This window comes from Nocardia sp. NPDC050408 (genome assembly GCF_044458905.1).
Taxonomy (GTDB): Bacteria; Actinomycetota; Actinomycetes; order Mycobacteriales; family Mycobacteriaceae; genus Nocardia.
Genome location: NZ_JBITIL010000024.1, coordinates 57,672 through 103,710, shown reverse-complemented (window position 1 = coordinate 103,710; position 46,039 = coordinate 57,672). Strand labels below are relative to the sequence as shown.

The following is a 46,039-nucleotide window of genomic DNA, read 5'->3' as shown; positions in this document are numbered from 1 at the left end:
GTTGGTTGCGTCGGCGAGGGGAGCTCGCGTCTGCGGCGTATGCGCTTTGACGGTTCGGACGCGAGACGGGCCGCGAACGGTCGCTCGTAAGACTCGCTTCGTCGTGGTTGCGTCGGCGAGGGGAGCTCGCGTCTGCGGCGCATGCGCTTTGACGGTTCGGACGCGAGACGGGCCGCGAACGGTCGCTCGTAAGACTCGCTCCGTCGTTGTTGCGTCAGTGACGGGAGCTCGCGTCTGCGGCGCATGCGCTTTGACGGCTTGGCTGTGTTCAATGGCCGCGCCTTCGGCGCGGACGCGAGACGGGCTGCGAACGGTCGCTCGTAAGACTCGCCCCGTCGTGGTTACGTGACGAGTCAGCCTGCGGTGTCACATGATTCAGCTCAGGAGTGCGGGAGTTTCGCGTGGTGCGTAGCTCGGCTCGTGCTTTTTCAGGAAGGCGATCACCCGGTAGGTGATCGGCAGCACGATGACCTCGGCGAGCGTCTTCCAGAGGAATCCGACGATCACGTAGTTCACGAACTGTCCCCAGCTATCGATGCCGATGGCGGTGGCCGCGATCGAGCAGAAGATCAGCGTGTCACCGAATTCGCCGACGATCGTGGAACCGATCAACCGCGCCCACAGGTGCTTTTCCTTGGTCTTCTCCTTGATCAGCACCAGCGATGCCGAATTGAGCATCTCGCCGACGAAGTAGCCGGAAAGGCCTGCGGCGACCAGCTGCGGCGTGGTGCCGATGACGGACCGGAAGGCTTCCTGATTGTCGTAGAAGGTGGCGGCGGGCAGCTCGATGGCGATCTTGAAGCAGACGACCGCGAGCAGCAGGATGGCGAAGCCGTAGTAGATGGCCCGGCGGGCGGCCTTGAAGCCGTAGACCTCGCTTAGCACGTCGCCGATGATGTAGGCCAGGGGGAACAGGAACCACGCACCGTCGGTGGAGATCGGCAGGACCTCGATGGGGCCAAGCTTCACTGAATGATCGGTGAAGAATTGGACGCCTTTGGTTGCGCAGATATTCGAGATGATCAGTGTCGCGGTGAACAGGGCGACGACGGGGGTGTAGTAGCCCCGCGCGGCCACGGCGAATGCCGCGTGGGCCGCTGCGGGGCCCCCAGATTCTGGGTGTTCTTCGACTGTTTTGGACTCACTCACGCGCTTCATCCAACCAGGTTGTGGAATAGGCTGTAGCAATGACGAATCCCGGCGATTCCGACGAATGGTGGAAACAGTACGGCGGCGAAGGCGTGTCGCCGGAGGCTGGCTCCCAGGGGTCGGTACCGCAGTACCCCTCGACACCGCAGTACCCTTCCGCGCCCCAGTACCCGCAGCAGCCGGCTCAGACCCCGCCACCACAGCCGCAGTACCCGAGCTACCCGCAGCAGCCGGTCGCCGGTCCGCAGCAGCCGTACCCGCAGAACCCGGGCTATCCGAATGCGTACCAGCCGTACGGCTATCCGCAGCAGGCGCAGGGGAACAACGGGCTCGCGATCGGTTCGCTGATCGCGTCGATAATCGGGCTGTGCAGTTGCGGTATCGGCGCGATCGTCGGAATCATCCTCGGTGTCATCGCACTGAATCAGATCAAGGAGAGCGGCCAGGGGGGCCGCGGTATGGCTCTGGCCGGAATCTGGATCGGCGCTGGTGCCATCGTGCTCTGGATTGTCTACATCGTGCTCGACGTAGCGCTGACGGCGACGCATTAGCCTTCGAAAACACCAGGGGCGCTCCCATTTTCGGGAGCGCCCCTGTGCTGTATCCGGGGTTCGCGGCCTGATCAGGCCTTGACGACCTGGGTGCCGCCGGCGAACTTGTCGTGCCAACCCTGCTTGTTCGGGTCCTGCTCGATGGTCACCGCGATGTAGATCATCAAGCCGATCGCGACCAACTGACCGATGCACGGGACGATGTTGGCCACCAGGTAGAGGTTGCGCTTGAGCGAAACATCCGGGGTGATCTTGGCGGCGCCACCGGGGGCAACGACCCGCAGGCCGAGGATCTTCTTGCCCAGCGTGGTCCCCATATTGGTCTCCATCAGCACGAAGTACGCGATGGGGGCCGCGATGACGACGATGAAACCGAGGATCGAGCCGACGATTCCGATCTTCGACAGGAGCAGGTCGATGACGTAGGCCGGGATGCCGACGATCAGGCCATCGATGAACCTCGCACCGAACCGGGGCAGCAGCTCACCCGGCTGGCCGGCACCGGGGCCCTGCTGACCGACCTCGCCGTACTGCTGCGGGTAGGGCTGCTGGCCATAGGGATCCTGCGGCTGCCCGTATTGGGGCTGCTGCCCGTATTGGGGCTGCTGCCCGTATTGCGGCTGCTGGCCGTACTGCGGTGGCTGCTGCCCGTACTGCGGTGGCTGCTGCCCGTACTGGGGCGGCTGCCCCTGCGGGTACTGCTGTCCACCCTGCGGGTATTGCTGTCCGCCCGGATACGGTTGCCCGCCTTGCGGATATTGGTTGGGGTCGTACCCACCGCTTGTCATATGTGTGTCCTCGTCAGTGATCAGTAGATCGGTCGATTGCGTACGTTACGGACATCGCGCGGGTTGCAACAACCCATTCTCGTCGAGTATCCACGGTTCCTCGGTCAGATCGGCCGGGTCGAATCGGTCGAGCAGTTCGGCAGGCGAAACCGGGGGATAGCCAAGCGAACAGGCCAGTACGGCCGCGACCTGGTCGGGTGTGTTGCCGAGGGCGAGCTGATCGGCGAGTGTCACCGCGCCATCGCGTTTGGCCAGTCGCTTCCCTTCGGCGTTGAGCACCAGCGGTACATGTGCGTACTGCGGAACCGGAAGTTTCAGCAGCGTCGCGAGATAGGCCTGGCGCGGTGTCGACGGCAGCAGATCGTCGCCGCGGACCACCTGATCGATGCCCTGCTCCGCGTCGTCGACGACCACGGCCAGGTTGTACGCCGGAATTCCGTCGCCGCGGCGCAGTACGACATCGTCGACGGGGCCGCGGTAGCGCCCGTGCAATTCATCGGTGATTTCGAATTCGCGCGCGTGCGCACGCAACCGCAGTGCGGCCGGACGTCCTTCGGCGCGGTGCGCGATTCGCTGCGCCTCGGTCAGATCGCGGCAGGTGCCCGGATAGTGGCCGAGCGGTCCGTGCGGTGCGGTCGCGGCCTGCTGGATTTCCTTTCGGGTGCAATAGCACTCGTAGGTGAGCCCGGCCGCGGTGAGCCGATCGATGGCCGCTTGATAGTGCGGCAACCGGTCGCTCTGCCGGACGACCGGACCGTCCCAGTCCAGGCCGATCGCGGCGAGGTCCGCCAGTTGGCGCTGTTCGGCGCCCGGCCGGACGCGATCCAGATCGTCGATACGGAGCACGAAGCGGCGTCCGGTCGAGCGCGCGAACAACCAGGCCAGCACGGCGGTGCGCAGATTTCCGATGTGCAGATCGCCGGACGGACTCGGGGCGTACCTGCCTGCTGGAGTTCTGGGTACTGGCACGTTTGCCATGCTAGGGCCGCGGCAGGTCACCGGAGTAGCAGCCGCGGCTTGAGCCGGTCTTCCGGGATCGCGGTTCCGCTGTCGAGTGCGGCCAGCAGCGCCTCGGCGTGCGCGATCAGGCCCGCACGGTCGATTCCGTATGGCGTATCGCTGTTTCGGTTCGATCGGTCGGTGTCCGACTCGGCCTCGTAGGTGCGCAGCCGGCCCACCGCACGGGTGAGCAGGGTGCGCGCGCCCTTGGGATTCGCGCGCTGGATGTGCGTCAGCCCGACCGCATATTGCGCCAAACCCTGCCACAGCATCCTTTCGGCGAACGGCCCGTTCTTCCACGCGGCCTCCAATACCTCGTGTGCGTTGAATGCCAGGCCGTCATCCAGCAGTTGCTGGGCGAAGGAGAGGGTTTGCTGGGGCGGCAGATTCAGATCGTCCGGAATTCGCGGCACACCGACGCTGCCGACCGGCAGCGGCCGCCCGAACCGGTCGCGTGGACGGGGATTACGTGCGCGACCTGCCTCGTCGCGCGGGCGTTCGACCATGCTGACCATCATCCACGGACGGTGTCGCAGGCGTCCACCCGAGTTCGGCCGATCTTGATTAATTGACGGATCACGGAGCAATCACATCGCCGAAAAGTTTGCTGCCCAGCAAACATAGAAATGAATGTCATCTTCCGGCAATGCCCCCGCAACTCTCCATCTTCGCAAGATTGGCAAATGCGATGATTGAATGGGCAAGAGATCGGCAAATTCTCGATGAACCTGCTAGTGTTTACCGCGCGGGGGCGACCCCGCGAGGTGAATTCACCTCGAAGTGCAGTGCGATCACGACGCACCGTGAAAGTCGCGCGCTTTGGCAAGGCGCACCACGGGATTCGGCGTTCCGCGCCGGATGCCGGTGCTAGTTAGAACGATGTCAGAAGAAAATCTCGTTCTCGACGCAGCAAAGGAGCTAGTGCCGTGGAAGTTGACTTGACGGGCGCTGTGTGGCGTAAGAGCACATACAGCGGCCCCGATGGGAACTGCGTGGAAGTCGCATTTCTCGTCGACGGCAACGTGGCGGTCCGCGACACCAAAGACAACGGCTATGGACCGTTGTTGGCGTTCACGCCAGGCGAGTGGAATGCATTCCTAAACAGAATGTCACAGGGGGAGTTCGGACACGCCTGAACAACAGGTAGGTCCGAACCAACAGCACGGGCCCCGGGTCGGCACGGACTCGGGGCCTTCGCAGGTGCTGAGCGACTTTTCTCAGTGGTGCTGGCCGTCGGTCTGCTCTTGCGCGGCGCGCAGTACGGCGAGCTGTTTGCGCTCTTCCGCGTGCTCGGCCGCCCGATTGGCGCGCGACTCCTGCCACGGATCGGGGCGGAAGAAGCCGCCGGTACCCGGCCTGCCCGCCGAACCCAGCTTGTTCATCTTCTTCGGCACCGTCGCGCCCTGGTAGGTCAGCGGGATCGGATGACCGTGCTCGTCGACCGGACCGAGCGGCTGGTGGATCTCGATGTACTCACCGTGCGGCAACCGTCGGACAATGCCGGTTTCGATGCCGTGCTCGAGCACCGCGCGATCGGAGCGCTGCAGGCCCAGGCAGATGCGGTAAGCGGCGAAGTAGGCCACCGCAGGCAGGGTGAGAATGCCGATCCGGCCGACCCAGGTGGTCGCATTCAATGAGACGTCGAATTTGTAGGCGATGATGTCGTTCACGCAGGACAGCGTCAGTACCACGTAGAAGGTGATCGCCATCGCGCCGATCGCCGTGCGGACCGGTACGTCGCGTGGTCGCTGCAGCAGGTTGTGGTACGCGGTGTCCTTGGTCAGGCGCCGTTCGATCCACGGATAGGCGATCAGCACGGCGAACACCAGGCCCATGATCATCGCGCCCCAGAACGGTGCGGGCACGGTATAGCGGCCCGGATACAGCTCCCAGGGCGGGATCAGGCGCATCATGCCGTCGGTCCACATCATGTAGAAGTCCGGCTGGGTGCCCGCCGATACCTTGGCCGGGCTGTATGGGCCGAAGGCCCAGATCGGATTGATCTGCAGCAGGCCGCCCATGAGTGCCACGACACCGAGCGTGAATGCGAAGAACGCACCCTGGTCCGCGGCGAAGACCGGCACGATGCGCGCACCGATGACATTGTTCTCGCTGCGACCCGGTCCCGGGAATTGTGTGTGCTTCTGGTACCAGACCAGCGCGATATGCGCGGCGATCAGCGCGAGCATGATGCCGGGGAACAGCAGCACGTGCGCGATGAACAGTCGCGGAAGGATGATCTCGCCCGGATAGTCGCCGCCGAACATCAGCCAGTGCATCCAGGTGCCGATGAGCGGAATGCCGAGTGTGATCGACGAGAACGCCGCCCGCAGGCCGGTGCCCGAGAGCAGGTCGTCTGGCAGCGAGTAGCCGAAGTACCCCTCGAACATTGCCAGGATCAGCAGCAGCGAGCCGAGCACCCAGTTCGCCTCGCGCGGCTTGCGGAATGCGCCGGTGAAGAAGATCCGGAACAGGTGCACGATGATGGAGGCCGCGAACAGTAGTGCGGCCCAATGGTGGACTTGGCGCACGAAAAGGCCGCCGCGGACCTCGAAGGAGAGGTTCAGCGCTGTCTCGTAGGCGCGGGTCATGGACACCCCGCGTAGCGGCTGATACGCGCCGTTGTAGGTGACTTCGGCCATCGATGGGTCGAAGTACAGCGTCAGATAGGTACCGGACAGCACCAGAATGATGAAGCTGTAGAGCGCGATCTCGCCGAGTAGGAACGACCAGTGTGTCGGGAAGACCTTGTTGATCGACCGCTTCATGAACGCGGCGGCCTTATATCGCTCGTCGAACGAGTTGGCTTGTTCGCTTGCCTTACGACCTACGTCAATAGCCATGGCCGACACCCCGCTCTGGGTGAGTGGTGGTACGTGTTCTACTACAGACGGTAGCAGGGGATCGATCAGGAATCGATAGGTTTCCCTGAACCGCAATGTGGAACAAGATCATTCAGATTTCCGGTGCCGCTCACGACCACTGGTCGCCGGTGCCATATCGTCGAGTCGTGAGTACGGTGGCCGCCCAGGACGCGACGATGTACTGGCTGTCGGGCCGTACCCGAAATGACCTCTTCATGCTCTATTGCTTCAACGATTCCGGACGTTCCGGTGCCCAACTGCGCGAGTTCGTCGAGCGGCGCAGTGCCGACATTGCCGATCTGTCGGTCCGGCTGCGCGCGCTGCCCGCAGATCTGGACTATCCGACATGGATTCGATGCGAATTCCGTGCCGAGCAATTTGTGGAACATTTCCTTCCGGAACCAGATTGGCCGAGTGTGTGTGCAGTGCTCGGCAAACTGCTCGGCACCGGGGTGGACGCCGCGGTGCGGCCGTGGCGGTTACATGTGTTCCGTGGGGTTATCGGCGCCCCCGGGGCTGCTGGACCCGCGATGGTGGTTGTGTTGCAGATGTCGCATGCGTTGGCGGATGGGCGGCGGGGGGCGGAGATCGCCAGGGCGCTGTTTTCCGAGGATGGTGGGGTTGGTGCACCGTCCAGCCGCGGTCGACGGCTCGATGCGGCCGTGTATCCCATAAATGTGCATTCGGTGCTGGGGCTGCTTCGGATGCCGATTCAGTTCGCGCGCACGGCGATCCGCGGTTATCAAGCATTCCGGGCGCAGCAGGAGTTGGCCGAATTGACAACTGCGGGAAGGCTTCCGGGGCCTGGGCCCGAGTTCACGCCGAGTCTGGTGAACCGGGGCGGTTCGCCGGATCGGCATGCTCATCAGGTGCGGATGATCGTCTGCGATGCCGAACGGCTGCGCATCTCGGGCCAAACCGTGACCGTAGTCGCGCTGACCGCCGTGTCGATCGCACTCGATCGCTACCTCACGGCGCGAGGCGAACGAGTGGACCGTCTGGGCGCCCAGGTGCCGATGGCGTTGTCCGACAACCGGATAACGGCCCGCAATAACTACCGCAGCCTAGGCGTCGACCTGTTCATCGATGAACCGGATCTACTGGCCCGCGCCGACAAAATCGCGACGGCCCTCACCGATCGCCGAACCCGCGCCCAGCATCCACTGCTGACCGCCCAGGACCGCGTCACCGCAGTTACCCCCGCCGCACTACTACGCCGCGATATCGAGCGCTACCCACTCGACACCGTCCCCGACTCGATCGCCGGACACACCGTGGTCTCCAGCGTCCATCGCGGCCCGGCCGACCTGACCTTCGGCGGCGCCCCCGTCCGCTTCACCGGCGGCTTCCCGGCAATCGGCTCGGTAATGCACCTCACCCACGGTGTACACGGCCTCGGCGATACCGTCACCGTCTCGATCCACGCCGACACCGCCGCGCTACCGGACATCGATATCTACGCCGACCTGCTGCGCGCTGCGCTGAACGAGGTATCCGACTGCGCCACCGAAGAATTGGGATAGTTCCTGAAGCTCAACCGAGTGATTCGGCACAGCCCGGCAAAGTTTTTGCTCTTCTCGGGGACCGACTCCAGCACTACGTCCTCTGGTGCATGGTCCGCACCCCCTCGCCGCCTTCGCCGTCGACTACGTCCCGCGCCCCTGCGCACGGTGGCCACCCAGACCATGACCACAGTTTTCGGCGACTGACCCCGCAAGGGCGGACCGGTGCGTACAAAAACAGCAGGTCAGGTTCGCGTAAACGAACCTGACCTGCTGTTTGTGGCGGAGGATAGGGGATTTGAACCCCTGAGGGCGTTAACCCAACCCGCGTTCCAGGCGAGCGCCATAGGCCACTAGGCGAATCCTCCGTGCAGCAGCATACCGGGTGCACCCGGTAGGTCACCAAATTGGGGCTGGTCGGGCGGGGAAGTCCCAGTTCGGACCATTTTCGGGGCCCCGGTGGTGATCATTGTCGGATCCGCCAGCTACACTTACGAACGGATCCCGCGCGGCGCGCATCCTGTGAACTCCCCCAGGGCCGGAAGGCAGCAAGGGTCAACGGGCTCTGCCGGGTGCGCGGGGTCCCCTATATTCACTCCAATTCGGAGCAACCGCCGGGGTAACGTGAACACGGTCCGCCGGACGTCGAACGCGCTCGGCCGGATCAACGGTCCGACCGCGGCACATCGGCTCGGACGTCAATCGCCCCTTCGCTGCTTCGAAAGGCTGCCCAGGATGCCCCGGCAAACGCAGATCGGTTTGATGAGCCCCCCTGAGCTTGTGTCCGAACACGAGACCCAGACCGCGAATTACGCGACGCTCAAGACCGAGAAGCTCACGCTGGATCTGACCAGGGGTAAACCTTCGCCAGAACAACTCGACCTCTCCGCGGAACTGCTCACCCTGCCCGGTCCCGGCGATTTCAAGGACGGCACCGGCACCGACTGCCGCAACTACGGTGGGCTGCACGGTCTCCCGGAATTGCGCGCGATCTTCGGCGAGCTGCTCGGCATTCCGGTCGAGAACCTGATCGCGGGCAATAACGCCAGCCTCGAGCTGATGCACGATGTGATCAGCTACGCATTGCTGTACGGCACACCGGATTCCGAGCGCCGCTGGGTGGCCGAGCCCACGCTGAAGTTCTTGTGTCCGAGCCCCGGCTACGACCGGCATTTCGCGATCACCGAGGCGCTCGGCTTCGAGATGATTCCGGTTCCGATCGGTCACGACGGACCGGATGTGCACGCCATTGCCGAACTGGTGGCAAATGATCCGCAGATCAAAGGTCTGTGGGCGGTGCCGAACTACTCCAACCCGACCGGCGTCATCTTCTCCGAAGAGGTTGTCCAGGAGTTGATTTCGATGCCCACCGCGGCGCCGGACTTCCGCCTGTTCTGGGACAACGCCTACGCGGTACATCCGCTGACCGATACCGCCGCCCCCGTTCTCGATGTGCTCGGTATGGCCGCCGCGGCCGGAAATCCGAACCGCCCCATCGTTTTCGCGTCCACCTCGAAGATCACCTTCGCCGGTGCGGGGGTGAGCTTCCTCGGGGCCTCCACGCCGAACCTGAGCTGGTATCTCGAGCACGCCTCGAAGAAGAGCATCGGTCCGGACAAGATCAACCAGCTGCGCCACCTGCGGTTCTTCAAGGATGCCGATGGCGTGCGTGCGCATATGCAGAAGCATCGCGCCATCCTCGAACCGAAATTCGCACTGGTACTGAAGATTCTGGAGGATCGGCTCGGCGCGTCCAAGGTGGCGTCCTGGACCGAGCCGAAGGGCGGTTACTTCATCAGCCTCGATGTCCTGGAGGGCACCGCGGCCCGGGTGATCGCACTGGCCAAGGATGCGGGTATCGCGCTCACCGCGGCCGGTTCGGCCTTCCCGTACAAGAATGACCCGGAAGACAAGAACATCCGCATCGCCCCCAGCTTCCCGCAGCTGCCGGAACTGGAGAAGGCAATGGACGGTCTGGCCACCTGCGTACTGCTCGCGGCCACCGAGAAGCTGCTCCAGAAGTAGTCGAAGAATATGGTGGGCGCGTATCGAATCGATACGCGCCCACCATATTTCAAGCCTCCAGTAGTGCCCGCAACCGTGCCAGATCGGCGCGATTGGCCCGCCGCATTGCCGCCTCCATGATCGGTGCGGCCATTTTGCCGAATCCGCTGGGAGTTCCGGTGTTGCGCAGGGTCATTCGGGTGCGGTCCGCTCCGGCGTCGGCCCAGGTGTAGGTCGTCTCCATCGGGAACGGTCCCTCGGCGGTGCGCATCACCAGTCGTTCGCCGGGCAGGTACTCGACTACTTCATAGGTATAGACGAGCTGTCTGCCGAGGAACCGCGCGACGAATTCCATGCGCGATCCGACCCGCAGTGGCGGCTCGGTCTGCCATTCGATGCGGTCGATATCGGCGTACCACCGCGGGGCGTTCGACGGATCGCCCGCGAACGCGGCGACCTGGGCACGTGGACGCTCGATCACCGCCTCGATCGATACGTCGACCGCCACGATCAGCGGGGTTTATGCGCCAGCACGGCGAACATGGTCACCGATAGGTGCACGTCACCGGTTTCGGCGCCCCGTTCCAGATCCGCGATGAGCTGATCGCGCTGCGCCTCGGTGATGGAACCGCGCGCGACCGCCATCGCCGAGATGCGATTGACCAGCGCGCCTGCCCCGACCGTCCGGTCCTGGACCAGGGCGTGCGAGCCGACCTCGTCGATCACCAGGCCTGCCTTGGTCAGCAGTCCGGGCAGCCTGCGGCCGGAGAAGGGGTTGGTGGTTGCGGCGATCAGGGTGTCGACGACCTCCCGAACGACCTGCCGGTCGCCGGGATGCACGATCGCCGTGCCCCAGTCGCTGTCCATCACCACGATGCGGCCACCTGGCCTGAGCACCCGGGCGATCTCGTTGGCGGCGCGATTCGGTGCGGTCAGGTGCTGGAACACCCGCTCGCAGAGGGCGGCGTCGAAGCTGTTCGCGCCGAACGGCAGTCCATAGGCGTCTCCGGAATGGAATTTCGCCGTCGAACCGGCCTGCAGAGCGCGGCGTTCGGCGGAGGCGAGCAGTTGCGGATCGGGTTCGACGCCGATCGCGGTGCCGGTCGGGCCGACCGCATCCGCGATAGCGATGACCTCCGAACCGGTGCCCGACCCGACATCGACCGCACTTTCGCCGGGCTGCAGCGCCAATGCGTCATGTGCCCACGTGCGCAGTCGGCGGATGCCCGGCAGTGCCGCCTGCAGATCCCGTACATCGACCAACTGATCCTGGCCCGCGCTGTCGAAGCGATCCGGGCGTAACCCCTGCATATTCATGGGCCCGATTCCGTCTCTTGGTATTGCCGTCGTCTGAGGCATGGCGCTGAGCCTACTTCGGCACCGACCGCATCGCACGGCAGGTCTGTGAGATCAGTCACGATTCGGGCATACCACCGATCCCGGGTGGGCCGGATCACGCGGGCGACATTTTCGAGCGACCTGCGAGCGGTCGCCAGCGGCGCCGAGTGAGATGATCGACTGAGTCCGGTACCAGCGAAAGGAAGTCCCGTGGCCAAAGCGAAGTCCGCGACTGTCAAGCTGTGTCTCGCCCAGGAGCCGGAGGCGGACAAGCTCCTTTCCGAGGATTCCTTCGCGCTACTGACCGGCATGCTGCTCGATCAGCAGTTTCCGCTCGAACACGCCTTCCGCGGGCCGAAGAAAATTGCCGACCGCATGGACGGCTTCGATATTCAGCGGATCGCCGACGCCGATACCGAGGCGTTCGAAGAATTGTGCGCGACCCCGCCCGCCATTCATCGCTACGGCCGGTCCATGGCACGTCGCACCCAGGAACTCGCGCGCTATGTGGTCGAGCATTACGACGGCAAGACCGAACGCATCTGGACCCAGGAGGATCCGGACGGCAAAGAGGTGTTGCGTCGTTTGAAGGACCTGCCGGGCTACGGCGATCAGAAGGCCAGGATCTTCCTCGCGCTGCTCGGCAAGCAGCTCGGAGTGCAGCCGAAGGGGTGGGAAGCGGCGGCCGGCGCCTACTCCGAAGCGGGCTCGCGGCGCTCGGCCGCCGATATTGTCGACGGCGAATCCCTTTTGGAAGTAAGGGCTTTCAAGAAGCAGATGAAGGCCGCGGCCAAGAAGTCCTGAGGTCGCTCCGGGTTTGCCTATTCGAATCTGTCTGTATTTTTCCCTCGTGCCCGACTGATTTCTCGTCGATGCTTTCCCCTCGATAGCAACACCTAGATGAGGGAATGCAGTACATGAAGATGAGGAAGCTCGCCGTCGTCGCGGCGCTGGTGACCATGGCGACCGGAGTGGCCGCGGGCACCTCTGGCGCCGCCCCGGCTGCGACCGAAAGTGACAATAGCGCAATCAATTTCACCGCCGAGGCGGTGAACGATTCATCGATCATCAAGACCGACGCGGGTTCGCTGGTGGTCGAGGACGATGTCTTCAAGATCAAGGCCGCCGATGGCACCGTGCTCGGGGGCACTCCGCTGCGGTTCCGGATCGATGACTTCGAATTCCCGATCGCCGCACAGATTTCTGATCGCACCGCGACATTGACCCCGCAGATCGATCGCGAACATGCGGCATATAAGCCGGTCGCGCTGCCCTATGAGGACAAGGCGCCGTGGAAGACCGAATACGACCGTGAGGTCGCGGCCTGGACCCGACTGACGAGCACCATCTCGGCGGGGGCCACCATCGGCACGCTGGTCGGTGGTCTCGTCGGCGGTGCGGCAGGGTGCGTCCTGGGGGGTATCGCCGGTGCGACGGTCGCCTCGGCCACCATCGTCGGCCTCTTCGGCCCGTTCATCCCGGCCGCGGCCATCGGCTGCCTCGGCGGCATCATCGCCATCGGTGCGCTGGGCACCCTGGCCGGGCAGATCCTGATCACGGCTCCGGTCGCGATCGGTGCGGCAATCCAGTACTTCACCACCATCAACCAGCCGCTGGTCCCGGCCAAGTAGGTCCTACGACATCCGTGGCCTCACCGTCGCCACGGAAACAGGCCCCGCCCAGTACCTCTCGACTGGGCGGGGCTTCTTGTCGCCGGGAAGATTGGGCGGCGAACCCGGGGTGGGATGCTCAGGCTGTTCAGAGACTCCTGAAGCAGAAGAGGATCGAGATGAACTTCGAGACAAAGCGTGTTCTGCGAATCGCCCTACCCTTCGCAACGGCCGGCGCCACACTGCTGATCGGTGCGGGTGCTGCCGTAGCCGACGACTGGCCCTCGGACGGTGGCGGCGCGTTCCAGGTCTATGAGACAAAGGACTTCGCGGTCCAATCCGATCCTGACTACTGGAATCCGCTTTCCGACCGGAACCGGTTGACCTCACCGTTCGGTACGAGCACCCGGATCGTTTGCACCAGCTTCCATGGTGTACAGCAGGATTGCTGGCAAGCAGACCTCGAGGGCAACCCGCACAAGCTCAACATCGCCCCGCTCGACCTGCCGTACGCGGGCTCCAGCGGGACCGGCCACTTCGGGCCGAAGCACTACGTCTACCCGGGCTGACCGCACCACGGACACAGGGCCCGCTCAGTACTGAGCGGGCCCTTCTTGTCTTGACCAGCAAGATCGTGACCTGGGCTTTCATGTGCGCGCATTACTTGCGTTGACATTTAATGCGTGTGCATCTAAATTACCGAACGTGACTATGACAGCTACCGCATCCGATACCCGGACCGTCGCACCGACCGAGCACACTCCGGGCCGTTGGGGCCCGAAGTTGTGGGCCGTGCTTTTCGTCGCCGGACTGGCGATGTTCCTCGACGCGCTCGACGTCTCGATGGTCGGCGTCGCCCTCCCATCCATCGGATCCGAACTGGGCCTCGATACCGAGAGCCTGCAATGGATCGTCAACGGCTACATCCTCGGCTACGGCGGCCTGCTGCTGCTCGGTGGCCGAGCCGCCGATCTGCTCGGCCGTCGGCAGGTATTCCTCACGGCCCTGGTGGTTTTCGGACTCGCCTCACTCGCGGGCGGTCTGGTCGATGACGGTGCGTTGCTGATCGCCAGCCGCATCATCAAGGGCGTCGCCGCCGCATTCACCGCCCCCGCCGCACTCTCGATCATCACCACCACCTTCAAGGAAGGCCACGACCGCAACCGCGCGCTGTCGATCTTCACGGTCTTCGGCGCCACCGGTTACGCCTCCGGTCTGATCGTCTCGGGCCTGCTCACCGGCATCGACTGGCGACTGACCTTCTACGTCCCGGTGCTGGTCGTCGCGGCCGTGGTACTCACCGCCTACTTCGTGGTGCCGCGCAATATCGAGAAGGAGCAGGGCCGCATCGACTTCGCCGGCGCCGCACTGTTGACCGGTGGCATGCTGGCTGCCGTCTACACCATCGTCACCGCACCCGAAAAGGGCCTCACCGCAACGGTTGTCGCGACCACCGTAATCGCCATCGCCCTGCTGAGTGCCTTCTTCGTGGTGGAGAACAGGGTCGCCCACCCGCTGGTGCGGCTGAGCATCTTCAAGGTGAAGTCGATCGTCCGGGCGAATCTGGCCGCACTCGCCATCTTCGGCTCCTACATCAGCTTCCAGACGATCGTGTCGCTGTACCTGCAGAACACCCTGGGGTGGACGCCACTGAAGATGGCGCTGGCCCTGGCACCGACGGGCATTATCGTGGCGATCCTGTCGCCGGTCGCGGGCAAGCTGATCGACCGCTACGGCACCACGCCGATGATCATCGCCTCGATGACCTCGTTCGTGATCGGGTACGTCTGGTTCATCTCCTTCGGTGGTAGCGCCGACCCGACCTACGTCGTGGCCTACCTGCCCGCGTTCCTGCTGCTCGGACTGGGCTTCGCACTCGGTTTCTCCTCGGTCATGGTGCAGGCCACCGAGGGCATCGCCGACCACGAGCAGGGCTTGGCCTCGGGGCTGGTGCAGACCTCCGGTCAGATCGGTGGCGCGGTCGTGCTCGCCGTGGTCACCGGGCTGATCAGCGGCGGCGCCGCCACCAGCATCGCGCAGTACCGGCCGGGCCTGTACCTGGTCACCGCGGTCGCGCTGGTGGGGCTGATCGCCTCGGCCACCGCACTGCTGGCCCGTCGTCAGCTGGTCGCGGAAGCGGCGTAACCGAATAGCCCGGGATCGGGCGAGCCAGTCACCCCATGGGGGTCGCCGAAGTGGCGGCCCCCATTCGGCTTTTTCGGACAAATCGTGCTCTGGACCACATTTTGCTCGGAACCCGGTGCACGCCAAGGATTTCGGAACGAACCACCCATCCGAGGAGTTCCGGGCTCGCCGATAGGGCTTGGTGCGCGGCGATTTCGGTGTTAACTTTGATCCCATGTCTTCGAGCCGTCCGACCGCACCGCGGGTCACCTACGTGACCGCCGCGCTGGGTCTGCGACTGCCGTTGACTCGCGAACTGTGTTGTTCTTGCTGCAGCTGAGCCGCTCTTTCGGCTCGTGCGCTGCCCCGTCGCCGCACATGTAGGCACGTCCCGTGGTACGGGACTTCAGCAAGGAATCTTCATATGTCCCTCCCCACCCTTGATCGATCCGCCTCCAGGGTTGTCACCGGTCGTGTCCGTGTCCAGCGTCCCGTCGTCGCGCCGGAGCTGCGCATCGTCGACAACCCGGCCGCAGCCGTGCTGCGCGCCGCGATCAGCGGTCCGGTTTCCCGTGACAATGCCGCGCGCACAACGGGTTTGAGCATCGCGACGGTCAACCGTCAGGTGTCCGCACTATTGGCCACCGGGCTGCTGCGCGAGCGCCCCGACCTGACCGCATCGGGCGCGGTCGGACGTCCGCGGGTGCCGTTCGAAATCGACCACGAGGCCTATCTGACCCTCGGCATCCACATCGGCGCCGCGGTCACCAAGATTGTCGCGGCCGATCTGCGCGGTCGCATCCTCGGTGGACTGGCGATCGCTACGCCACAGACCGGTCAGGACTTCGCGACCATGACCGTCGCGCGCAGTGCCAAGGCCTTCCTGCAGCGCTGGCATAGGCGCAAACCGCTCTGGGCCGGGGTGGCGATCGGTGGGCGGGTCGATCCCGCGACCGGTATCGTCGATCACCCCAAGTTGGCTTGGCAAGGCGCACAGATCGGTTCGGTGCTCGGCGAGGTGCTCGAGCTGCCGGTTTCGGTGGCGCCGCACGTCGAGGCCATGGCCGCGTCGGAGCTGCTGTTGCCGACCGGCGAGCCGCGCGATGGTGCACGCACCGGTGGTCCGGGCAGCAGCCTGTACTTCTATGTTCGCGAAACCGCCGGTATCGCAGTGACTTTGGACGGCCGGGTGCATACGCCCAGCAGCGGTCCCGGGTCGATCGCGCACTTCCCGACCGGCTCCGATGTCGAATGCACCTGCGGACGGCGCGGCTGCCTCGAGGTGACCGTCGGTGATCGGTCGCTGCACGCCAGAGCCGTTGGGCGCGGGATCATTCCGGCGCACAAGGGCACCGGCGGCACCACCATCGCCGACCTGTACCGCGCCGCCGAGGCGGGCGCGGCGGATGCGCAGGAGCTGCTCGCCGAACGAGCCACCATCCTCGGACACACCGTCGCGATGGTCCGCGACATGCTCAATCCGGACCGGGTGATCCTCGGCGGCCAGGCTTTCACCGGCTACCGCCCCGCGGTCGCCCACGTCGCCCGCGCCTTCACCCAGTCCTCCCAACTCCCACCGACCGATATCCGGATCAGCGGATTCGGCGGCAAGGTGCAGGAATTCGCCGCGGTGGTCACCTCACTCAGTGTTCTCTACGCGGATCCGCTTTCAGCGATCCGTCGCACGGTGCTTTCGGACTAGCCCCGCACATCGACAACGTAAGCGGCACTGCGCGACGGCTTGGTGGTCGCAGCGGGGTCCGCTTGTCCCGCACAGACTCCCCGCCTCGACAGTCCCGTCAATTGCTGTCGAGTGGTTGCCCGACCGCGCTGGGCACGTCGTGTGCCGTGCCAACGCTCGGACCGGCTGTGGTTGCGTTGCAGGGACTTTCATTTTCGAGGTAGTCATATGGTGGTTGGGGCTGGGCGTCGAGCCACCGTATGACTACCGTCGATGGGCTGCCTACCATTCAGTGGGCGCGCCGGTGGGTTCGGCGGCTGGGTGGGCAGCGGTCCCGCTGTCGTGCGGGGCGGGGGATCTCAGCGGTCGCGGCCTTAGGCGAAGAGTGCTTCGAGGGCGGTGATGAAGTAGGGGAAGTGGCCGGCGAAGCGTTGCAGGTTGCGGTCGCGTTCGAAGGTGCCGAACCAGTAGAGGCCGGGTTGGGAGTCGGCGGCGAGGTTCAGCTCGCGGAAGGCGCGGATCCAGTTGTCGGCGCGGCCGCCGATCACCATGAACGGCAGTGCACGCGAGAAGACCAATTCCTGGTCGGCGGGCGGAATCTGGTCGCGGGTAGTCGCGTCCAAGCCGCGCTGGAGCGCGCGGATCCGGCCGACGAGTTCGCGGCCCTGCGCCGTGCGGACCGGTAGGAATCGCGGCAGCAGCACGGTCGCGACGCCGGCAAGCAGAATGGCGACACCGACCAATGCGCTGCCCGAGGTGAGCGCCAAGGCGACGGTCGCGGCGATACCGCCGACGATCAGTGCCCCACCCGACAGGATCGGCAATCCGATCCGGGCCCGGTCGATGAAGGCACCGCGCTCGACGGCGTCGGCGAGCATTGCGCTGCGTACCGTTTGGGACTGCACACGGCCTGGCGTGCGCAATTCGCCGACGGTCACCGAATCGGTGCCGTCCGGCAGTAGTGCGCGGTAGACCGCCTTTTCGTAATCGCGCAGTTGGTCATCGGCGGCGTTCACCCGGTCGATGCGCCAGTCGCTATCGCTGACGGGCGTAATCCAGATGTACCGGCGCACGGCAAGGTCGATCACCGTCGCGGCGATATCGCTCGGATCGGCATGTTCGTCGAGTAAAACGCCCGCCTCGCCGGGCAGAATACCGTCCGGAGAGGTGAACTGGACCTGCTTACCGTCGCGCAGCAGCGGGTCGATCGTCTCCGAACCGGCTGTGGCGGCGGCGTTTTCCCGCCTGGTCTTGAGCACGCAGGCCGCCATTGCGGCCAGTGCGAGCAGCAGCACACCGAATGCGACGAGCACCGGAGTCGTGACGGAGAAGGCACCCGCCTCGCTGTTGTCGCGAATATCGGCGTTGGCGGGCACCGTGCCGGGCGGCAGCTGCAGGGTCAGGTCGATATTGTCGCCCTTGCGCAGGTCGGTCTGGCGCCAATAGAGCACACCGTCCGCTTCGATCTGCAGATCCGAGCACTGCCGTAGATTGCCGGGCGGACCCAATTTGCAGTCCACCACGCCCATTTCGTAGCTCGGGCTGATCAGGGATGCGTCGATCGATGCGACATCGGCATTGATGGTGCCGAGCCAGCGGAAGACCTGGGTTCCCGGTGCGTCGCTGACCGTGTTGTGGATCGCGTAGGTGAAGGTCGATTCGCCCGGCTTGGCGTCGATGGTGAACAGATCATTCGCGACCGTCGCGGTGCCGGCGCCCTTGGTGTCGACATCGGTGACCTTGAAGACGCGTTCGACGTCGTCGCCGACCTTGAGGCGAAGCGGCAGTGTCATTTTGAAGCCGCTGTCGGCGGGGACGGTCACCTTCTCGGTGACCTCGAGTACACCCTCACGGCTCAGCTTCAGATCCGCGACAATATCGACGCCATCGGCTGCGGGCTCCGTGTGGGCAACCGGTGCGGCGGCCAGCATTCCCGCAGCGGCGAGAAGCAGCGCGCTCGCGGCGCCCCCCCGTAAAGTCAGCATGGCTGCCTACTCTAGACAAGTTGCTAAGCTGCGTCAGCAGCCCGGCGCGAGCGACGGGCCCGCAGGCGGTAGCGCAGCGTAACCATGAATGGCCCCGGGAGCGCCGCAAATCCAACACGGTCGGCGATCATGAGACGAGGGGGTACGGGGGACATGACCCAACCACCGTACGGCTATGGGCCGGTTCCGCCTGGTGGACAACCGGTTCCGCCCCGTTCCGGTGCGCCATATGGGCAGCCCGGATATCGTCCCGCGCCGGGGCAGCCCGGTTATGGCCAGCAGCCGGGTTATGGGCAGCCCGGATATGGACAGCAGCCGGGTTATGGGCAGCCCGGATATGGACAGCAGCAGGGTTATCCGTCCGGTTACGGCCAACCCGGTTATGGTCGGCCGCCAGGTTATGGCCAGCAGCCCGGTTATCCAGCGCCCGGATACGGACAGCGTGCGCCGATGCCCTACGGTCCGCCCGGACGTCCACCGCAGCAGCGCAAGAGCGGCGGCGGATGGATCGCGTTGCTGTTGATCATTGTGTTCGTGGTCGCGGGTGGCCTGGTGCGCGGCGCGATTTCGCACGGCAGGCACAGCAACACTTCGTCGGGCCCCGGTCCCAGCATGACCTACACACCGGATTCGAACGGCGGCGTATCGGAGACCGGAACCAACCCGCTGCTGACCGATCCGAACAGCACGTTGATCCCGGCGAAGTGCTCGTACTCGCCGTGGAGCACCCAGGTGGACACCGCGCGCAAGTTCTTCGATACCGCCGCGGGATGCCTGGAATCGGCGTGGAAACCCATACTGGCGCAGAAGAATCTGCCATTCCAGTCGCCGACGCTGAATGTCAGCGCGACCACGGACGGCATCACTACGCCGTGCACCGGCTCCACCAGTAATTTCGCTGCTTTCTACTGCCCGGCGAACAAGACGATCTACATGCCGATCAGCCAGTTGCAGACCGATCTGTTCAAGGACAACTGGATCGTGTACCTGTCGGTCTTCGCCCACGAGTACGGCCACCACGTACAGGCGATGGCCGGAATCCTGCGCAAGGCCAACAGTGATCGCGTCGACGCGGGCGTCCGCAGCGACAAGGGTCTGGAGCTCTCGCGCCGAATCGAGTTGCAGGCCAACTGCTTCGACGGCATGTACCTCGGCTCCTCGGCCAATGGCGGTTCGCTGACCACCGCGCAGATCACTCTCGCCCGCCGCGACGCCCACGGCCGCGGTGACCAGCGCGGTGATATGCGCGATCACGGGACCGCGGCGAACGGCGGCACGTGGTTCGAGATCGGGGTGGACAAAGACCGTGCGGCACAGTGCAATACCTTCACCGCGTCGGCCAGTTCGGTGTCGTGAGTAGATGACGCAGCCGCCCTACGGCTACGGTTCGTCGCCTGGATACCAGCCGCCGCCTGGGCATCAATCCGCGCCTGGGCATCAATCCGCGCCTGGGCATCAATCCGCGCCTGGGCATCAATCCGCGCCTGGGCATCAATCCGCGCCTGGGCATCAATCCGCGCCCGGGCATCAATCCGCACCCGGATATCAATCCACACCCGGGCATCAACCCGCACCCGGATACCCGCAACCGCCGGGAAATGGTCCGCCACAAGGTTATCCGCCCGGCTACCCTCCGCCTTACGCGGCGCCGTACGGTCCGCCGATGCCGTATCAGCGGCCGGGTTATCCGCCGCGTCCGTACCGGCCGCGCCGCCGGAGTTCGGGTGTTGGGCTCAGTGCCCTGCTCGGTGTGCTGACGGTCATCGTCGTGGTCGTCGGACTCTTTGTCTCATCCGCGATTTCGGCCGACAACGAGAAGAAGCACAACCGTCCGTCTGCCTACACCCCGCCGACGCCGAGCTACACCTACACGCCGCCGACATCGTCGACCTCCTCGCCGAGTCCGACATCGCGCGCCGCGGCGGCGACCACCAGCCGTGCCGCCGCGCCGACGACGACGAAACCCGCTGGACCGCAACCTGTTGCGAAAACCGGTGATAACCCGCTGTTCCGTGACAGCGACGCGGGTGTGATCAATGCCGAGTGCAGTTATCCGGCCTGGTCCGCGACGGTCGACGCCGCCACCCGGTTTTTCCAGGCTGCCGCCGCCTGTCTCGATAAGAAATGGCGTCCCGTTCTACAAGGCGCGAACCTGCCGTACTCCAGCCCGGCTGTGAGCGTGCCCGCACGCGGGGCGGACGCGGCATCACCATGTGGCTCCGGAAGTGCAAATTGGGCAGCATTTTACTGTTCGGCGAACCACACGATCTACCTGCCTCTGGACAAGATCCAGATCGAGCGGTATGGCAATGACACGGTGATCTACTTGACGGTTTTCGCGCACGAATACGGCCATCATGTGCAGGCGATCTCCGGCATTACCCAGGCAATGAGCAGCCAGCGTTCGGATGCGGGAGCGCGCAGCGCGCTCGGGCTGGAATTGTCGCGTCGCATGGAGTTGGAGGCGCAGTGCTTTGCCGGAATGTACGTCGGCACCTCGGTCGTCGATGGTGCCTTCGACAAAGCGGAGCAAAGCCGAACAACAGCGGATCAGTACGGGCGTGGAGATAAGTCCGGCGATGCCCGCGATCACGGCACCACCCAGCACTACGGGGCGTGGTTCGAGCAAGGCCAGAACTACGACCGGACCTTTCAATGCAACACTTGGAATATGTCGTCGGACGAGGTGTCCTAGCGGGCGCTTTCGCGCATCGGTGGGAACTTCGTATCAGTGATCGCCACCGTGCGGCAGCCCGAAGTGCCCCTCACCGAAACGCCGCGGCGCATGTCCGTGCACGCCTTCGGCATACGCGGTCTCCGCATGCAGCACGGAGTCGATGCCTGCGATCTCGTCTTCCTTGCTGACCCGGAATCCGAGCAACTGGTCGATGGCCTTGCCGAGCACGAAGGAGACGGCGAACGCGTACAGCGCGACCACCAGCACACCGACCAGCTGCTTGCCGAACTGCGCGAGTCCGCCGCCGTAGAACAGACCCTCGACACCACCGGTCATCACCTGGTTGGCCAACAGTCCGATCAGCAGCGTGCCGACGATTCCGCCGACGAAGTGCACACCGACCACATCGAGCGAATCGTCATAGCCAGCCTTGAATTTCCAGCCGACCGCGAACGAACACACCACACCGGCCGTCAGGCCGACGATGAGCGCGCCGAGCGTATTCACCGAACCGCACGAAGGCGTGATCGCGACCAGACCGGCCACCACACCCGAGGCCGCACCGAAGGTGGTCGGTCGACCGTCGCGGATCTGCTCGACCGCGAGCCAGCCGAGCATGCCAAGACAGCCCGCCACCAGTGTGTTCAGGAATACCGCTGCCGCGACACCATTCGCGGTCAGCGCCGACCCGGCATTGAAACCGAACCAGCCGAACCACAGCAGACCCGCACCGAGCAGCACGAACGGCAGGTTGTGCGGACGCATCGCATCGGTCTTGAAGCCGATGCGCGGGCCGAGCACAAGCGCCAGCGCCAGCGCGGAGGCGCCGGAGGCGATCTCCACGACCATGCCGCCCGCGTAGTCGAGCGCGCCGAAGCTGGCCAGCCAGCCGTCCGGCCCCCACACCCAGTGCGCGATCGGCACATAGACCACCAGCGCCCACAGCGGTACGAAGACCATCCAACCCGCGAACTTCGCGCGGTCCGCGATCGCACCGCTGACCAGTGCCGCGGTCAGGATCGCGAAGGTCAACTGGAAGGTGGCGAACAGCAGTTCCGGAATCGTGCCGTGTACGGAATTGGGATCGATGCCTGCCATCCCGAAGTGGTCGAGATTACCGATCAGACCGCCGCCCGCGTCCTTGCCGAATGCCAGGCTGTAACCGACCAACAGCCACACCACGGTTACCAGCGGGATCGCGATGAAGTTCATCATCAGCATGTTGAGTACGCCGGTCGAGCGCACCATCCCGCCGTAGAAAATGGCCAGCGCGGGCGTCATCAGCAGCACCAGGGCGGTGCTGATGAGCAGCCAGGCGGTGGCCGCGGGATCGATGGTTGAGGACACGGGGTAACTCCTTCCACGCTTACATGCGTTGCGAAGAAGTTACCGAATGCTCACATCGTCGCTGATTATCGGCCCAGACAGTTCAGCGCCGCGCCTTCTTTGCCAAGGCGCGCAGGCCGCGCCGTCCGGGCACCGGCAGGTCCTCGCGCTCGGCCATCCATTCGGCGGTGGTGAGCCACCGGCGCTGGATGCGCGCGTCGGCGGTGTCGTGGAAGATCCGGCGGCCGCGGTCGTCGCGCAGGTCGTGGGCGAGGGTGGACCAGCGCGGCGGGCGGTCGTTTTCGGCCAGATAATCGCGCAGGTAGGTCGCCACGATCGTGCCGATCGTATTGACCGGTCGCAGCGAGACCCGGTTGCCGTACTTCGCGGAGTAGAAGCGTCGTGCGGCGCAGAGGGATCCGGGACTCGCATCAGAGGCGATCCAGCCTGCGCGCTGTGCGCGCTCGATCAACCAGAGATGTTTCACCGCGGTCGGCGCGATATCGCCGATCCGGTCGCGGATCAGCGCCATCACCGGTTCGGACTGCAGTACGTCGCGTCGGGTCGGGCCGGTGCCGTGCGCGATCCAATGGTCCTCGGCCAGCCGGGCCAGTATGCGGCCGAAGTCATCGATGCTGCGCTGAGCGCGGCGGCCGAGGCGTTCGATGCGTTCGGCCTCCCGGCGCATCTCGTTCTGCGCCGTGAGGGTGCGGATCGCCGCCATGGTCGGCACCTGGCCGCGTTCCAGTAGCTCGAGGATGGCGGCGGCGGTCGACGGATCGGCGGCTGCGGCCACCGGTAGCGAATCGCGCTTGATCGCGAAGTCCTGGGGGCTGATCGCCCGGCTGAGCAGGTCGACGGCGGCATGGTCGTCGGCGAAATCGGTGCTCGAAAGCCAGGCGGCGGCGATGTCGTCACACGACGGCACGGTGGAAATTTCCTCCGGTGAAAGTGGTGTGAGTCGGCGGAAAAGCGCCGGGAAATTGTGGGCTCAGGTTGTGCCCCGGTCGGGATGAGGGACCGGCCGGGGCCACCAACCTGATGAAGGTTTGGCTACCGAAGTTGCCGATAACCACGGTAGCCAGGCGATTGCGTAGATGTCATGCTGGTTGATTGATTCGTTATATCCGCAAATGGGTCTCGAACCGGGGCGTGAGTTCAACTAATCGGCGCGAAGTGCACTGGACGGGCGCCAAAATTCGTCGTTCGTCCGTTGTCGGTCTTCGATTGCTCCGGCATTGCCACCTTCGCCGCTGATCAGTGGGGACTAACAAAGGTTCGAGTATCATGTGATCTACATCACAATCATGATGTGAAACGCCCGGTGGCACGCCGCGCCCGGCCTGTCGGTCGAGGGGAATGTGCTTTGTCGGTGGGCGCCGGTAACCTCTGGCCGTGGCTCTGTACCGGAAGTACCGACCGGCAACGTTCGCTGAAGTGGTGGGTCAGGAGCACGTCACCGACCCGCTGAGTACCGCGCTCGACACCGGTCGCATCAGTCATGCCTATCTATTCTCCGGTCCCCGGGGCTGTGGCAAGACCTCATCGGCGCGCATCCTCGCGCGCTCGTTGAACTGTGTGCAGGGCCCCACCTCGACACCATGCGGTGTCTGCCCATCCTGTGTCGCGCTCGGGCCGGGCGGACCGGGCAATCTCGATGTGATCGAACTGGACGCCGCGAGTCACGGCGGTGTCGACGACACCCGCGAACTGCGCGATCGGGCCTTCTACGCGCCGGCGGAGTCGCGGTATCGGGTGTTCATCGTCGACGAGGCGCATATGGTCACCACGGCCGGGTTCAACGCGCTGCTCAAAATCGTCGAGGAGCCGCCCGCCCACCTGATCTTCATCTTCGCCACCACCGAGCCGGACAAAGTGCTGCCCACCATCCGCTCGCGCACGCACCACTACCCGTTTCGGCTGCTGCCGCCCGCCACTATGCGTGGACTGCTCGGCAAGATCTGCGAGCAAGAGCAGGTGCCGGTCGATGAGGCGGTGTACCCGTTGGTGATTCGCGCGGGCGGTGGATCGCCGCGCGACAGCTTGAGTGTGCTCGACCAGCTCCTCGCGGGCGCCGGACCCGAGGGTGTCACCTATTCGCGGGCGGTTTCGTTGCTCGGCGTCACCGACGTCGCGCTGATCGACGATGCGATCGACGCGCTCGCCGCCAGCGATGGCGCCGCCCTGTTCGGCACCATCGACCGCGTGATGGAGGCGGGCCACGATCCGCGCCGCTTCGCCGTCGACCTGCTGGAACGTCTGCGTGACCTGATCCTGCTGCAGGCCGTCCCCGACGCCGCCGACCGCGGCCTGGTCTCCGGCCCTGGCGATGTCCTCGACCGCATGCGCGAACAGGCTGAACGCGCCGGCCCGGCCACTCTGGCCAGGCACGCCGGACTCCTGCACGAGGGCCTCGGCGAAATGCGCGGCGCCACCGCCCCCCGCCTCCTGCTCGAAATCGTCTGCGCCCGCATGCTCCTCCCATCGGTCTCCGATGCTGAATCCGCAACCCTGCAACGCCTCGAGCGCCTCGAACGCGGCATAGCGACCGGAGCGATCGCGCCGCCTGCCGCCGCGGCACCCACTGCCGCTCCGGCGCAGGCCGAACCCCCGACCTCCGCAACGTCGCCGCGTTCGTCCAATGAACCCGCACGCCGCCGAGGTGCGGAACTCCTCGCCGCTGCTCGCCGCGAAAAGGGCGCCACCCGCGCAGGCGCGAGCCTCGAGAGTGCTGCTGGGCAGGCTGGTGCTGCTGGGCAGGCTGGAGCTCCGGGGCAGCGTCTCCCTGCGGAGCGTGCAGCGGCTGTGGAACAGCAGTCGATTGCCGGGCGCGGTGCCGATCCGGAGGGCCTTGCCGGTGGGCAGGATCCGGCGGTCGGACAGGGCACTGTGGCAGCACAGCACTCGACGGCAGCACAAGCCGCGGCGACAGCAGAGGGTCCGACCGCAAGCCAGCATTCGGCTGCCGGGCAGAGCGCGGACGCCGGGCAAGGCGACGCAGGGGCCGGATTCGCCTTCGTGCCGGGCGATTCGACGGCGCCGCGCGGCGAGACGCAGACGGGTGTGGATCCCACACACGTCGACCGGGGACCGAGCACCGGACAACTCGGCGCGCCACAGCCCACCGGAGGCAATGCGGCGACCGGGACAAGCGGCGCACCGGTCGAGAAGGCGTCTTCGGGACAAGCACGCCTTGATGCTTCGTCGGGTGCTGGCACTGTTTCGGTCGATGCCGCTCAGGCAGAGGCTTCCGCCTCGTCTTCGGCCGTCGAAGCCGCGGATCGAGCCGTCGCGCCTGGCCGCGGCGAGGCGAAGTTCGCTGGTGCCGCGGGTTCGCCGGCTGCCGCCGGATTGCTGGAACCGGAAGGAACGCGGGCTGTCTCCGAGACAACTACACCGCGACAGGGCGACCGCACTGGGGCTGCGGATTCAGCGGACTTTTCGAATTCAGATGCTGCGCAGTCGATTTCGGATCATCAGTCCGATCAGGTTGCCGCGGATCGGGTGGCGTCCGGGGCCGGTGCGGGCGAGCAGGCCGGTGGGGCGGCCGCGAGTGTCGCGGCGGATCGCGATGATGTGGTGCAACGGTCGGAGGGGGGTGTTGCGGATCCGGCTGCAGCTGGCGCGGCGCAAGTAGGTGAGTCGACGACCGGGGCGGTCGCGGCTTCTGCTCTCGCGCGGCCGGGTGGTGTGGCGCAGCAGGGCGGCGCGCAAGTTGCTGCTGTACAGCAGGTGCGCGCGCAGGAGAGCGGTGCGCAGGGTCTCGCGGACCAGGCCGGTGCGGAGGCTGGGGGGCAAGGGGCTGGGGTGCAAGGGGCTGGGGGGCAAGGGGATGGGGATTTGCTGCGGGCGGTGGAAGGGGCCTGGGGGGAGATTCGGGCGAAGGTCCGGGAGTTCGGGCCTACGGTGCAGGCGTTGTTGTCGGGGGCGTCGGTGGCGCGGATCGAGGGGGAGGTGATCATATTCGCGCATCAGCATGCGCCGTTGGCGCAGCGGCTGTCGGATCCACGGAATGTGGAGGCGGTGCGGTCGGCGGTGCGGGCTGTGCTCGGCAGCGATCATCCGGTGCGCTGGGAGGCGGGCGGGGCCGCGCCTCGGTCCGCGGCTGCCGCACCGAAGACGAGCCGGGGGCGCGGTCAGGGCGGACAGCAGGCGGCTAATGCGCCGGGACGTGAATCCGCCAACCCGGCCGGACGCGGTTCGGATGCGCCTGCACCGCCGCGGTTCTCCCGGCCGAGTCAGGCCAGGGCGGCGGCCCCCGATCCGGCGGCGGGCGCTGGTCAGCGGTCCGCGCCGAGTGGTGACGCTCGGTCGTTCCGCGGCGATGACGATATTCCGCCGCCCGATTACCCGGATCTACCGGATGATCCCGGCCCGATGGATTACGGGCCGACCGATGGCGTCCCGCCGCCCTCCACCCCGGAGGAGGAGCAGGAAATGCTGGCCGAATCGCAGACCCCGGTGGCGCCGGGGGATCGGCGCGACCCGGATGAGGTGGCCTTGGAGTTGCTGAAAAGTGAGCTGGGTGCCACACGGCTGGATGGTTGACAACCCTCGTTCACAGGACGTTAAGTTAACCGGAGTTCGCACTCGACGGTAGTATGAACGGGTGGCCGCGAGCCGCGGTATGGCGAAGTTCTATGGTATGCGCAGGCATGCGTGTACCAAGTACTCGTCATCGCCGCTGCTTGTCGACTTTTGTACAGCGTCAGGACGGTCGGTCTCCGGACCCGATCGGCGAGGTCACTCGCATGGACGGACGAATGTTCGGCCGCCGCACCCTTAAGGAAGGAACACTCCGATATGACCACAGAGGCCTACATTTACGAGGCCATCCGCACCCCGCGCGGACGCGGCAAGAAGAACGGTTCGCTGCACTCGGTCAAGCCGATCGATCTGACTGTTGGTCTGATCCAGGAGCTGCGCGGCCGTTTCCCGAACCTCGACGAGGACCGGATCTCGGACCTGATCCTGGGTGTCGTCGCGCCGGTGGGTGACCAGGGTGCCGATATCGCCCGCACCGCCGTGACCGTGGCCGCCCTGCCCGACACCGTCGGCGGCTTCCAGCTCAACCGCTTCTGCGCCTCCGGCCTCGAGGCCGTCAACCTTGCCGCGCAGAAGGTCCGCTCCGGCTTCGACGACCTGGTCATCGCCGGTGGCGTCGAGTCGATGTCCCGCGTGCCGATGGGCTCCGACGGTGGCGCTTGGGCGCTGGACCCGGCCACCAACTACGACACCTACTTCGTGCCGCAGGGTGTCTCCGCCGACCTGATCGCCACCATCGAGGGCTTCTCCCGCGATGACGTGGACGCCTACGCCGTGCGCTCGCAGGAGCTCGCCGCCAAGGCCACCACCGGCGGCTACTTCGCCAAGTCGATCGTTCCGGTCAAGGACCAGAACGGCCTCGTCGTCCTCGACAACGACGAGCACATGCGTCCCGGCACCACCGCCGAGGACCTGGCGAAGCTGAACCCGTCCTTCGCCGTGGTCGGCGAGATGGGCGGCTTCGACGCCGTGGCGCTGCAGAAGTTCCACTTCGTCGAGAAGATCAACCACGTCCACCACGGCGGTAACAGCTCGGGCATCGTCGACGGCGCCGCGCTGGTGTTGGTCGGTTCGGAAGAGGCGGGCAAGGCCTCCGGCCTGACCCCGCGTGCGCGCGTCGTCGCGACCGCCACCAGTGGCGCCGACTCCACCATCATGCTGACCGGTCCCACCCCGGCCGCCAAGAAGGCGCTGGCCAAGGCGGGCCTGACCCTCGATGACATCGACCTGGTCGAGATCAACGAGGCCTTCGCCTCCGTGGTGCTGAAGTTCCAGAAGGATCTGCAGATCCCGGACGAGAAGCTGAACGTCAACGGCGGCGCCATCGCGATGGGCCACCCGCTGGGTGCCACCGGCGCGATGATCACCGGCACCATGGTCGACGAGCTGGAGCGCCGCAACGGCCGCTACGCGCTGATCACCCTCTGCATCGGTGGCGGCATGGGCGTCGCCACGATCATCGAGCGCGTCTAACCCAACCGACAGCTGAGAATTCACGGCGGCGTTCGCGCAGGCCCGGAGGCGGTACACGTAGGGACCGCGAACGCCGCCAATTAGACACAGGAGACACGGAGCTGTGAGCGAGACCAACATGATCGGTTGGGAGCAGGATTCGGACGGCATCGTCGTTTTGACGATGGACGACCCGAACCAGGGCGCCAACACAATGAACGAGCTGTACAAGACGTCGATGACCGCGACTGTCGACCGGCTCGAGGCCGAGAAGGACAGCATCACCGGCGTGGTGATCACCTCCGCGAAGAAGACCTTCTTCGCCGGCGGCGACCTGAAGAACATGATGAAGGTCGGCCCGGAAGACGGCCAGGCCCTCATGGAGGAGCTCGGCACCATCAAGTCGGCGCTGCGCCGGCTGGAGACCCTGGGCAAGCCGGTCGTCTCGGCGATCAACGGCGCCGCCCTCGGCGGTGGCCTGGAGATCACTCTGGCGACCCACTACCGAATCGCCGCGGATGTGCCCGGCGTGCAGCTCGGCCTGCCCGAGGCGACCCTTGGCCTGCTGCCTGCCGGTGGCGGTGTCATCCGCACCGTGCGCATGTTCGGCCTGCAGGGCGCGCTGATGCAGTTCCTGCTGCAGGGCAACAAGTATCGCCCGGCCAAGGCCAAGGAACTCGGCCTGATCAACGAGGTCGTCGGCTCGGTCGAGGAGCTGGTGCCCGCCGCCAAGGCGTGGATCAAGGCCAACCCGGAGGGCGGCGTGCAGCCCTGGGACAAGAAGGGCTTCAAGATTCCGGGCGGCACCCCGTCCAGCCCGGCCTTCGCCGCCAACCTCCCGGCCTTCCCGGCCAACCTGCGCAAGCAGCTCAAGGGCACCAACATGCCCGCACCGCGCGCCATCATGTCGGCCGCGGTCGAAGGCTCGCAGGTCGACATCGACAACGCGTCGCTGATCGAATCGCGCTACTTCGTCTCGCTGCTGACCGGCCCGGTCGCGAAGAACATGATCCAGGCGTTCTTCTTCGACCTGCAGTCGATCAACAACGGCGGTTCGCGGCCCAAGGATGTCCCGAAGAAGGAGATCCGCAAGGTCGGTGTGCTCGGCGCGGGCATGATGGGCGCGGGCATCGCCTACGTCTCGGCCAAGGCGGGCTACGAGGTCGTGCTGAAGGACGTCACCATCGAGGCGGCCGAGCGCGGTAAGAACTACTCCGAGAAGATCGAGGCCAAGGCGCTCTCGCGCGGCAAGACCACCGAGGAGAAGTCCAAGGCGCTGCTGGACCGGATCAAGCCGTCCGCGGATCCGGCCGACTTCGCCGGTGTCGACTTCGTCATCGAGGCGGTCTTCGAGAACACCGAGCTCAAGCACAAGGTGTTCCAGGAGATCGAGGACATCGTCACCCCGGACGCGCTGCTGGGTTCGAACACCTCCACCCTGCCGATCACCGGTCTGGCGACCGGTGTGAAGCGCCAGGAGGACTTCATCGGCATCCACTTCTTCTCGCCGGTCGACAAGATGCCGCTGGTGGAGATCATCAAGGGTGAGAAGACCTCCGATGAGGCGCTGGCCCGGGTGTTCGACTACACCCTCGCGATCAAGAAGACCCCGATCGTCGTCAACGACAGCCGCGGCTTCTTCACCTCGCGCGTGATCGGCACCTTCGTCAACGAGGCGATCGCCATGCTCAACGAGGGCATCGAGCCCGCGTCCATCGAGCAGGCGGGCCTGCAGGCGGGCTACCCGGCCGCGCCGCTGCAGCTGTCGGACGAGCTGAACCTGACGCTGATGCAGAAGATCGCCAAGGAGACCCTGGAGGCCGCCGAGAAGGGTGACAACACCCTCGGTGTGAAGCGGCACCCGGCGCAGGATGTCATCGACTACCTGGTCGAGCAGGGCCGCCCGGGTCGTCTGGGCAAGGCCGGTTTCTACGAATACGACGAGGACGGCAAGCGCCTCGGCCTGTGGCCCGGGCTGCGCGAGCACTTCAAGACCACCGCCGGTTTTGCTGTGCCGCTGCAGGATCTGATCGACCGCATGCTGTTCATCGAGGCGATCGAGACCCAGAAGTGCTTCGACGAGGGTGTACTGACCACCACCGCCGACGCCAACATCGGCTCGATCTTCGGCATCGGCTACCCGGCCTGGACCGGTGGTGTGCACCAGTTCATCGTCGGTTACCCGGGCGGCCAGGCGGCCTTCGTGGAGCGCGCCGACTACCTCGCCAAGACCTACGGTGAGCGTTTCGAGGTCCCGGCCTCGCTGCGCAAGTAGTCACGCGGTAACTCGCTAACGGCAAGCCCGCCACCGCATTTCGCGGTGGCGGGCTTTTCGCCGTTTCAGGGCGCAGGCGCCGCTGGGCAACGACTTCGGCCCGGTGTCCGAACCTCGGCCGAGCAGGTTACCCAGATCGTGGCACTAGCCTGCCAGGCAGTAGTTCATCCGAAGGTAAAGCCGCCACCGAATTCACGGCGGCGGGTTTTGTTCAGCTGGGGCGCAGGTCCTCGGCTGCTTGGTAGTACGCGTCGGCGGCGCGGGTGAAGTAGTCGAAGAGCACCTCGCGTTGTTCGGGTGAATAGCCGCCGATGATTTCGCCGATGGCGCGCCGGGCAGGGGCCAGGATTTCATCGAGATCGGCTGGCTTGTCGATCAATTCGACAATCACCTTGCGGCGGTCGCCGGGGACCGGGACGCGGCGCACATAGCCCGCGTCTTCGAGGCGATCGATGAGGCGGGTGGTGGGACCGGTGGTCAGGCCGCTGCGGGTGCCCAATTCACCGGGCGTCATGGCGCCGTTGAGTTCCAGGATGTTCAGCGCGTAGAGGTCCGTCGCGCCCAGGTCGACGGCGCGCGCACCGGCCTGTCCGTGCAGCATGACCGCGCTCAGATAGCGGCGGTAGACCTCACTCGCGTCCTCGCGCATCGGTGGTGTTGACACGGATACCTCCATCTTCTAATCTCTTCTTTAACGAAGAGACTTCTTACACGAAGAAAGCTCTTCTAAGAAGAAATCTAGCATGGAGGACCATCATGACAAGCAATGACACCCAGGCGATCGAGGCCGTACTCGCGGAATTGGTCGACGCATGGGGCCGCGGCGATGCCGACGCATACGGCACCGTCTTCACCGAAGACGCCACCTACACAAGCTTTCTCGGCACCCTCTACCGCGGCCGCGCCGATATCGTCGCCTCGCATCGCGCCCTGTTCGGCAGTGTCCTGAAGGGCACCCTGCTGGCCGACGACATCGTCGATATTCGCTTCTACGGTCCGGATACGGCTGTGGTCAACAGCCACGGCGACACCTACAAGGGCAAGCCCAAGCAACTCACCAAGACCCAGACCTACACCTTGGTCCGCCGCGACGGCCGCTGGCTGATCGCCGCCTTCCAGAACACCAAGCGCAACAGGCTGATGGAGCGCATTACCTACCTCTCCACCCCGGCTGCCCGCCCGGCCGCCGAGCGCTGAACTCCTACTGCCCCAAAGGATCCGCTATGAACGCCCCCGAGCCCCGCAATCGCCGCCGCATCGTCTCCCGCGTCCTCGCCGCCTCCGCCATCACCCTCGGTGTCGCCGCGGGCGGCGGTTACCTCTGGCTGGACCAGACCTCGGACGTGCACAACCTCGGCACGCCCGCCTGCACCACCGTCAGCACGCCCGCACCGCAGTCGGCCCGGGAAATCTGCGATCTGCTCGACCAACTCACCGACGCCTGGGGTCGCGGCGACGCCGACGCCTACGGTGCCCTGTTCACCGAGGACGCCACCTACACCAGCTTCGTCGGCACCTACTACCAGGGCCGCGCCGATATCGTCGAGGGGCACCGCGCCCTGTTCAAGGGCTTCAAGAAGGGCACCGAACTCACCGATTCGATCCTCGGCATCCGCTTCTACGGTCCGGATACCGCCGTTGTCACCAGCCGCGGCGATACCTATAAGGGCGACCCGAAGCAGCCTGAGGAGTTGTCGAAAACGCAGACCTACACTGTCGTTCGCCAAGACGGTCGCTGGTTGATCGCCGCGTTCCAGAACACGCAGCGCAAGAACGTCATGGAGCGGATCTCGTTTCTCTACGATCCCGCGACCAGGCCCATCGCCGAGCGCTGAGGTGGTCGGGACCACGCTGTTTCGAAAGCCACCCACTCGGGTTGATACCGCGCTACGTTGGAGTATGCGTGACCTATCGGACATCGCGGGATGTCGCGATGTCCGATGTCCGTGTGTTTCTCGGTCGCCGGTGACGCCGATTCGTTGTGAATTCGAGGTGGTCACATGAGTCCACGGATGCGTTCGGGCAAGGCAAACGCCGAATCGACTTCGGCCGAATCGGACACACAGCGACATGCGCCCATCGATATCGTCGACGAGTTGGAGGCGATGGGCCTGTCGAATGCGGTCGAGATCGGCCGGGGCGGGTTCGGGGTGGTGTACCGCTGTGTCCAGTACGCATTGGACCGGGTGGTCGCGGTCAAGGTGCTCTCCTCGGAGATCGATGCCGAGAGCCGGGAACGATTCCTGCGCGAGGAGCAGGCGATGGGTCGGCTGTCCGGCCATCCGAATATCGTCGACATCCTGCAGGTCGATGTCACCCCGACCGGTGAGCCGTTCATTGTGATGCCCTTCTGCACCCGGGGTTCGCTCGAACAGGTCATTCGGGACCAGGGTCCGCTCACCTGGGCGGATTCCCTGCGGGCCGGGGTGAAACTGGCGGGCGCGATCGAGAGCGCGCATCGGGCCCAGATTCTGCATCGGGACGTCAAACCGGCGAATGTCCTGCTCAGCGCGTATGGCGAACCGCAGCTGACGGATTTCGGAATCGCCAGGATTCCGGGCGGTTTCCGCACCTCCAGCAGTTTGATCACCGGCTCACCCGCCTTCACCGCGCCGGAGGTGCTAAAGGGTGAGGACCCGACAGTCCGCTCCGATGTATACGGACTCGGCTCGACGCTGTTCGCCCTGCTGACCGGCCATGCTGCCTTCGAACGGCAATCGGGGGAGAAGGTGGTCGCGCAATTCCTGCGGATCACCACCCAGCCGGTGCCGGATCTGCACGGCCACGACATACCCGACGACGTTGCCGATGCCATCCAGTATGCGATGCACACCGATCCCGGAAACCGGCCCGCTTCGGCTTTCGAGTTCGGTGAGCTGCTGCGCACGGTGCAGGCCGAGCACGATCAGATGCCCGATGAGATGGCTCTGCTGGATACCTCGGTGGTCGCGCCGGAGGAGACGGAACATCCGAGCGCGGCCGAGGTGACGGTAACGCGACCGGCGGTCACCGCACGCCGCAGTTGGCCATTGACATTGCGTCCCGCGGTATCCCAGCATCCGGCCAACTCGGTCCCGGTCGCGCCGACCCCGCCCCCGACGGCGGCGACGAAATTTCGCCCGCCGACCCCCGCCCGTGACCCGGTGCCACGCCCGCGCCTGCTCGACAGTCTGCGTGCCGGTGGCCGCCGCCGACTCGCGGTGATCCACGCACCGGCTGGATTCGGCAAGAGCACGGTGGCCGCGCAGTGGCGCAATGAGCTGGCCGATGGCGGGGTCCCGGTGGCCTGGCTCGGCGTCGACCAGGACGACGATAACGAGATCTGGTTCCTGGCCCACCTCATCCAGGCGATCCGCCGGGTCCGCCCGGATATCGGCGAAGGTTTGGATCAGGTGCTCGAGGAACGGCCCGCCGATGCGGTCGCCTACGTCATCTCCACGCTGATCGATGAGATCCATGCCAGCGCAACCACCGTCGTGGTGATCGTGGACGACTGGCACCGGGTCAGCGACGCGGGTGCGCGGCGGGCGATGGATGCGCTGTTGGACAACGGATGTCACCATCTGCGCTTCGTGGTGACCAGCCGTGAGCAGTCGGGTCTGCCGACCAGTCGGATGCGGGTGCACGACGAATTGATCGAGATAGGCTCCTCGGTGTTGCGCCTGACCACCGCGGAGACCAAGGAAATACTGGTGCAGCGCAACGGATTCGCGCTCACTGATAACCAGATCGAACAGATCCACGCTGCCACCGACGGTTGGCCGGCGGCCGTGCAATTGGTGAGTTTGTCGTTGCGCGGCAATGTCGATCCGGATCGGTTGATCGCGAATCTCGCTGAAGGCAGTCACGGCATCCGCGAGTATCTCGCCGAAAACGTTCTGGACGCCCTCGAACCCAAGATGCTCGACTTCCTGACCTCGATTTCGATCACCGAGCGGGTCAGCGGTTCGCTGGCCTCGGCGCTTTCGGAGGAGCCGAACGGCGAAACGATGCTCGAGCAGGCCGAACAGCGCGAGTTGTTCGTCCGGCGCATTGCGCACGATCCCGAGTGGTTCCGGATGCAGCCGCTGTTCGCCGAACATCTGCGGGCGCGGTTGGAGCGGGCCGATCCGAGCAAGTTGAAGGCGTTGCACCGCAAGGCAGCTCGCTGGTACGCCGAACATAATTTGCTGCGCAAGTCGGTCGATCACGCGCTCGCGGCGACGGATCTGAAGATGGCGCTGGATCTGCTCGAGAGCGGGGGCATGGACCTGATCGATAAGTCCCGCCTCGCGACGCTGCTCGGGACGGTTTCGAAACTGCCGGTGCAGCAGGTGGCTTCGCGTTCCAAACTGCTGATGGCCGTGGCCAGGGCGAATGTGAATCTGCAGCAGCCCGCCGCAGCGCGCGCGGCCTTGGGCCGATTGTCCAATGTGCTGGCGCGCGGGTCGTCCACCGATGACGATGCGGACCGGCAGCGCTGCCAGGCCGCGGTGCTCGCGGCCTCGGATCAGATCGCGCGCGACCACACCGAAGGTGTGCTCGATCGGGTTGCCGAATGTTTGAAGAAACCCGATGAACTACCCGCCTGGACCGTATCGACCGCCGCGAATCTGACCTCCTTCGTGCGATTGTGCGAATTCGATTTCGACGGCGCGCGCGAAATCCAGGAATGGGCGGCGCCGTATCACGCCCGATCCAAGGATCCACTCGGCGCGGTTTTCGGACTGTGCGGCACGGGTGCCGCGGCCTATGAACAGCTCGATATCGCCACTGCCACAAGTTGTTTCCAGCAGGCGTGGGAGACCGCACGGGAGAGGTCGGGTCCGCGCTCGGATGCGGTGCGGGTCGCCGCGGCGCTGCTCGGGGAAATGAGTTACCGCCGGGGTGATCTGGATACCGCCGACCGACTGCTCGATGAGAGTCATCAGCTGGTCACCCGGGTCGGGCCGGTGGACTTCCTGATTTCCACCTTCGTGGTCGGTGCCAGGGTCAAGGCCGCGCTCGGCGATCTGTATACCGCCACCGCCCGGCTCGACGAGGGTGATCGAATCGCCGCTGATAACAGGCTGATTCGGCTCGCCGCGCATATACGCGCCGAGCGGCTGCGCCTGGGACTGCTGACCGATACCGCGGCCCGGCGGGTCGCCGACGCCGCGACCGGATACGAATCGGATATCTCCGGAACCATCCACCAGGCCCATCGGATGACGGGCGCGGCGGCGCTGGCAGCGGAGGCGGAGGAGATCGCCGCGATCCGCGCACTGCTGTCCGAGCGTCAGCTGCGCGCCGATGATCGCGCGGTGCGTCGAGCTCGCGCACTCCATGCTCGCATGGTCGAGCAGCACCGGTCCCGTGCGGAATTGGATACCGTACTGCTGCTGGCCGAATGTCTGGCGGCCTCCGGCTGGGTCGGCGAGGCCACCGGACTGCTGCTGCCAGCGGCGGCAACCTGCGCCGAACACGGTTGGACTATGCCGCTTCTGGATGCGGGACCCGGTGTGCTCGGCATCCTGCGGGTGCTGCGCACCGAAATGCGCGCGACGCCGGGACAACCCGGCGAAACGACGCTGCCCGCCCTATTCCTGGATGAACTCCTGGGCTAGGACGGGCAGTATCGGTCGCTGCTTACGGCTGCCACCACGGACGCAACGGCAGACCCGATTCGCCGTTCGGTCCGAGCTTGACGCCGAGCACCTGGTGCAGCTGAACCACATTGCGCTGGAAGCCGAGTCGGCAACCGGCCATGTACAGGCCCCACACCTTCGCGGTGCCCTCGCCGACTTCTTCGACGCAGGCATCCCAGTTGGCGACCAGATTCTTACACCATTCGTGCAGCGTGAGCGCGTAATGCTCGCGCAGGTTCTCCTCGTGCATCACCTCGAGGCCGACATTCTGGATCTCGGAGATGATCCGGCCCGAGCCGATCAGTTCGCCGTCCGGGAAGACGTAGCGGTCGATGAAGTCACCGGCCTTGGTGGTCCGGGTGTTGTCGGGTCTGGTGATGCAGTGGTTCAGGAACAGGCCGCCGTCGCGCAGCTTGCTCTTGATGTAGTCGAAGTAGAACGGGTAGTTGTGCACCCCGATGTGCTCGGTCAACCCGATCGAGGAGACGGCATCGAAGCCGGCCTCCGGGATATCGCGGTAATCGGAATGCCGCACCTCGGCGAGATCGGACAGGCCCTGTTCGGCGATCTTCTGCTGTGCCCATTCGGCCTGTTCCGCGGATAGTGTCGCGCCGATGACCTTGACGCCGCGCTTGGCCGCGTAGCGCACCATGCCGCCCCAGCCGCAGCCGATATCGAGCAGCCGGTCGCCCTCCTTCAGCCGCAGCTTGTCGAAGACCAGACGGTATTTGTTCTCCTGAGCCTGCTCCAGCGTCCAGCTCTCATCACCGTAGGCCGCGCAGGTGTAGGTCATCGAGGGGCCGAGGACGTATTCGTAGAAGGTGTTGGAGACGTCGTAGTGGTGGTGGATGGCCTCGGCATCGCGAGTCTTGGAGTGCCGCAGGCCCTCCAGCGCGATCCGGCGCCAGCGCGGCAGTGTTTCCTGTGGCGGCGGCGCGATCGGCTTGAGCCGCTCCCACCCGAGCGACCGGGCGATGGTGACCAATGCGAGCGCCGACGGACGACGGAACTTCAGCCCGTCCATTGCCCTGAGGATGTCGTACGGGTCGCCGGGGTGCACGCCGGTGGCGGTCATATCGCCGGAGATGTAGGCGCGGGCCATGCCGAGATCACCGGGCGCGGTCGCCAGATAGTTGATGCCGCGTGGGGTCTTGATCTCCAGCGCGTACTTCGAGTCCTCCGGTCCGGTCGCGCTGCCATCGTATGCGGTCAGCCGGATCGGCACCTCGCCGTCGACGAGGATCTCGAAGATCTCGGCAATGCTGAGTTTTGTCCCGAGGTCCGCGAAGACATCGGAACGGTCCTTGAATGTAGTCATTTGCGTTGCACCGCCTTCGAATACAAATCCAGCAGTCGCTGGTCCGGGTCGTAGCGCTTCTTCAAATCGGTGTAGATCTCGCCGCCGTACAGGGCCGCGAATTCATCCTTGCCGTAGTACGAATCCGAGTACAGGGATTTGTGCCCGTCGAACTCGGTGACGGTCTGCTCGATCGCGCGGTTGGCCTTACCCTCCTGCTGACCTGCGACGGTCGGCACCGCGGACCAGAATCCGACATTGACGTAGGTACGGTTCGGCTGCAGCGGATACAGCGGCCATGGACGCCCCGCGCTCGATGCGCGGTTCTCGCGCAGTCGCAGCGGGCACAGCCAGATCGGTTCGATCGGAATTTCGCGCAGGAACCATTCGACGAAATCCGCGGTCCGCTCGACCGGGACTTCGATGTCCTGCACTACACGCTCACGCGGCGGATTGCCCTGGCGGGCCTCCAGTTTGTCGCCGATGTTGTACTTGTGATCGAGTGCGATGAGCTTCCAATAGAAGCTGCTGCGCCGGTAGCGCTTCGGCCAGAACCGCCGGATCTTCGGGTTCTGTGTGCCGAAGGCGCGTGAGCACCAGAACCAGTCGGTGTCCCAGCGCCAGAGATAGTCGTAGATGGTCAGCCGGTCGCGTTTGGGCCGGTCGGAATCGTGCTGGATGGACCGGTAGTAGATGTCCATGCCGGTGTAGTCGCTGACCGGGCCGGGTTCGTCGGTCTGACGGCCCAGCGTCAGATAGCTTTCCTCGGCGGTGAAGACCACACCGTCGAGATAGTCGACGCGCTCACCGTCGTAGGTCTTGTCCGTGACGATCCGGGCGAGGGTGGACTCCAACTCGCGCAGGTCGTGGAATCGGACATGGCGCAGCGCCACATAGGGCTGGACGGTCTCCAGTTCGATCTTCAGGCGGACCGAATAGCCGAGAGTGCCGTAGGAGTTCGCAAAGCCGCGGAACAGGTCTGCGTGCTCGCCATCCGGTGTCGCGGTGATGATCTCGCCCGCCCCGGTCAGCACATCCATCTCCAGCACCGACTCGTGCGGCAGACCGCTGCGGAACGAGGTGGATTCGATGCCGAGGCCGGTGACCGCGCCGCCGAGGGTGATCGTCTTGAGCTGCGGCACCACCAGCGGGGCGAGCCCGTAGGGCAATGTCGCGGCTACCAGATCCTCGTAGGTCGTCATTCCGGCGACGTCGGCGGTCTTGGCCTCGGCGTCCACCGTGATTACCTTGGCGAGCCCGGAAACATCCAGGCCGGGGGCGGTGTTCTTGGCCCTGGCCCGGAACAGATTCGAGGTCTTCTTGGCCAGTCGCACGTTGGCGTTCGCGGGTATCGCGCGGTAACTGGCCAACAGCCGGTCCATCCCCGCTCGATGCGCGGCGAACCCTGATTCGTGTGCGGCCGATGCGTCTCCGGCCTTCCCCAACAGACTCACTGCCACTCCTCGACGCTAGTACGCACCGGTAACACAAGCCACTGCAAGGTCACCGACGAGGGATAAATGTCACGCTTCTGTTGCATCGGGAATACCCAGGACTCGCCGTGTCAGTCCGGCGGTGATCCGGGCGGTTTCGAACACCCGATTCGCACGATGTATTGCATGGATCCCCTCCGGCGCAATCTGATCGGGAAGCCTAACAGTGCGGACGGGTCGGCGCGCGGTGATCAACATCGCGGCGCGCGGACCGCCCTGGGCTCCACGAAGCGGTGGCGACAGGGCAGGATAGGAGGCAACCGTAGCGATTGCGTGTACGTCGCTCGAAAAGATCAGTAGCCGGACAAGGAGCTCATCGTGGGACAGGTCAGCGCCAGCAGTTCGATCGCCGTCGAGGCGGATCCGCAGCGCGCACTCGAGGCCATCGCGGATTACGAGAAGGTGCGTCCGCGCATCCTCTCCGCGCACTACCGCGACTACAAGGTGGTCGAGGGTGGTCAGGGCGCGGGCACCGTCGCCGAATGGACCTTGCAGGCGACCGAAAAGCGTTCCCGCAACGTGCACGCGGTCGTGTCGGTATCGGATTCCATCGTGACCGAACGTGATTCGAATTCGACGCTGGTGAACACCTGGACGGTGACGCCGGACGGTACCGGTTCGCAGGTCACGCTGCGTACGTCGTGGAAGGGTGCGGGCGGTATCGCGGGGATCTTCGAGGGGATCTTCGCGCCATTGGGGCTGAAGAAGATTCAGGCCGAGGTGCTTGCGAACCTGCAGCGCGAACTCGCCTGAGATAGCCGGAAAGGCCCGACACGAGTCGGGCCTTTTCCATTATCCGGCTTCCTTTATCCGGCCGCGATATCGAAGAGATTGCCCTCCGGATCGGCCAGTGTCGTCCATTGCGTGCCGTACTCGTCGAAATCGCCGATGTGCTCGGCGCCGAGGCCGATCGCGCGATCGACCTGTCCGCGCCGGTCCGCGGCCTTCAGATCCAGGTGAATCACATTCTTGCCGGGCGTCTTATCCGGCACCTGGATGAACATCAGCACCGGCGCAACGCCTTCGGCCGTTCCGACCGTGGCGAACTCCGGGCTGGCGTTCTCGTCCAGCCGGCGATTCAACAGCTCGGACCAGAAACCGGCCAGCGTCGCGGCATCGGCACAGTCGAAAGTGATATGCCCGATCGTGAGTGTCATTGCGGTTCTCCCTGTTTGATGGGCCAGCAGACTTCGGTGCGGTAGGCGTTGGGGTCCTCGATTTGGCCCGGGCCGAGGACGTACAGCTCACGGACGGGTTCGGCGAGCGAGGTGTCGTATTCGGCGACGTGGCTGCCGAGGGCGCCATAGGTGCGGTCGAAATCGTCGAACGGGCCGGAGTGCACGGCGATCGCGAAGCGGCGCGCGGGCAGTTCGATGATCGAGAGTTCGCTCGGTAAGGCGATCCGTGCGGCGGCCTGTATGGGCACGAACGCGGCGACCTCGCCCCCGTCGTTCTCGAAGAACTCCATCGAATAGGTGGCGCCGTCGACACCGGCGGGCGCGATATGCGCCGCGGCCAGCGTCTCGTGCAACAGCTGATACGCGGCCGCGCACCAACCATCGAGTGCATCCTTGCTCACCGAATCGACATACGCGAGCGCCGGAAAGGCCGCGATCGACCGGTATTCGACGGTGAGCGGCGCGGCCTGGGTGAGCAGCGACCGCAGCGAAGCAACCACCGACTGCGTGCGCCGCAACTCCGCCTCCATACGTTCGAGATGTGCGCGCAATGCGGCATCCCGGGTTTCGGTATCCGGCGCCGCCAACACCGCCTTGATCTGCGGCAGCGGCATATCCAGCCCCCGCAGCCGCCGGATCAGATGCGCCTGCGCAACTTGATTCACCGAATACCGCCGATACCCCGACCCCGCATCGATCGCGACCGGTTCGAGCAGCTCGACCTCGTGGTAGTACCGCAGCGTCTTCACACTGAGGTAGGTCAATCTGGCGAACTCCCCGATCGAGACCGTCACTGTCATACCTCCCAGCGAACACTCTCCAGCAAGGGGAGAGTCAACAACCCGCGAATGTCGTGCCGGACGGCAATCGGACGTATGCGATATCCGTCAGCGGTGCGGGACCAACCGAGTCGACTTGCCGAACCATGGCAATCATGTCGCCGAGGGGTGATCACTCGCGCTCGGCTCCCGCTGGCCAAACGATCTGCACCGGTACACCGTGGCGGCGCGCGAGATCGACAACCGTGCCGGTACCGCCTTCGGCGCTGGCCTGCCCATCCCACACCGCGAAGAGCCGATCACAGGATGACAGCATGGCTTCGTTCGCGGCCTCGTAGGCTGCCCGCCCGGCGTCGTCGAAGTTCATGACGCGCACGGTGTCGGCACGTGCGATCAGCTTGTCGAACAGGTCGGCGTGGTCGGGCTCCACCTTCCGCTCACGGTAGTTGGTCGACGGCACTACCACTTCGAGCCGCCCACCGGCGTCGAGCACGGCCTGTGCGAACACCGAGTCAGCGCCACGCGCTATACAACTGATCCCTACGAGTTCGACGGGGTCGCCCAGGTCGGCGAGCAACTTGCTGATCTCGTCGTACACCAACCGGACTGTGTCCATGGTGATGTTCATGTGTCCGGTGATGCCGATGCGAGCCATGGGAACTTTCTATACCCGGACCAAGGGGCGCATCCGGTCTCGAAGTTCGGAGACCACGCTTACCGTCGTCAGTGGTTCGGTCCGGCTGTACAGCTCGACCTAGTACGTCAGCGCGAAGGTGAGCAGCAGGGTGGTCTGGAAGTAGCCGCGCCACCAGGAGTAGCCGAACCAAACATTGGGCGTGACCTCGCGGATCTCGTCGTAGACCTGCGGGGTCGGTGAAGGGGCGTAGTTCAACGCCCAGGTCGGGCCGCCATCGGTGATCGCGGGTGCGGTGTAGACATCGGCCTGCCATGCCTCGAGGCCCGCAGGGGTGATCCGGTTCACCAGAAAGCCGCCGTCGGGGCCGGTGTAAAAGGTCTTGCCGATCCATAAGGACGGGGCCACGGCCTCCATGATGGGCGGCCTGGTCACCCAGCCGTTGGTGACGCCACTCGGCACCTCGCCGCGCGGGGCGTCGCGGAAGATCGCGTCCTGCTGTTCGGCCGAGCATCGCAAGCGCAGCGACTCGATGGTCGCGGCCGGATTATCGGGATAGAGGACGCACCCGCCGCCATAGTCCGCCGTCGCGTCGACGGCCTCGGAGTCAACAACCTCGGAGTCAACAACCTCGGGGCCGACAACTTCGGAGCCGACAACCTCGGGGTCGACGATGCCGGAATCGGCGGCAGCGGGGCCAGCGGCCCCGAGGAACAGACTGCCCAGTGTGAGCACCACAGTGCCCATGAAAAGAACCCGCATTGCTGTCTCCAGAACTCACCACACACCCGGTCCGACCCTGCATCGATCGTAAGACGGTGGCCTTGCGGACATCTGATTAAAAATCGAACTGTTATCTGGCGGCTCGGGGCTGCGGACACGGCCGTCGTCGCGCCCACTAGGCTGAACGATGACATTTTCCGCAGAGAGGACAAGCCGTGCAGCCCGGTGGTCAGTTCGATATGCAGCAATTACTCGCCCAGGCGCAGCAGATGCAGCAGGCGGTGATGCAGGCCCAGGCCGAGATCGCGGCCACCGAAGTGCAGGGACAGGCCGGCGGCGGCCTGGTCCAGGTCACCATCAAGGCGAGCGGTGAGGTCATCGCGCTGAGCATCGATCCGAAGATCGTCGACCCCGACGATGTCGAGGGACTGCAGGATCTGGTGATCGGCGCGGTCAACGACGCCATGTCCAACGCACAGCAGCTGGCTGCCGAGCGGCTCGGCCCGCTGGCCGGCGGCGGGTCGCTGCCGGGTCTGCCCGACTTCTGATCCGGGGACGTCTTTGTACGAGGGCCCGGTCCAGGATCTGATCGACGAGTTGGGCAAGCTGCCCGGCGTCGGTCCGAAAAGCGCGCAGCGCATCGCATTTCATCTGCTCCAGGTCGAGCCGCCCGAAATCGACCGGCTGCAGGCCGCTTTGCAGAAGGTGCGTGACGGCGTGCAGTTCTGCATTGTCTGCGGCACGGTCTCGGATAACGAAATGTGCCGCATCTGTTCGGATCCGCGCCGCGACCGCACCATGATCTGTGTGGTCGAGGAGCCCAAGGATGTGCAAGCCATCGAGCGCACCCGCGAATTCCGCGGGCGCTATCACGTACTCGGTGGTGCGCTCGATCCGCTCAGCGGCATCGGACCCGATCAGCTGCGCATTCGAGAGCTGTTGGCGCGCATCGGCAATCAGGAGGACGGCGTCGATGTCAGCGAGGTGATCATCGCGACCGACCCGAATACCGAGGGCGAGGCGACGGCCACCTACCTGGTGCGGATGCTGCGCGATTTTCCCGGACTGTCGGTGACGCGATTGGCATCCGGTCTGCCGATGGGCGGCGATCTCGAATTCGCCGACGAACTCACCCTCGGCCGTGCGCTGTCAGGTCGGCGGGCACTGTAGCTTGCGTTCGGCCGGGCACGGGTTACTGTGTCGGGGATGAGCATCGAGTTCTTGCTGACCACGCTCGTCATCGTCGCCACACCCGGAACCGGCGTGCTGTTCACGCTCGCGGCCGGACTCTCCCGGGGAACGCGGGCCAGCGTGATCGCGGCCTTCGGCTGCACGCTCGGCATCATTCCGCACATGATCGCGGCCGTCACCGGGCTGGCCGCACTACTCAATGCGAGTGCCGTCGCCTTTCAGACACTGAAGTATCTCGGTGTCGCATACCTGCTGTACATGGCGTGGAACACGTTCCGGGACAAGGGCGCATTGGCCGTGCCGGAAGCCGAAGCCGGAACGCCTTCGGCCCGACAGGTGATCACCTCGGCGGTGCTGCTCAATATCCTCAACCCGAAGCTGACGATCTTCTTCTTCGCCTTCCTGCCCCAGTTCGTGCCGACCGGTGCGCCGAATGCGTTGGCGCGCATGCTCGAACTGAGCGGACTGTTCATGCTCGCCACATTCGTGGTGTTCGCGATCTACGGTGCCTGCGCGGCCGCCGTACGCAACCAGGTGATTTCTCGGCCCGTCGTGGTCACCTGGATGCGTCGAGTTTTCGGGGCCTCGTTCATTGCCCTGGCCGGTCGGCTTGCAGTACAGAATCAGTAAGCGTCAGACGGTGATTCGACTCCAGGGCAGAGCCTGAAGTCGCGTGCGGTCGTCGATGGCCCAGTCCCAGATCAGCTCCGCGACGGTCTGCGGGTCGGTAACGGTGATGCCGAAGTGCTGGTCCGGGGCGCCATCTCGATATTCGAGGGTGAATGTCCCGGACTTGTCACGGTAGGTCTGGATGTAGACCTGCTCGTCACGTTCGACGACCAGATACGGATTCGGCGGTGCCAGTTCGGAAACCCACTGGTCGGCAAGGGCTTTCGTCAGATAGGGGAATTCGCCCGCGCCGCCGTGGGTGACCAGCGCGGGCACATGTCCGGCCGGATCGATGAGCCAGGCCAGTTGCGGATCGTAGACCGCGTAGTCGAGCGGTGTCGCGATCTCGAAAAGCAATTGCCGGACGAATCCGATCGCGTCGTACGGGCACGGCACGTGCAACACCGCACCGGTGGCCGCGCCGCCGACCGGAACCGTACTCAGGAATCCATCCTGCTCGGGTAGTTCGGCATTGCGCTTGTTCAGCTCCGCCGCCATCGCCGCGACCAGTTCCGTCGCCGGTTGCCCCTGCTGGGTAGCCAGATACGCATCGACCTGCGCGATCGTCATCGCGACACCGGACGGCAACAAGATGTGGTCGTAGCTCACGACTCCGCCTCGCCGGTGCCCGGCTCCGCCGTGCGCCACGACGCGCTGTGCTGATGGGTCACTCGCTGACGCTCGCTCACCAGGCCAGCGTACGGGTGCTTGATAGCGGCCGATCCGGCGCAGCCGGGGGTCAGGCGGTATGCGACCTATCCGGTGCGAGTACCGCGCAGGCGCAGCCACCGGCGATATCACCGCAGTCGACGACGAAGGCGTGCCGTGTGTGGTCGAGATCGATGCAGTCCGCTTCGGTGCATTCGGCGGTGCGTGCGAGGTGGACGATAAGGGTGCCGTGGCAGTGGTCGATGGCGGACTCGCAGGACGGGCACGTCGGCACGCGCATATGGCCTCCAGACGAGATCGGTTCGTGAATCGGTCATAGCACCAGCCCCCGACAGCTAGTGGGAGATCGGTCGCGTGTCGCGCCGCAACCAGCGGTGCGAGGCGGCGGGCCACACCACTTCCCGGGTCGATCCGGGGGAACTACGTGCGAAGATGGCAGCACAGTCCATCGACATCGGCGCGCCGGGCATCCTCGATCTGCGCCGGGCGCGCACGGTGTGAGGACTGGTCAGCGATCGGTAAGCGAGCGGACATATGTCCGCGCTCCAGATAACGTCTGGCAGGGGAAGCGAGGTCGGCGCGGTGACTATGCGCGACGAAGCGCGAGGCTCGGGTGCTCGGGAATCCGAGACGACGCTGCTGAATGCCGGACGGCTGAGTGTCCGCGAGCAGGTTGCCGAACAGTTCGCCAGATATCGCGCCGAGGGTGCGGATTCCGCAGGCTACGACGAATGCGGCCGGCCGACGGGCGGGTATTACGACGAGTTGGTCGATCCAACGGGTGGTGTGCGGCGCATGTGGTCGGAGTTGTCCGCGGATTTCGTGGAATTGGGCACTTCGGGGCTCGGGCGGCTGGACAGCCGGGTGCGCAGGCTCATCGATGACGACGGCATCTACTACACCGAGGTGGGAGCGGCCGGCGAGCCGCCG

General features: G+C 65.3%; 42 protein-coding genes, 1 tRNA gene and 1 other RNA gene (1 of these 44 running past the window's edge). 24 read left to right on the top strand and 20 right to left on the bottom strand.

Going from position 1 to position 46,039, the window contains the following annotated elements:
* Positions 1-375: 375 nt before the first annotated feature.
* Positions 376-1,158 carry a queuosine precursor transporter gene (locus ACIBJI_RS38180; RefSeq protein WP_364359657.1) on the bottom strand — a complete coding sequence of 261 codons (783 nt, stop codon included), beginning with the start codon at positions 1,156-1,158 and terminating at the stop codon, positions 376-378.
* A gap of 29 nt (positions 1,159-1,187) precedes the next feature.
* On the opposite strand from ACIBJI_RS38180, the gene ACIBJI_RS38175 reads away from it, so the two are divergent.
* A complete protein-coding gene (locus ACIBJI_RS38175) occupies positions 1,188-1,700 on the top strand; it encodes a DUF4190 domain-containing protein (RefSeq protein WP_364359660.1) in 513 nt (170 codons plus the stop codon).
* A 71-nt stretch (positions 1,701-1,771) separates the two neighbouring features.
* Here the strand turns inward: ACIBJI_RS38175 and ACIBJI_RS38170 are convergent, their stop codons facing one another.
* Genes ACIBJI_RS38170 through ACIBJI_RS38160 form a run of 3 tightly spaced genes read right to left on the bottom strand, consistent with a single transcriptional unit; the run spans position 1,772 to position 3,993 of the window.
* Positions 1,772-2,488: an RDD family protein gene (locus tag ACIBJI_RS38170; RefSeq protein ID WP_397087982.1), complete on the bottom strand. Its 717-nt coding sequence runs from the start codon at positions 2,486-2,488 to the stop codon at positions 1,772-1,774.
* A gap of 45 nt (positions 2,489-2,533) precedes the next feature.
* Positions 2,534-3,466, bottom strand: coding sequence for a tRNA glutamyl-Q(34) synthetase GluQRS (gluQRS, locus tag ACIBJI_RS38165; protein WP_396957999.1), 933 nt, complete (start codon positions 3,464-3,466; stop codon positions 2,534-2,536).
* A 17-nt stretch (positions 3,467-3,483) separates the two neighbouring features.
* Positions 3,484-3,993 carry a DUF309 domain-containing protein gene (locus ACIBJI_RS38160; RefSeq protein WP_364359706.1) on the bottom strand — a complete coding sequence of 170 codons (510 nt, stop codon included), beginning with the start codon at positions 3,991-3,993 and terminating at the stop codon, positions 3,484-3,486.
* Between the two features lie 420 nt (positions 3,994-4,413).
* Here ACIBJI_RS38160 and ACIBJI_RS38155 point away from each other — a divergent pair, with 420 nt between their 5' ends.
* Positions 4,414-4,623, top strand: a complete 210-nt coding sequence (locus ACIBJI_RS38155; RefSeq protein WP_364359669.1) for a DUF397 domain-containing protein — start codon at positions 4,414-4,416, stop codon at positions 4,621-4,623.
* Between the two features lie 81 nt (positions 4,624-4,704).
* Here the strand turns inward: ACIBJI_RS38155 and ACIBJI_RS38150 are convergent, their stop codons facing one another.
* Positions 4,705-6,330 carry a cytochrome bc complex cytochrome b subunit gene (locus tag ACIBJI_RS38150; RefSeq protein WP_397087980.1) on the bottom strand — a complete coding sequence of 542 codons (1,626 nt, stop codon included), beginning with the start codon at positions 6,328-6,330 and terminating at the stop codon, positions 4,705-4,707.
* 167 nt (positions 6,331-6,497) lie between these two features.
* Between ACIBJI_RS38150 and ACIBJI_RS38145 the strand changes: the two genes are divergently transcribed.
* A complete protein-coding gene (locus ACIBJI_RS38145) occupies positions 6,498-7,874 on the top strand; it encodes a WS/DGAT domain-containing protein (protein WP_364359675.1) in 1,377 nt (458 codons plus the stop codon).
* Positions 7,875-8,133: 259 nt separating this feature from the next.
* On the opposite strand, the gene ACIBJI_RS38140 is transcribed toward ACIBJI_RS38145, so the two are convergent.
* Positions 8,134-8,221 (bottom strand) — tRNA-Ser (locus ACIBJI_RS38140).
* A 128-nt stretch (positions 8,222-8,349) separates the two neighbouring features.
* On the opposite strand from ACIBJI_RS38140, the gene ffs reads away from it, so the two are divergent.
* Both ffs and ACIBJI_RS38130 read left to right on the top strand, forming a co-directional pair.
* An RNA gene (gene ffs, locus ACIBJI_RS38135) (signal recognition particle sRNA small type) lies at positions 8,350-8,444 on the top strand.
* Positions 8,445-8,588: 144 nt separating this feature from the next.
* Positions 8,589-9,878: an aminotransferase class I/II-fold pyridoxal phosphate-dependent enzyme gene (locus tag ACIBJI_RS38130; RefSeq protein WP_364359678.1), complete on the top strand. Its 1,290-nt coding sequence runs from the start codon at positions 8,589-8,591 to the stop codon at positions 9,876-9,878.
* A 49-nt stretch (positions 9,879-9,927) separates the two neighbouring features.
* On the opposite strand, the gene ACIBJI_RS38125 is transcribed toward ACIBJI_RS38130, so the two are convergent.
* Together ACIBJI_RS38125 and ACIBJI_RS38120 are read right to left on the bottom strand one after the other, a co-directional pair.
* Entirely contained in the window at positions 9,928-10,365 is a 438-nt protein-coding gene (locus tag ACIBJI_RS38125; protein ID WP_364359682.1) for an SRPBCC family protein, read from the bottom strand.
* A 2-nt stretch (positions 10,366-10,367) separates the two neighbouring features.
* Positions 10,368-11,216 (bottom strand): methyltransferase domain-containing protein, encoded by an 849-nt coding sequence (locus ACIBJI_RS38120; RefSeq protein WP_397087978.1) that lies wholly within the window; start codon positions 11,214-11,216, stop codon positions 10,368-10,370.
* A gap of 189 nt (positions 11,217-11,405) precedes the next feature.
* Between ACIBJI_RS38120 and ACIBJI_RS38115 the strand changes: the two genes are divergently transcribed.
* The 5 genes from ACIBJI_RS38115 to ACIBJI_RS38095 all read left to right on the top strand — a co-directional run bounded on the left by ACIBJI_RS38115 (position 11,406) and on the right by ACIBJI_RS38095 (position 16,631).
* Entirely contained in the window at positions 11,406-11,999 is a 594-nt protein-coding gene (locus tag ACIBJI_RS38115; RefSeq protein ID WP_364359688.1) for an HhH-GPD-type base excision DNA repair protein, read from the top strand.
* Between the two features lie 113 nt (positions 12,000-12,112).
* Positions 12,113-12,826, top strand: coding sequence for a hypothetical protein (locus ACIBJI_RS38110; RefSeq protein WP_364359691.1), 714 nt, complete (start codon positions 12,113-12,115; stop codon positions 12,824-12,826).
* Between the two features lie 158 nt (positions 12,827-12,984).
* Positions 12,985-13,374, top strand: a complete 390-nt coding sequence (locus tag ACIBJI_RS38105) for a hypothetical protein (RefSeq protein ID WP_397087975.1) — start codon at positions 12,985-12,987, stop codon at positions 13,372-13,374.
* 142 nt (positions 13,375-13,516) lie between these two features.
* Positions 13,517-14,950 carry an MFS transporter gene (locus ACIBJI_RS38100; RefSeq protein WP_364359709.1) on the top strand — a complete coding sequence of 478 codons (1,434 nt, stop codon included), beginning with the start codon at positions 13,517-13,519 and terminating at the stop codon, positions 14,948-14,950.
* Between the two features lie 403 nt (positions 14,951-15,353).
* On the top strand, positions 15,354-16,631 hold the full coding sequence (locus ACIBJI_RS38095) for an ROK family protein (RefSeq protein ID WP_396957991.1): 1,278 nt from the start codon (positions 15,354-15,356) through the stop codon (positions 16,629-16,631).
* Positions 16,632-16,984: 353 nt separating this feature from the next.
* Here ACIBJI_RS38095 and ACIBJI_RS38090 read toward each other — a convergent pair whose 3' ends face one another.
* The gene (locus tag ACIBJI_RS38090; protein ID WP_364359700.1) at positions 16,985-18,595 is read right to left on the bottom strand and encodes a DUF2207 family protein; all 1,611 of its coding nucleotides are present in this window, start codon (positions 18,593-18,595) and stop codon (positions 16,985-16,987) included.
* Between the two features lie 153 nt (positions 18,596-18,748).
* On the opposite strand from ACIBJI_RS38090, the gene ACIBJI_RS38085 reads away from it, so the two are divergent.
* Together ACIBJI_RS38085 and ACIBJI_RS38080 are read left to right on the top strand one after the other, a co-directional pair.
* Entirely contained in the window at positions 18,749-19,951 is a 1,203-nt protein-coding gene (locus ACIBJI_RS38085; RefSeq protein ID WP_397087973.1) for a neutral zinc metallopeptidase, read from the top strand.
* Positions 19,952-20,258: 307 nt separating this feature from the next.
* Positions 20,259-21,290: a neutral zinc metallopeptidase gene (locus ACIBJI_RS38080; RefSeq protein WP_396957988.1), complete on the top strand. Its 1,032-nt coding sequence runs from the start codon at positions 20,259-20,261 to the stop codon at positions 21,288-21,290.
* A 33-nt stretch (positions 21,291-21,323) separates the two neighbouring features.
* Here ACIBJI_RS38080 and ACIBJI_RS38075 read toward each other — a convergent pair whose 3' ends face one another.
* On the bottom strand, positions 21,324-22,619 hold the full coding sequence (locus ACIBJI_RS38075; protein WP_397087971.1) for an ammonium transporter: 1,296 nt from the start codon (positions 22,617-22,619) through the stop codon (positions 21,324-21,326).
* An 82-nt stretch (positions 22,620-22,701) separates the two neighbouring features.
* On the bottom strand, positions 22,702-23,526 hold the full coding sequence (locus ACIBJI_RS38070) for a hypothetical protein (protein ID WP_364358417.1): 825 nt from the start codon (positions 23,524-23,526) through the stop codon (positions 22,702-22,704).
* A 467-nt stretch (positions 23,527-23,993) separates the two neighbouring features.
* Between ACIBJI_RS38070 and ACIBJI_RS38065 the strand changes: the two genes are divergently transcribed.
* From ACIBJI_RS38065 to ACIBJI_RS38055, 3 genes are all read left to right on the top strand, one after another.
* Positions 23,994-27,146: a DNA polymerase III subunit gamma and tau gene (locus ACIBJI_RS38065; protein ID WP_397087969.1), complete on the top strand. Its 3,153-nt coding sequence runs from the start codon at positions 23,994-23,996 to the stop codon at positions 27,144-27,146.
* 255 nt (positions 27,147-27,401) lie between these two features.
* Entirely contained in the window at positions 27,402-28,616 is a 1,215-nt protein-coding gene (locus ACIBJI_RS38060; protein WP_364358414.1) for an acetyl-CoA C-acetyltransferase, read from the top strand.
* A 103-nt stretch (positions 28,617-28,719) separates the two neighbouring features.
* The gene (locus tag ACIBJI_RS38055; protein WP_364358411.1) at positions 28,720-30,870 is read left to right on the top strand and encodes a 3-hydroxyacyl-CoA dehydrogenase NAD-binding domain-containing protein; all 2,151 of its coding nucleotides are present in this window, start codon (positions 28,720-28,722) and stop codon (positions 30,868-30,870) included.
* 211 nt (positions 30,871-31,081) lie between these two features.
* On the opposite strand, the gene ACIBJI_RS38050 is transcribed toward ACIBJI_RS38055, so the two are convergent.
* Positions 31,082-31,534, bottom strand: coding sequence for a MarR family winged helix-turn-helix transcriptional regulator (locus ACIBJI_RS38050; protein WP_397087967.1), 453 nt, complete (start codon positions 31,532-31,534; stop codon positions 31,082-31,084).
* Between the two features lie 92 nt (positions 31,535-31,626).
* Between ACIBJI_RS38050 and ACIBJI_RS38045 the strand changes: the two genes are divergently transcribed.
* The 3 genes from ACIBJI_RS38045 (at position 31,627) to ACIBJI_RS38035 (ending at position 36,455) form a co-directional block, all read left to right on the top strand.
* Positions 31,627-32,067, top strand: a complete 441-nt coding sequence (locus ACIBJI_RS38045) for an SgcJ/EcaC family oxidoreductase (RefSeq protein WP_364358405.1) — start codon at positions 31,627-31,629, stop codon at positions 32,065-32,067.
* 26 nt (positions 32,068-32,093) lie between these two features.
* The gene (locus ACIBJI_RS38040; RefSeq protein WP_396957979.1) at positions 32,094-32,705 is read left to right on the top strand and encodes an SgcJ/EcaC family oxidoreductase; all 612 of its coding nucleotides are present in this window, start codon (positions 32,094-32,096) and stop codon (positions 32,703-32,705) included.
* Positions 32,706-32,870: 165 nt separating this feature from the next.
* Positions 32,871-36,455 carry a protein kinase gene (locus ACIBJI_RS38035; protein ID WP_396957977.1) on the top strand — a complete coding sequence of 1,195 codons (3,585 nt, stop codon included), beginning with the start codon at positions 32,871-32,873 and terminating at the stop codon, positions 36,453-36,455.
* Between the two features lie 22 nt (positions 36,456-36,477).
* Here ACIBJI_RS38035 and ACIBJI_RS38030 read toward each other — a convergent pair whose 3' ends face one another.
* Both ACIBJI_RS38030 and ACIBJI_RS38025 read right to left on the bottom strand, forming a co-directional pair.
* Positions 36,478-37,794, bottom strand: a complete 1,317-nt coding sequence (locus ACIBJI_RS38030; RefSeq protein WP_364358396.1) for a class I SAM-dependent methyltransferase — start codon at positions 37,792-37,794, stop codon at positions 36,478-36,480.
* Complete coding sequence (locus tag ACIBJI_RS38025) at positions 37,791-39,155, bottom strand: FAD-binding oxidoreductase (RefSeq protein WP_397087986.1); 1,365 nt, start codon at positions 39,153-39,155, stop codon at positions 37,791-37,793. Before ACIBJI_RS38025 ends, ACIBJI_RS38030 begins: the two co-directional genes overlap by 4 nt.
* Positions 39,156-39,584: 429 nt before the next feature.
* On the opposite strand from ACIBJI_RS38025, the gene ACIBJI_RS38020 reads away from it, so the two are divergent.
* A complete protein-coding gene (locus ACIBJI_RS38020; protein ID WP_364358390.1) occupies positions 39,585-40,019 on the top strand; it encodes an SRPBCC family protein in 435 nt (144 codons plus the stop codon).
* Between the two features lie 53 nt (positions 40,020-40,072).
* On the opposite strand, the gene ACIBJI_RS38015 is transcribed toward ACIBJI_RS38020, so the two are convergent.
* The 4 genes from ACIBJI_RS38015 to ACIBJI_RS38000 all read right to left on the bottom strand — a co-directional run bounded on the left by ACIBJI_RS38015 (position 40,073) and on the right by ACIBJI_RS38000 (position 42,619).
* Complete coding sequence (locus ACIBJI_RS38015) at positions 40,073-40,423, bottom strand: VOC family protein (RefSeq protein ID WP_396957974.1); 351 nt, start codon at positions 40,421-40,423, stop codon at positions 40,073-40,075.
* On the bottom strand, positions 40,420-41,244 hold the full coding sequence (locus ACIBJI_RS38010; RefSeq protein WP_364358384.1) for a MerR family transcriptional regulator: 825 nt from the start codon (positions 41,242-41,244) through the stop codon (positions 40,420-40,422). Before ACIBJI_RS38010 ends, ACIBJI_RS38015 begins: the two co-directional genes overlap by 4 nt.
* A gap of 151 nt (positions 41,245-41,395) precedes the next feature.
* A complete protein-coding gene (locus tag ACIBJI_RS38005; RefSeq protein ID WP_364358381.1) occupies positions 41,396-41,878 on the bottom strand; it encodes a hypothetical protein in 483 nt (160 codons plus the stop codon).
* Between the two features lie 99 nt (positions 41,879-41,977).
* Positions 41,978-42,619 carry a hypothetical protein gene (locus ACIBJI_RS38000; protein WP_397087964.1) on the bottom strand — a complete coding sequence of 214 codons (642 nt, stop codon included), beginning with the start codon at positions 42,617-42,619 and terminating at the stop codon, positions 41,978-41,980.
* 176 nt (positions 42,620-42,795) lie between these two features.
* Here ACIBJI_RS38000 and ACIBJI_RS37995 point away from each other — a divergent pair, with 176 nt between their 5' ends.
* Genes ACIBJI_RS37995 through ACIBJI_RS37985 form a run of 3 tightly spaced genes read left to right on the top strand, consistent with a single transcriptional unit; the run spans position 42,796 to position 44,401 of the window.
* Positions 42,796-43,128, top strand: a complete 333-nt coding sequence (locus ACIBJI_RS37995; RefSeq protein WP_364358375.1) for a YbaB/EbfC family nucleoid-associated protein — start codon at positions 42,796-42,798, stop codon at positions 43,126-43,128.
* A 13-nt stretch (positions 43,129-43,141) separates the two neighbouring features.
* Positions 43,142-43,750 (top strand): recombination mediator RecR, encoded by a 609-nt coding sequence (recR, locus tag ACIBJI_RS37990; protein WP_364358372.1) that lies wholly within the window; start codon positions 43,142-43,144, stop codon positions 43,748-43,750.
* Between the two features lie 36 nt (positions 43,751-43,786).
* Entirely contained in the window at positions 43,787-44,401 is a 615-nt protein-coding gene (locus tag ACIBJI_RS37985; protein WP_364358369.1) for a LysE family translocator, read from the top strand.
* 3 nt (positions 44,402-44,404) lie between these two features.
* On the opposite strand, the gene ACIBJI_RS37980 is transcribed toward ACIBJI_RS37985, so the two are convergent.
* Both ACIBJI_RS37980 and ACIBJI_RS37975 read right to left on the bottom strand, forming a co-directional pair.
* The gene (locus ACIBJI_RS37980; protein ID WP_364358366.1) at positions 44,405-45,049 is read right to left on the bottom strand and encodes a hypothetical protein; all 645 of its coding nucleotides are present in this window, start codon (positions 45,047-45,049) and stop codon (positions 44,405-44,407) included.
* 130 nt (positions 45,050-45,179) lie between these two features.
* Entirely contained in the window at positions 45,180-45,389 is a 210-nt protein-coding gene (locus ACIBJI_RS37975) for a hypothetical protein (RefSeq protein ID WP_364358363.1), read from the bottom strand.
* Positions 45,390-45,463: 74 nt separating this feature from the next.
* On the opposite strand from ACIBJI_RS37975, the gene ACIBJI_RS37970 reads away from it, so the two are divergent.
* Together ACIBJI_RS37970 and ACIBJI_RS37965 are read left to right on the top strand one after the other, a co-directional pair.
* On the top strand, positions 45,464-45,610 hold the full coding sequence (locus ACIBJI_RS37970; RefSeq protein WP_364358360.1) for a hypothetical protein: 147 nt from the start codon (positions 45,464-45,466) through the stop codon (positions 45,608-45,610).
* 87 nt (positions 45,611-45,697) lie between these two features.
* Positions 45,698-46,039: the 5' portion of a circularly permuted type 2 ATP-grasp protein gene (locus ACIBJI_RS37965; RefSeq protein ID WP_396958017.1), read on the top strand. The gene runs 2,457 nt beyond the window's last position; only the first 342 of its 2,799 coding nucleotides appear in the window; the start codon lies at positions 45,698-45,700; its stop codon lies off the right edge, out of view.

What these genes read in the sequence shown, in the direction of transcription:
- ACIBJI_RS38180 (WP_364359657.1), bottom strand. Translation starts at nt 1,158, where the DNA reads ATGAAGCGCGTGAGTGAGTCCAAAACAGTCGAAGAACACCCAGAATCT.
- ACIBJI_RS38045 (WP_364358405.1), top strand. Translation starts at nt 31,627, where the DNA reads ATGACAAGCAATGACACCCAGGCGATCGAGGCCGTACTCGCGGAATTG.
- ACIBJI_RS38030 (WP_364358396.1), bottom strand. Translation starts at nt 37,794, where the DNA reads ATGACTACATTCAAGGACCGTTCCGATGTCTTCGCGGACCTCGGGACA.
- ACIBJI_RS38085 (WP_397087973.1), top strand. Translation starts at nt 18,749, where the DNA reads ATGACCCAACCACCGTACGGCTATGGGCCGGTTCCGCCTGGTGGACAA.
- ACIBJI_RS38025 (WP_397087986.1), bottom strand. Translation starts at nt 39,155, where the DNA reads ATGGACCGGCTGTTGGCCAGTTACCGCGCGATACCCGCGAACGCCAAC.
- ACIBJI_RS38150 (WP_397087980.1), bottom strand. Translation starts at nt 6,330, where the DNA reads ATGGCTATTGACGTAGGTCGTAAGGCAAGCGAACAAGCCAACTCGTTC.
- gluQRS (WP_396957999.1), bottom strand. Translation starts at nt 3,466, where the DNA reads ATGGCAAACGTGCCAGTACCCAGAACTCCAGCAGGCAGGTACGCCCCG.
- ACIBJI_RS38175 (WP_364359660.1), top strand. Translation starts at nt 1,188, where the DNA reads ATGACGAATCCCGGCGATTCCGACGAATGGTGGAAACAGTACGGCGGC.
- ACIBJI_RS38040 (WP_396957979.1), top strand. Translation starts at nt 32,094, where the DNA reads ATGAACGCCCCCGAGCCCCGCAATCGCCGCCGCATCGTCTCCCGCGTC.
- ACIBJI_RS38060 (WP_364358414.1), top strand. Translation starts at nt 27,402, where the DNA reads ATGACCACAGAGGCCTACATTTACGAGGCCATCCGCACCCCGCGCGGA.
- ACIBJI_RS38090 (WP_364359700.1), bottom strand. Translation starts at nt 18,595, where the DNA reads ATGCTGACTTTACGGGGGGGCGCCGCGAGCGCGCTGCTTCTCGCCGCT.
- ACIBJI_RS38130 (WP_364359678.1), top strand. Translation starts at nt 8,589, where the DNA reads ATGCCCCGGCAAACGCAGATCGGTTTGATGAGCCCCCCTGAGCTTGTG.
- ACIBJI_RS38110 (WP_364359691.1), top strand. Translation starts at nt 12,113, where the DNA reads ATGAAGATGAGGAAGCTCGCCGTCGTCGCGGCGCTGGTGACCATGGCG.
- ACIBJI_RS38015 (WP_396957974.1), bottom strand. Translation starts at nt 40,423, where the DNA reads ATGACACTCACGATCGGGCATATCACTTTCGACTGTGCCGATGCCGCG.
- ACIBJI_RS38105 (WP_397087975.1), top strand. Translation starts at nt 12,985, where the DNA reads ATGAACTTCGAGACAAAGCGTGTTCTGCGAATCGCCCTACCCTTCGCA.
- ACIBJI_RS38010 (WP_364358384.1), bottom strand. Translation starts at nt 41,244, where the DNA reads ATGACAGTGACGGTCTCGATCGGGGAGTTCGCCAGATTGACCTACCTC.
- ACIBJI_RS37985 (WP_364358369.1), top strand. Translation starts at nt 43,787, where the DNA reads ATGAGCATCGAGTTCTTGCTGACCACGCTCGTCATCGTCGCCACACCC.
- ACIBJI_RS38080 (WP_396957988.1), top strand. Translation starts at nt 20,259, where the DNA reads ATGCCGTATCAGCGGCCGGGTTATCCGCCGCGTCCGTACCGGCCGCGC.
- ACIBJI_RS37975 (WP_364358363.1), bottom strand. Translation starts at nt 45,389, where the DNA reads ATGCGCGTGCCGACGTGCCCGTCCTGCGAGTCCGCCATCGACCACTGC.
- ACIBJI_RS38005 (WP_364358381.1), bottom strand. Translation starts at nt 41,878, where the DNA reads ATGGCTCGCATCGGCATCACCGGACACATGAACATCACCATGGACACA.
- ACIBJI_RS38095 (WP_396957991.1), top strand. Translation starts at nt 15,354, where the DNA reads ATGTCCCTCCCCACCCTTGATCGATCCGCCTCCAGGGTTGTCACCGGT.
- ACIBJI_RS38000 (WP_397087964.1), bottom strand. Translation starts at nt 42,619, where the DNA reads ATGCGGGTTCTTTTCATGGGCACTGTGGTGCTCACACTGGGCAGTCTG.
- ACIBJI_RS38170 (WP_397087982.1), bottom strand. Translation starts at nt 2,488, where the DNA reads ATGACAAGCGGTGGGTACGACCCCAACCAATATCCGCAAGGCGGGCAA.
- ACIBJI_RS38160 (WP_364359706.1), bottom strand. Translation starts at nt 3,993, where the DNA reads ATGGTCGAACGCCCGCGCGACGAGGCAGGTCGCGCACGTAATCCCCGT.
- ACIBJI_RS38035 (WP_396957977.1), top strand. Translation starts at nt 32,871, where the DNA reads ATGAGTCCACGGATGCGTTCGGGCAAGGCAAACGCCGAATCGACTTCG.
- ACIBJI_RS38100 (WP_364359709.1), top strand. Translation starts at nt 13,517, where the DNA reads ATGACAGCTACCGCATCCGATACCCGGACCGTCGCACCGACCGAGCAC.
- ACIBJI_RS38120 (WP_397087978.1), bottom strand. Translation starts at nt 11,216, where the DNA reads ATGCCTCAGACGACGGCAATACCAAGAGACGGAATCGGGCCCATGAAT.